Origin of the sequence: Microcoleus asticus IPMA8 (genome assembly GCF_013179805.1) — a bacterium.
GTDB lineage: Bacteria > Cyanobacteriota > Cyanobacteriia > Cyanobacteriales > Microcoleaceae > Microcoleus > Microcoleus asticus.
In genome coordinates, this window is sequence record NZ_SRRZ01000064.1 from 1 (window position 1) to 41464 (window position 41464).

Below are 41464 nucleotides of genomic sequence, written 5' to 3' on the forward strand. Positions count from 1 at the left end.
TTACTATCTTTTAGGGCTTGCACCCAAGGCGGCGTAAAGGCTCTAATCCCCTAACCCATACAGGCTAGTTTCGTAGAAACGAACCGCACGAACCGTGCATGAGACTTTCGCACTCACACGGCTCAAGCCTTACTTCAAGCGATAGACTTGGATTTTGAATGTTCCTGTATATGGCACGCTCGGTGCAAGTGCTGAAGGTTTTTGACCGAATTATCTCCGCCTTGAGCTACAGGAACTATGTGGTGGGTATCTAACTCCTCTCCGTTAAATAAAGATTCGCCACAGATTGGACATTTCCAATTTTGGTTTTGTGCTATTTTGTAGTTGCGCGAGTTACGCTCCCAATAGCTTTTACCATATTTCTGATGGCGTTTTTCCCAATACTCTCTGAGAGAGGGGTCATCCGGTGACGCATCCCCCTTGACCTTTACATGGCGTTCAATCGGCGTGTACGCTATCGGGTAGAGGATTAAATCCTTTTCTTTCCCTCGGCGGTCGCTAGTTATAGTTGCGAACGTCCATTTATTACCATCTATGGTTTTGAAATAGCGTTTCCGAACCCATTTTGTGTTTTTGTTAGGATGTTTACGCTTCGACCAACTCCAAAGGTATTGCCAGGTTCTACTTTTGATGTATTCAAAAGTTTGTTTGCTAACAACACCTTTATAGTAATTGGAAAATCCACGCAGAATTGGATTGAGTCTTTTTATGACTACTTCTTGTTCACACCCATTCATTGCTGAGATTTCTCGTCCAATTCTTTTACAAAAGTCGAGGACTTTCTTCTTTGAAGGCTTAATCAGCAATTTGCCATTATAATGGCGGTGGTTGAATCCAAGGAAGTCAAAACCTTCTTCCATTGACGTTATTAGCGTCTTCTCCGCGCTGAGTTCAAGTCCTCTTGTTGATAACCATTGCTTAATCTGATCTTGGGCGATTTCGAGACTTCCTTTGTCTCTGGCTGTGAGTCTGGTAAAGAGGTCACATCGCTGTGACCCCCTCCCCTCAAAACCGGACTTGTGCCTTTGAGCACATCCGGCTTAAGCAAATCACTAGCCCCCACTTGCTTCAGTCATTTCGAGTGCGTGAGTCTGTTGATGACAGTAGAGGTGTAATAGTTGGAGGTTTCCATAGTTATCTCTGCCACCCCTTTGTTTGGGTTCAATGTGATGGATGTGCAGTTCTTCCCCATTGAATAGGGATTCTCCGCATTTAGGGCAAATGAATCCTTGGTTTTTAGCAATCTTTTGCTTACTGAGAGTGAGAGATTTTGCCGATACCTTTTCTCTGTGCTGCCAGTAGCTCTTGAGACTTGAATCATCGGGAGATGATTTGCCTTTAACCAAAGCGTGCCTTTCTATCTTGAACCAGCTAAATTTGAGCAGGTGCATCCCAGTCGTTTTGTTGCCAAATACCCATTGGTCGCCACGCTCTAAATTCAGCCGACCCCAATACTGGCTTTGTCTCCAGTAGCGAGGTTTGTTGGGGTGGGTTCGCTTAACGTAACGGACTGTTCGATAAAACATCCATCGGTCAAGACTCTGGAAAATCTCACTAGATACTCCTGAACGGAAATAATTAGCCCATCCTCGAATTATCGGGTTGAGGCGTTTGATAATTGCGGAGACGTTTGACCCTATAAGTGAAAGCCATGCCTCTCGCAACTTATTCCGTATTTTACCTACCGATTCCTTACTTGGCTTAATCAGCAGCTTCCAACCCGTTTTAGAGGTTTTCTCGGCTCTGTAGTGTCTGATGTTGAAGCCTAAAAAGTCAAAGCCTTCAGTCAGGTGAACAATTGTGGTTTTATCAGGCGATAGCTCTAAACCTCTTTGTTTCAACCAAGTTTTGAGGATTTCGATGACTTCTTCGGCATCTTCTTTTGACTCACAGAACGCTGCAAAATCGTCTGCATATCTGACGATTGCTCGGTTGCCAACGGAATAACCTCTAGAGTCATATTTAACTCCGATTGCTTCTTCCATTCCATGCAAGGCGATGTTAGCCAATAAGGGGGACACCACGCCGCCCTGGGGGGTTCCACTATCAGTTTCGTGGAAGACACCTCGTTCCATGTACCCTGCCTTGAGCCACTGTTTAATCAGTTCCCGTCCGGGAACTTTACCAATCGCTTGCAGCAGAAATTCATGGCTGATATTGTCAAATGCACCTTTGATGTCAGCATCTACGACCCATTTCTTCCGTTTATTTGGTCGAGCCAAGCCGAAGATTTTCTCAATGGCATCATGACAACTTCTGCCAGGGCGAAATCCATAGCTTGTTGCCTCGAACTTCGCCTCCCACTCTGGCTCAAGTGAATTCTTGACCATTGCTTGAAGGCATCTGTCTTTGACAACAGGGATTCCTAATGGGCGTTGTTTTCCGTTGGATTTCGGTATGTACACCCGTCGCGCAGGTTTGGCTTTCCAAGGGGTAAATGTACATAATTCATCGACCAATTTACCTCTGGCTGTAGGAGTTTTCACTACTACTTTGTCAATTCCTGGCGTATTTCTACCTGCGTTCTGTTGCGTTACTCGCCGAACACTCAAGAGAATGCTCGCCAAGCTTCGGAGCATTAGCTTTTGAAGCGAACGTACCTTTTTATAGTTCCGTTCTGTGGTTGCCCGAAAGATTCTCTGTCTCAAATTCCTGACAGTCCGATTGACTTTGCGCCAGTTAATGGCGTTCCAATCGGTTTGCCCTTTGGTTCCGTTTGCTAAAGCCATGCTTTGCATCTAACTTGTCCCGAGCGTGAGAAATCATTACAGAAGTCTTTGGGTAATTCACCTGACCCACGTCAGCACCCTTTCAGGTTGGGCAAAAGCCCTATCCAGCAGGTTATGGATTTCCTTTGCCTTTCGGCTTACTGGCGTTCGCTTCTTGGGTCATCCCTGTCCCACTGGGGAGTTCCGTCTTCCTTGCGGTTAACTTACTGGAATTTCCAGACCTCATTGGGGTTATCACGTTCCACATATTTGAGATGCGACTGAAGAGGGTGTCTCCTTTACTGCGGGAACGGGGTGTCCTCAGATTCGGTTCATAAGTCCGAATTTCCTAGCTCGGATGATCAGACCGAGTTCCAATGTTCCTTCATCACCGTAACAGCCACGTTTCGATGACCAGATGTCACGCAGCCTCATCAGAGATTCACTTGCATTCACCCATTCAGCCTTCCTCTTGCCCGGATTATCTATATGGCTTAGATTTTCCTTGGACGTTACCTCCTTGCAAAAGACCCCACCGTTACCAGTGACACCCTCGGAGATTGAGGATAAGTTTGGACACTAACTTAGAGAAGTAAACTCCTCACTCAAAATATGCAACATCGTGTCGCACTTACCATGTCATCCGCATAGCGAACTGATTGGTGTATTTCCTCAATCCCATTGAGAGCAATATTGGCTAATAATGGACTAACCACACCCCCTTGCGGGGTTCCTTGTTCTGGAAATTCTGGATTGACTCCTGCTTTTAGACAGCGGAATATTCCGGTCTTGATCCCCCTTGGGGCGATGAGTCGTTCCATGATGTTGATGTGGCTTATCCTGTCGAAGCATTTTTCGATATCGAGTTCGATAACCCGTTTTTCTATTCCATTACACGTAGAGCGTAGATTCAGGAACAGAATTTTTTGCGCGTCGTGCGCCGACCTTCCTGTTCTAAATCCATAACTCATAGTGTGGAAAGTTGCTTCATGGGCTGGCTCTAGCGCGTATTTTGCGAGGCATTGCCACGCTCTATCAGCGATAGTAGGTATCTTGAGGAGGCGGGTACTCCCATCCTTTTTTGGGATTGGTATTGAACGTAACTTCTGATGTTTCCAGTTGTTACTTTTGGCTCTGAGTTCTTCACTCAGAGTAAACCTTTCCTCAAATGTGAGTGAGGCTTTTCTATCGATTCCCGCAGTCTTTTTGCCAGCATTTAGTTGAGTTACTTGACGTATCGCCAACATTCTTGCAGCCCGAGATTTCAGAATTAGCTTTTGAAGGGACTTCGCTTTCGGCTTGTCTCCAACCTGAATCGCTTTAAACACTCGTTTTTGTAGGCGAAATAAATTACGGCGGAATTTCTTCCACGGTAAGGTCTTCCAAGATTCACTAACATTGCTGTTGTGTCTAATCATGCTCTGCTCTAACTTATGTTTTCTGAACACCTCAGACCAATTACGGTCTGTCCTACCCGAACTAAGGGAGTTCCGCTGCTCGTCTAGCCTACTTGGAGTTCGACTTCCCCTTGACCCTCAGCTCGTTTTTCTTCGTTCCCTCGGGCGTGATTGATTGTTCCTTTAGGTGGAGCCATTTTAACTACTGGATTCCCTGGACTCTTGCCGATATTATTTCGATATTCGGCGGGAATAATTTCCAGTGGAGTCGGGTGGTTGGTCTGTGTCCCGCTCCGGAGTAAGTTACTTTTCTAGGCTCTGTTTTCACCATCGGAACTCCCCATTAACGCCAGTGTCACCCCACATTGGATGTCTGATTGCGTCCTGTTCCCAGCTTCACTCTCCAAGAATCGAGCTTGGTCGGTGTGGGCAGATAGGGAGTCATACCTGAGTCTGGTAGAAGGGGCTTGCACCCTTATCAGACCGAGAGTTCAGCCTTGTGGCTGGAAACGCTATGTACGGACTGATTACCGTGATTCACGTTTCAACGAATCGCACCAAAATACTCCGTCAGGAGCCAATTCGATAATTAAAAGAACGATTGCCAATTAGAGCAACAATTAAGGATGTAACAGGGGATTGTTTCTAATTTCCGATAAACATTCTTCTAAAGACAAACCATGCAGAATTTCCCACCATTGTCCCGTATGTCTCATGTAGGCCACATTAAAACAATCTGGCCCAACATATTCTAGGCGGGCGGAGCGAGACTCAAAAGACGGGGAAATCGCCCTCGGACTCGGACAATTATAAGTTGAGCAGAAGTAAAAATAGTTGCGATACCACTTGCCAAAGATATCCGTTCGATAATTGAAATCATGGTCTGTGGGTGGAGAGTCGATATATTTGGGCTTAAATTCTGTTTGAATTAACTCATTACATTTTTGTTCGATTAATTGTTTCTCAGTATCAGGCACTGTAGGTTTAGACTGTTTGCCAGAAGAAGAAAGCCAGAGCTTTTTTGCTTTTTTTGCCATTGAATTTGTTTTCCTGATTCTCTAGGTAGAATTGAAACGACAAAATCGATCGTTCGACCTACTGTGAAGGTAGTGGCTGCTTGCAACAACCTTTGTTGGGCTACTTATCAAGGCGGCGTGAGCCTCCAAGTAATGCGAGCCGCTTTTTTCAAACGGCGCAATCTATGCCTTGATTGGGTGCGGTGCGGATGATTTGTAGCAAGCACGCTCTCGTATTGATAATAGCTGGTAAAAGTATAGTCATTTATAGGCATGGGAGGCTTCAAGTCCCTCCCCCTTCACTTTTACTTTGAGCGGATTGACCCGCATTGGCCCAACTACGCAGCTCTCTATCCCATCGCTAAACGCATTTGGGATTGCTTTTCTGAGGATATTGTACGCTGCATTCACATCGGAATTAATTAACCGACCAGCCGATGTTTTGTACAAACCTCTTTTAATCCGCTTGCCAGTGAACACAGGCTCTTTATCAGTTTTTCCGTAAACAGGAATTGGGTCTAAACACAGAAAGTTGGCCCGTGAACTATAGGATTCTTCCTGCACAATTACCTTGATTCCCACCAGCCGAGCTTTGTATTCCAACATCTCAATCAATCGAGAGTGAGGAATGCTGACAAAGTTTTGGTTGGTTTGTTTACCTAGATTGATATCGGTTTTCCACTGTGCATTTTTGCCGATTACCAGGGTTCCAATTTGGTTCACTACCAAATGGTCAAGAATCACACGACTAGCATGATGCAAATAATTATAAACTTTCTGGTTGCGACAGCGAGTTAAGCGCTGAATCCGGGGTGAAGTTTTGCGATTCCCTTTTAACTGGGATTGTAATCGGGATTTGCGTTTGTTGTAGAACTGGTTAATCGATTTTAATGGTCGCCCGTTAATCAACAAAGGGATAAATCCCGGCTGATTTGAAGTTAACGCCACTAAATTATCCAGTCCTAAATCAATACTAGCTACAGAGTTGGCATTGCCAAGGGTAGACTCCGGTTCATCATAAATCACCTCAATTACATAGGAATCACATTTCGGAACCAGTCGAACTTGACAAATTTGGTTGGGATTGAGTTGGGTTTTAATTGAAAGTTCAGTGCCGGAAAGTTTAATGACTCCTTTCTTCAACTGTTTGCTGCTAATTGCTTGAATCGTGTAGACGAGAAGGTTTCGCCCTTTGACTTTATCTTTGTACTTTGGCAATTTTGGGCTACCCGTGAATCTTGAAGAGTCAGCTTTGTAAGCTTTAACGGCTTCAAAAAACGATTTCCAATTCTTGTCTAGCACCATCAAGATTTGCTGACTAACTTTAGCAGGCAAAGCCTTGTATGCTTCATGAGACTTCATCAAGCGGTTCGTTTCGTTGTAATTAACATAGCCCCACCCATAAATAAAACTCTGACGAATAACGTAATTGGCGGCATTGTAGAGGTTTTTGGACTTGAAAGCTAATTCGTCAATTTGGGCGAAACGATGTTCCGTTGATTTAATGATGTGCCTCTCTGTTAGTTGCATTTGAGACTTGCGTTTTTTGGGCTATGCGTATTCCTTGTTCAACATTCACAACAATACAATACCATTCTCATTATTGTTTATAATTGCTTATAAACTCAATGAAGTTTTACAATACTTAATTTTCCCTGAAAACTGCCTTACTCAAAACTTTTGGCTCCATCCCATACAAATCCCGTAGCACAACCTTGACTTTAGGAAACACAAAATACGAACGTCCGTTGCCCAATGCGGTGATTAAACACTTTCTAACCCAGATACCACAACTACGAGCGTGTCACACTGCGCCTCTTGTTCTGCCCAGCTATGGATTTGGTGCTGGGCTCCGCGTCGCAATCCACTCTCTTTTTTTGGCTCTAAATCTTCTTTAAGGCGAGCGGAATACAACGAGGGTTCTAACCCTACATTATGCCCCGCTCGCCTTAAACACAACGCAAAAATCACGGTTTGAGAGTGTCGATCGCTTCGAGCGAACAATGACTGATTTTGTTGATTTGGTGGGACAAGCAGCTCGAACAATCCTTTAACTCAATTACGGGACGGGTTTGCTTTCGCTCGTGCATTCGCCTAGGTTGACTGATTGGCAGCAAAATCTGATTGCTCGCGATTGAGTACGTCCAACTCAATCTCGCTCAGCACTTTGGGTTTCATTTCATATAAATCATTCAAAATAGGTTTGACATCGGGAAACACAAAATATTCCGTCAGCTTGCCAATGCGGTAATTAAAAGCTTTGTAGCGGTGTTTGAAGTACAGCTCCACATTCCCCCGGCGTTCCCACAATCCTAGCAAATTAACAACTACATCCGAGTAATGCGCCCTCACATCCCGCTGCACTTCCGCGATTCTCTCCTCAATCGATCTAGTGGTAACGCCAATTTTATAGAACGTGTTCCCGTCCGCTTTGACCTCAAGAAAGTAGAGCGAATTCACCAAAATCCGACGAAGCTGCGCTCGATAAATCAGCAAATCAGCCCGCCGTTCTTCCAAACAAGATAAACCCGCAGATAAAGCAATCTCTACAGAGCCTTCTAACTTAACTAACTCTGACAGCAGCAGCGGTTCTTGGACTTTGTTGAACAGCGCCAGGGGAAGAGCGCCGACGGGGATTTTACCCAAGTCGGTAAACTGATAAGTGCGATCGCCCGACGACTCCACCAATCCTTTGAGTTCCCACCGAAAGTTTACCAAGTCTTTGGGAATCGATCGCTTTTGGACCCCGTACTCTTTCCACAGCACTTTCAACTGTTCTAATTCATCACCCTTAAGCTGCACGTTGAAGTTGTCGTAGAGAGGAAGCGCTGGAAACGCTTTGGTTTTAATCCGCTGCGACACGGGCTTGCAAGTTTCCTCGGTGTGGGCGAAGTGATGTTCTTTCACTGACCCTTTTTTTGCTGTCAATCCGCCACCGCAGTAGAGGCAAGCAAGGTTAGTTTTTCCGCGCACAACTTCATCAATGCTCGCCAAGTTACCGTCAGGAGCAACACCAAATTTCAGCCACATATTTATAAAAATTCTTCAAAGCAGGGTTTGAAGATGCACCCGCTTTTATTGACTATCGAACTCGCTCATTCTATCACTCTAGGAGTTTTCTGTTCCAGCTTCACCTTTTTACCAGCGAAGAGAAAAGTTGGTGCAGCAAGGTTTTAACTTTTCGGTAGAATAGGGTGAGGGAAAGCAGTTCGTCAGGAGCGTTGCTCGCTAGGAGCGTTGCTCGCTTGCTTTACTCTTGCTGTCGCAATAAGCTTTGGCTGCTGCTAGTGCTGACGAATCCTTCGGAGTTGGCGGATTTCCTGTATCCTCCGAAGGACAAAAAGGATTGTGGGAGCGGCCATCAAAATTTCCAGGCAATGTGCAATCATCAATAATGGCATAGTAGTGAGAAGAGCCAACTCCACCAGGCATAAACTGACTGAAACGATAAATTTCAATCGACCGGTCTTTGTAGATTTCTTTGTAAACCAAGTGAAAAGATCCTGTCATGAGGTTTGGCGTTGCAATTACAAGGTGTTTTGTATCCGCGACACAATCAGGGAATGCAATCGCCCAGAAAGCGAGATCCCTCTGATTCTAGCAATCCCAACAACCGCCTTCGTATGTCGATCGAATCTCTGAAAATGGGGCGCTCAATCCTGCTTTATTTTTCGACAGCACCTTCAATTGCTCTAATTCCCCGCCTTTAGTTGGATGTTGTTACTTATGGGTGGACGAGCGTTCGGCAGAGCGTCCCGATACAACGGGACAATTTCTCGTAGAGCCTCCGTTTGAGATTGCCTGGAATTTCAGTGAAGGAGTAGTAACTGCGGACAAAAATTCAAAATTCGGCTATTTTAATACAGCGATTCAGTCGGTAATTCCTCACCAATTCCCCTTCTGAGCGGCAGTTTTTTTGAAAGGTTCATCCCCCTCACCAGTCAATTTCCTAAATTTTTTCATGTTGTACAGCTCACTCAATAATACAGCAAATTCCATGTAGATATGGTACACTACATTCAGTACATCAGCAGAAAAAATGAAAGCTTATTCGCTCGAGTTTCGTAAAAAAATAATTAACGCCTATGAACAAGGTGATACATCAGTCAGGAAAGTAGCCCAACGTTTTGATGTGAGTAAAGCGTTTGTTCAAAAAATCTTAAAACAAAAACAAACGACTGGTCACGTTCAACCAAAAAAACAGGGTGGAAGCCTTAAAAGTGTGTTGCATTCGTCCACAGCTAAATTGACCCAGATGGTAGAAAAATATCCTGATAGTACCTTATTAGAATATTGTGAATATTGGCTAGATAGCTACCAACAATCTGTCAGTCCTAGTATGATGTGTCGCGAATTAATCAAACAAAATCTGACGCGAAAAAAAAGACAATACGGAGTAGTCAATCTGCCACCGACCGAGTGCAACTTTTGAGGTGTGAATATTGGGACAAAGTGGAAAATATCGACCCTGACAACCTCGTTTTTTTGGATGAAATGGGTGTTCTATTGGGTTTAACACGAACCCATGCACGTTCAAAATGTGGTAGTAGAGTCTATGATTTAAAACCATTTTATCGGGGTGCTCTCATTCACAGTTATTGGAGCAATCAGCTTAAAAAAAGTAGTAGGATTAATGACGCTCAACGGGTCGATGGATAGTCAGGCATTTGCAGTTTTTGTTGAACAGTGCTTAGTGCCAAACTTATGGGAGGGTGCAGTCGTTGTTATGGATAATCTACCAGCCCATAAGTTGGCGGTGATTGAACCACTGATTCAAGCCGCTGGTGGAAGTGTTCTGAATTTATCACCCTATTCTCCTGACTTTAATCCAATCGAATTATGGTGGTCACAACTCAAAGCTTTTTTACGTAAGTTTTCGCCCACTACTACCAAGATGGTTGATATTTTACTAGCTACGGCGCTTGATTTGGTTAATCCACAGCACTTTAAAAACTGGTTTACAAGCTGCTGCTACTGTACTTCATAAACCTGGAATCCGCTGTATGACTTCAATATCAAAGGTAATTATCATCGGCGGTGGAATTGGCGGTCTGACCCTAGCCCGTGCCTGTCTCGATGTGGGCATTGCAGTTGAACTATACGAAAAGCGCGGTCTGGATGCTATGCTCTCAGGGCCCGGAGGCATATTCATCCAACGCAATGCTTTGCGCGTCTACAAGCTCTTGCAATCAGGGCAGATTTACCAGCGTTTTTACCATTCGGGAGGCCTGATCCTCAAAGGTGGGTTTTTTGACCGACAAGGGAAACCCCTCTACATTAACGCTCCTCAATTCATAGGCGAAGATGATTTGGGCGTGTGCCTCCTGCGACCTGAACTCCAGCAAATTTTATTTGAAGCGTTGCCAGAGGGAACGGTGCGGACTGGCGCTGCCTTTGAGAAATTTGAGGACGCGGGCAACGGCGTTCGGGTCTTTTTCTCTGACGGTCGCACTGCTGAGGGTGACATCTCAGTCGGTGCTGACGGTCTTTACTCCAAGGTACGCGCTACTCTCAACGGTAGGGAGCGGTTAGAGGAGCCTGTCTACAGCGGGACTTGCTGCTGGAGAGGCTACTTTGATGGCTCTGGCTTACCGCTCGATTCACAATACAGTTGGGCCGAATTCTGGGGTCAGGGCAATCGTTTTGGCTACTTCGATGTCGGTGGCGGTCGGTTTGCTTTCTATGCTTTCAACAATACCCCAGCGGGCGGTAATGACGGTGCGCTGGGCGGTTCCTTGAATGCCTTGCGCTCCCTGTTTAAAGGCTATGCTGACCCAGTACCAGCTATCATCGAGGCGATCGCTCGGGAGAAGATTTACCGAGATGATATTGTAGATCGGCCGCCGCTGGGAACCCAATGGGGGCAAGGGCGAGTTACCTTAATCGGGGATGCCGCGCACCCAGTTCAACCGAATCTCGGTCAAGGGGGCTGTATGGCGGTGGAAGACTCTTTTGAACTAGCCAAACTGCTATGTACTAGCCAAGCTGGTGGCGATACTGTTCCGTCCCTATTGCGGCAGTTTGAAGCCAGCCGCGCTCAGCGAGTTACTCGCGTATTCAATAGTTCCAGACAAATAGGCAAATTGGGGCAGGCGGATACGGCGCTTGGATGTTTTTTGCGGAACGGCATTTACAAGCTCACTCCGGCAAGGTTGGCCGACTTGCAGTTCAAATGGTTGTTTGATTACCAACCTCAATGGAATCAGACCCGTACAAATCATTCCGCATAAGCTTGACCGAAAGGAAACGTGAAATATCTGTCAGTTTCCCAATGCGATAATTAAGTTCTTTGTAGCGGTGTTTTTAGTTTTCCCCACCCAACTTCATCAATCCCCGTCAGTTCGTCGCCAAGAGAGCAAGACCGTATTTTAGCCACATCGCTTTTTAATTCTCCTAAAAGCCGATTTCGTAGATGCACCCGCTCCACATTATTGAGGATTTTAACAAGATTCTGTGGTGTAAATACGGAGTCCTGGCTCAGAATAACATTCGTAGACGTGCTGGTAAACCTGTTGGCACTTGCGCTGATACACTTCGGTTGAGTAGCTTTCGGGCAGTTGGTCTAAAGCTTCCTCGATCGCCACTTTAACTGCCGCACTTCTCAATTCATCGACTAGGGCGGCTTTCGATTCTACGGGAGTGTCGCCTTCTGGCGACATAGCCACCGGATACAAAACCGTAAATTTCTAGGGCTTTTTGCAAGTCGCGGAAAACGCCGATATAGTCTACAATCAGCCCGTTGACTTTATTCCCAAACACGCGATTTGCCCTGGCGATTGTAGACAGTTTGCGGATAGGGTGACGACGCTGACAAAATTGCTCTATTTCTTCCTTGGGGATTGTGATTGGTAACGTTCTAGGTTCACTCATTTTTTACCTCCAGCGACACCACTAGATTAAACTTTGTTTTCAGGTCTGAGACATTTCCTTTTCACATATTCCCGAAAATCCTTACTATAAAGCTTTCCGTTCGTTTCCCAATACTTCGCTACTCCTGGATACTCCAGTTTAATTCTCAGGTAATTAGACCAGCCTTTCCATAAAACTTCATCTAATAAATTGTTTTTATATTGATAATGGAGATTTTCATAGAAATTAAAAATGCTACAAACAAGTTCCCTAAACCTTAGCGCTTCATCTTTTTCTAGCGCTTCAGGCTCGTCACAGCCTAGCCGATAGATGCGTGCTGCTTCTGAGTCTTGGCTAATCCGGGCTTCAATTTCTGCATACACACTAATAATTGATTGATAAGTAGCCCCTTTTATAGCTTTCGTACTAGCTCGAACCTGTAGAGCCACATAGATGAGAGATACAACAACTCCAACCGCCTGGATAATTCCAGAAATGTCACCTATAGATAGTGAAAAATTGCCTGTAGTCATATAGTTTCTGATTTCATTCTCCTTATTTCCTGCAATGCCTTATCTCTAAAAGTTTTGTTCTAAAAGCATTGCTACATTCTCAGTAATTGTTTCCTCCCACCCTCGCGCCTCAACATTCAAAATCTCCAATTCCTCATTCAACTCCTCCAACCGTGCGAGAAAATCAAAACCCTCCGCCTCTGGCATTTGCTCTAAAAATGCGATATCCTTAAACTTTAACTAACATTTCCTCTGTCAACTTATAATGATGTAAAACCATCAGTTGATTAGCTGTTAAAGTCTCGATCGCATAAGCCCGACCATTCAAATCGCTAAACTCAACTTCAAAAACTCCCGGTTCGTACACTTCAACAATAGTTCCCACCTGACCTCGATATAAATTAAGTTCCGGCAAATTTTCCAGCAATGCTACCACATCTAATAACTTGATTACCGAGTTCATAATTTCACCTCTTGTTATAGAATAAAACACGTTACCAATCGCGGGAAATTTTCATCATCCCGAACCATCCACACACTGCGAACAGTTGCTTGTTTTTCCTCTCTAATCATCAAAAAATCTACTTGATATTTTTGGCCGTATGGACTGCGTTTATCGAGAGCGGTATCAGTATTTTTGATAGCTTGTAGCAATGCAGTTTTTAACTCATCAGCATCCTCTATTCCCATGCCTAAAGCAGATTGAAAAACCCGCGCTTTGTGTTGACCATCTGAATGTCTCGGATTGAGACAGTAACCCGATAGTTTTTCCTCATCAATAATAGCTTGTTCAGGATTGGGGAGTTTCATATAGCACTAATTCATCAACAATTCAAAATTTGCATGACATTCTCAGCAATTGTTTCCTCCAACCCCCGTGCCTCAACATTCAAAATCTCCAACTCCTCATTCAATTCTTCCAACCGTGCCGCTCTCATCAAAATCCTCCGCCTCCTGACGTTGGGCCACCCCCACATAACGCCCAGGATTGAGACTCCATCCCTGCGCCTCAATCTCATCAAATGTTGCTATTTTACGCAACCGGGCCACATCCCGATAAACCTTGATTGATTCTCTAGTCTTCGGCAACAAACAGCACCGCCTCGTACAAGTTCTTATTTTACGCGAGATCGTCCGAATGACGAACAATTGCAACCAGCTCAGGATTGAGAGCTTCAGGCGCAGGTTCAAGCGATCGTCACCAATCAGGAATTTCTTGGGCCGTGTCGTCTGATAGGTCTTGTGACAGTTGCTCTCTCGGTAACGGCACAGCGGGCAATTCATCCTCTAGACCGGGAAATGTGTCTTTTCCGGTGTAGGAAAGCATGGAAAGACTCGCGATCGCTCCTTTGACTTGATCGGGCTTCACCTCTAAGTAGTGCTGCAACTGTTCGAGGTTACTGTGACCGCTGATTTCTTGAATAATCCGCAGCGGAATCCCGGCGTTGCTCATCTGGGTGAGAGCCGTTCTCCTAAAACTGTGGGTGGATGCTCCCTCGATGTCGGCTCGCTCGAACGCTTTTCTCAAAACCTTGTCCGCTGAGTCGGGGTGCAAATGCTTCCAGTGGTGGTTCGGGTGGCGGCCGGGGAATAAGTAAGTCTGGCCGGCGTGGGAACGCCAAGATGTCAGGAGACTTCGCAAATCTTCAATGACCGGAATCGTTCGGGTTTGGAGTTGGCCTTTGGTGTTGCCCTTGCGGAAGTTGATTGTAGGTCGGACTGTACCTCTGGCAGTGTAAATATCGATGACTTCCAGGGAACAAGCTTCGGCAATGCGGCAGGCGGTGTAGAGACACACTCCGAACAGCGTGCGATCGCGAGCGGTTTGCAAACCTTTGTTGAACAAAAGCTCGATTTCCTGTTGCGTGAGTATCTTGGCCTGGCCGTGCCGTTCTATCTTCATGCTTGGTGTATACTCGACCCGATACCTGAGAGTTTGCCGCACTTACTGCATTGCTGCACCGTTCTGGGGTATTTCTTAACGAGGTGGCTGAGGGCGAGCGTCATAAATTAGCCCAAGTGCAGCTAACGCAGTAAAGGTGCACTCATTCACATTTATCGGAGCAATTAGCTTAACAAAAGTAGTAGGATTAATGATACTAAATGGGTTGATGCACTTCTAAAATTGGTTGACAACCTGCTGTTACTGTTCTATATCCAAATAGGACTCAAAACTCAACTTAAATTATGTACTAGCATAACGTCTATATACCCTGTGATAGCGGAATTTCCAAAACAAATTCAGCTCCCCGCCTCGGTGCTGAAATGCACGTTAGCGAACCGCCGTGTTTTTGTACGATAATTGAGTGCGAAACAGACAAGCCCAGACCAGTACCCGAACCTACAGGCTTAGTTGTAAAAAAGGGATCGAATACCCTAACGCGGACTGATTCACTCATTCCAAGTCCGTTGTCTGCAATTGAGACGATCGCGCTAGTGCCTTTTACCTCTGTGCGAATCCGAATCGCAGGCGTTGGACACTGTTGGTTGTCCAACTGTACCAGCGCATCGATCGCATTGCCTAGAATATTCATAAACACCTGATTGAGTTCTCCAGCAGAACACTCGACTAAAGGCAGGTTCCCGTATTCTTTAACAACTTGGATTTCTCTGCTCGCAATGCCTCCCTCGTCGCCGCTATCATTTCCATCCCCCAGCTTTACCGCTGAGTTCAGGCGGTGCTGCAAAATCAGCAGCGTGCTCTCAATCCCTTCGTGAATGTCAACCCGCTTCATCTCGCTCTCTGCAAGGCGCGAAAAATTCCGCAAACCTATCACAATATTGCGGATGCGCTCGGCTCCAACATTCATCGACTTCAGAATTTGCAGCAAGTCTTGTTGGAGGAAATCAAGTTCAATTTCCTCTGTTACTGCTGCCAATTCAGGAGTAAGATTCGGGTATGTCCGCTGGTAAATATTGATTATTTGCAGCAAATATTGCATATATTCAGTTGCGTGAGTAAGATTGCCATAAATAAAATTAATCGGATTGTTAATTTCATGAGCAATTCCTGCAACTAGCTGTCCCAAACTTGACATTTTTTCAGTTTGAATCATTTGAGCCTGAGTCTGCTGCAATTTGAGAAGAGCATTTTCTAGCTGAACTGCTTGTTCTTTTAACTGCACTTCTGACTGCCTCAAAGCTGATTCAGTAGAGATTCGCTCGCTAATTTCCTGCTGTAGGAACGCGTTTTTTTCTGTAACTTCTCGCGTTCTATCTTGCACTTTCGCCTCTAAAGTCTGGCTGTAATTCTGCAATTTTTCATTAGCTGCCGACAAGTTTTTATAGAGAAAAGCGTTTTCTAAAGAAATTGCAGCTTGAGTAGAAAGAAGCTTTAAAACTTCCTGCCTTTCTGCTGTGAAAACACCCGTTGCCAGGTTATTCTCTAAATAAAGCACAGCAATTAAAGTAGCTTGATTAATAATAGGCGTACATAAAATAGACTTAGTATTGTTTTTGACAATGTAAATATCATTTTTGAAGAGTTCATCCCTCCCGGCATCATCTAAAACAACATCTCTTTTCGTTCGGACTACATAATTTATTAGAGACAATGGCAAATCCTGACTGAAAGCGATTGGAAGCGACTGCTGTACTACGATCCGATCTTGTTCAACAGAACCAGACGCTTCTATTAACAAGTTGCCATTTTTTGCTAAAATTAACAAACCGCTTTGGGCGCCAGCGTTCTCCATCAGAATTTTTAGCAATTTTTCTAGCAATTTACTCAAAACAACTTCGCTCGCTAAAACTTGCGAAGCCTTCATTACTGTTGCTAAATCGAGGAAAGAATTACCTGTTGCATTATTTGTAACTGTTGTAGTCTCTGTAGATGTAGTTTTCTCAAAGCTGGCGTTCTTAGCAGCAGATATCAGAGAAAGAAGCGGAGGATATCTTGACTCCAAATCTGCAATCTTAGTCTTCGCTCCCCACCGAGCGTAGCTGTAGTATGCTGATGCCATGTAAGTCTGAGCGATCTCCTCTCTTGAGGCTGCTAAATAAAATTCAGCCGCCAGTTCGTAAGCTAAAGCTTCCTCCTGAACGTACCCCTGTTTTTTAGCTCCCGCGATGGCGAGATCGTAATACTTCATCGCTTCCCAACTTTGCCCTTTCACCCGCGCTATTTCTGCCTCAACCAGATCATATTTATGCTGATAATTAGCCGGAGTATGGTAAGCCCAGCCCTTCATTTTTTCTTGATTCAACTCCACAATAGCCAGAGCTTCTTGTTGCTCGCTCTCCCTCCCAGATTCAGCCTGATCTCGTACATCGGGATACTGAGCCAGAAGGGCTAGCGAATAGTAGAAGTTGTGGACAGCAACCGTCATGTGTCCGGGTGCGGATGCTTTATATTTTTCAGCGATTGAAGCATTTTCAACGGCAGCAGCAAACTCTTTAAATAAGTAAGATAGAATTGATTTAGCAAGATAGGCAGCAAAAAGAGAGATCTGGTTATTTGCTGTTTCTAAGATCGGCAGCATTTCTACTTCATCAAAGCTCTCGCCAATTAAACAACATTTGTCAGATGTAGGTCGGAAAAGATTCAAAACTAGCTGCCTCCATATCTTGATGTAGTAGAGTCCAAATTCTTGTTTGAGTTTCAGCAGTAAATCTAGATAATGAGCTTGGCGCGACTCTACAGATTCTAGGTAGTTGCCAATTAAAAATATATGAGCGCAAGAGTTCAAAGCACAATAGCCAGCATATTCTACATCTCCAGTATCCAGCCCGCTTTGAACCCCTTCTTGCAAAGCATCTATTGTTTCCCTAGCGTGTTCTTTCCAATGTCTGATAGTAACGTTAAACAGAGTGTATACTTTAGCTGTCAGTTCTTTAGCATTAAATTGCTCTAATAGCTTTAAAGCTATCTGACCAGAATAATATCCTGCCTCTAAATCTCCAAGTGCTGCACATAGGAGCAAGCCATAAATGCTGTAAGCGTAAGCTGCTAGCGCTGAATGACCGTTTTCAATGCAGAGATTAATTTGAGTCAATACGATCGGCAAAACCATCTCTGGCTTGGCAATAGAAGCGGGAGCTGAGATAGTCATCAGCAGCCGCATCGCCGCCAACTTATCAGGAGCGGTCATTTCTGGAGCATTTTCCAAATCTGTCAGCGAAGGCAATTTTACTGAGGTATTCCCGGCTGCTAGCAACTTGGGAGAAACCCCCAGCATTTCCAAAATTTCCCCACCCGTATTAATAGCTTTAATGAGCTGATTTTGAGCGATATAAGATTGAATTTTTAGCTCGTATACTTTCACCCGATCTAGTAGGGTGTTTGCCTCTTTTAAAACAGCGTCAGCTAGTATTTCAGAGGGTTTAAAATTGGTGTTTAAAAATTCTGTTTCTACTGCTTCTACATGGAGGTTAAGAGTCAATTCATACTGACTCTGCCAGCTATTAGCAGCAAGGAGTTCCAAACCAATATTCAGATACCTGGCAGCAGCTTCGTAAGCTGTCGCTGTCTTTGCTTTCTGACCGGCAATTAGATTTAGGAAAGCTAGTTCATCTTTTTCTACTTGCCCTACTATTAAGTCAGTGCTAAAATTAAGTTGATTGACCAGAGCAAAGATATTTTCTTTTCTGTCTTCAGGGCTGGTATTTTGTAGCAAAAGTTTGCCAATGTTCAGGTGAGTCGATTTTCGATCGGATTCGGGAATCAAAGAATAAGCGGCTTGCTGCACGCGATCGTGCAAAAACTTATAGTCTACCCTGGAATCGCTGAGAATAAGTTCGCGTAGTTCCTCCTGTTGAAAAACTAGCGGGATTTTGTAGTTTCCACTTAGAGGCAAAATTAAACCAGACTGAAGTGCCGGCCACAGACCAGAAGCAGTAACTGATTCTGACTCTTCATTCGCAATTGCCAAAACGCTTAAATTAAAAGTGCTGCCGATGCAAGCCGCCAATTTTAAGACTTTTTGCGTTGATGCTGGTAACTGTTGAATATTCTTTGCTATTAGTTCAACGATATTGCAATCCGCAATACCAATGGTTTGAATAAGTTCGATATCCCACTGCCAAATACCGATAAAAGTGTCGTAAGTTAGCAGTCGTTCGGAATCCAGCACTTTTAGCAGTTGAGTCAAGAAGAAGGGATTGCCTTGGGTTTTGTTGAAAAGCAGTTCTGAGAAATATTTTATACGGCTAGCTTCGGGAGATTCGTTGAGCGTGTCTGCAATTAGCTGCCTGACATGGTTTAGCTGTAAAGGTTTAACAGTAATATTATTGATGGCAGCCCTACTTTCTCGAATCTTTTCTAATGTCTGAATCAAGGGATGAGCTGGATTGACTTCGTTATCTCGATAAGCTCCTATCATTAACAGATATTGGCTGTCGCGATCTCTCATCAGCAGTTGGATTAATTTGAGGGATGCTGAATCAGCCCACTGCAAGTCGTCTAGGAAAACAACGAGGGGGTGTTCGGGTTGACAAAAGACTTTGAAGAACTGTTGAAAAACGCGATTAAAGCGGTTTTGGGATTCATGGGAACTCAGTTGTGGTACTTCTGGCTGATGACCGACAATCAGTTCAAGTTCGGGGATAACATTAATAATTAGAGAACCATTTTGACTCACTGCCGTTAAAATCTTCTCTTTCCAAACAGCTATTTTTTCAGAATCTTCTGTTAATAGCTGCCGTAAGAGTGACTGGAAAGCTTGAATCAGCGAAGCGTAAGGAATATTCCGCTTAAACTGGTCAAATTTACCAGCAATAAAATACCCCCGCTTGGCTGCAACAGGTTTGTGAACTTCATTCACTAAGCAAGATTTGCCAATTCCCGAATAACCGCTGACCAGCATCATTTCTGCTGTGCCGAGGCTGGTTCGTTCAAACGCTTCCATTAATACAGCTACCTCTTCTTCCCTGCCATAGAGCTTCTGCGGGATCAGCAGTTGACCGGATAAATTTTTAGACCCTACAATGAATGGTGAAATTGTGCCGAATTCCTGTAGCTGAGTTAGGCAGTTTTCTAGATCGGCTTTTAGTCCCTCAGCAGTTTGATATCGCTCTTCTGCAGTTTTGGCTAATAATTTGAGCGTGATGTCAGAAACCGTTTGGGGAATTTCTGGATTTAACTGAATCGGCGGAACAGGTTGCTTTGCTAAATGGCAGTGAACCAATTCCATTGGGTCAGTGGCCGCAAAAGGTAGAGAACCTGTCAGCATTTCATAAAAGGTTGCACCCAAGGAGTAAAAGTCCGTACGATAGTCAATCGACCGATTCATCCGGCCCGTTTGCTCTGGGGATATATAGGCTAGCGTGCCTTCCAGATAATTAGGATTGTTAATTGTTTGGTTTTCTCTACCCAGGCGAGAAGAAATGCTAAAATCTATAATTTTAACCAACCAAGTTGCGGGATTAATAATAATATTTTTCGGCTTAATATCTTTATGAATGATTTGCTGTTTGTGGAGTTGCCCTAAAGTTGCGGCTAACTGAATTGCTATTCTGAGAAAGCCGATTCTATCGTTCTTGAGAGAAGCAAGGATGTAATTTAAAGATTGACCGCCAAAATCTTCCATAATTAAGGCGAAGCTGTTCTGGTGTTTTTCCAGCCCCAAGCACTTAACAACTCCTGGGATGTTCAAGTCTTTCGCGATTTCATATTGATACTTTAAATTAGCAACATCAATAGGATGTGGATACTTAGAGGTTAGTAGCTTAACAATAACAGACTGTTGGTTCTGAAGCTTCTGCCCCCGATAAACAACTGTTTTCACGCCTTCATTAATTTTTTGAAAATTTGTGTAGCCCGGAAGTTTTAGCATCTGATTGGAAAGTAAAATATTATGACTCTACCGCAAGGTATTACCTAGATCTAATTCTGATTCTTCATTTTACCAGTCAAAATTTAAAAATCTGATTCACCCACAATTTTTTGAGGAAACCCAGAAATTGCCCTAGATGCCTGCATACCTGAAGTAACAGTTGCTTCAAGACTGCTAATATTAATCCCATTAAGTGTCCAGTCACCAGCTAAGTAAAGATTATTAAAGCCGGATGCGTCTGGTTTGAGGCGATATTTTGTAGTTCCTTTTAGAGACATTACATAACGCTCAGAAGGCTCAATATTTGCCCGCCAAAACTGAGAATTAAATCGTTCTAAACCATTACCATTTTTTGAGTCAACAAGTAAGTTCCAATTCAGAATATCTGAACTTTTGGGTAGGGTTATTTTAGGCCATAAAATCGCAATATTTTGCTGAAACCACTTAAGAGCCGTTTCTTTGACCCGATTCATTTCTTGGTCAGGAAACGAACGATCTACAAAGGCTGGAATTTCCTCGCTCTCTTCCAAAGGACCACAAAAATAAGCAATACTACCTGGATAATGTTCTGAAGACCAACCCTCAGAGACATTGAGATGGCTCATATCAGCCCAAGTGTTAAAGGGATGTGCATAAGCATCTATAACAGGATTAGGCATCATCCAGCCCAATTCTGGTAAGGTAGGTTTTAGCCAGAGCTGAAGTGCCTGGGTTTGAACAGTCTTGACCTTCTCTACCATCTGCTGCCATTCTTTGCGAGCTTCGATTAGCTCTTGGCAGATATATTTTAGTGCTCCTAGAGAAATTCCCAGAACCACAGAATCAAAATCTTCTCCTACATTGAGCTCGATATCCTCCACATCGTCCCACGACATCCAGGCAGATTCTAGATTAATTTTCCTGAATTTAAGTTCTTCCCCTTCAACAAGCTGATCGTAGAGAGGAGAACTCGGCCAACAGGGCAGTTTGTTAACATCAACAAGCGGTTCGTAAACATTGTTTTTAAGCGTAACTTGGCGACTAATTTGGATCGTTTTAATAGTCTTTTTGTCCTCAGAAAGCTTCAGATTTTTGACACGATGGAAAAAATTAAACTTAACACCCCGTTGCTTGAGTACCTCGTAAAGTGGTGCGAAGATTGTATCTCCCATACCAGATTGCATTTTCCAAAAAAACGCACCCTTATAGGTAAGAGTCATGCGTAGAAAGCAACGAAGCGCAGCTCCAGCCGCTAAATTTGGTTGATTGACATTACCGTTCTCGTAACTAAAGACAAGGTCGTAAAGACCCTGCACTGGTGCCGAATTGACGCTAAGTTCAGAAGCCCCATGTTTGCTCAACCACTCCCGGACATCATAGTCATCAATAGCATTAAAGCCATCAAAAATAATACCGTCCACAATTACACCCTGGATGATGGTGTATGCTAAATCTACAAGTATCCACAGGCGACGAAACTTGTGGTGCGCTTCTATTATTTCCTCAACAATTCGGAAAAGCCAATTTCTGAATTGACCCAGACACCAAAGCAGAGCATGGTGTTGTATAGCTCGGTGCGTTTTAGGCTCTTGTGGCAATTTCTGAACTAATTTTTGAGCAATATATAATAAACCAATTTCATAAGGGACATTAGGAATTTCTAAGTGAATATTCATCTCTTTCAGTAGAGATTTTATCGACTCGGGAATCCCTGTAAAATCCAATAATTTTTCGCCGTCAGACAGAGTGCTAAATAAGTAGGATGAACTCTTAAATTGATCGACCATAAACTCGACTAGCAAGCAAACAGACTCCCAAACAGAGGGCAATTTATCACTTTCTCCGGGCAGTAAATTATTTGTTGGGAAGTCGTAGGGCCAAAGTACCCACTGTTTGTTGATATATTCAGGAAATGCAATGAAATTGTGTGGCTTGAAAGCGTTCTGCCAGGTAGCAAGTGGAATGTCTTCACTCCGTCCTAATTCTTGATAGCACTGACGCATAACTCGAAAGGTATTTTCGTAAACTCCCATCAAGATATGTAGGCCATGTTCCTCAATTCGAGCTTGGGCATTCATATTGCGTCCGCTCGCACCTTTGCCACCCAGACGCCACCCCATTTGATAGAGTATAATCTCATATTTTTCCTGCCAATCAGGTTGACTTGTCAGTTCAAAAGCTGCTGTAAGAGAAGCCATACCCCCTCCTAAAATTGCGATTTTCTTTTTTTTCATAGTTTCAGCCAGGATTTCTTTTTCCCTGCAAAAGTAGTGTATCAATCTTCTAATTTAGCTGCACCCAAAACCTGTTCAAATCCTGTCGTCTTTCATTTGAACGCATATTTTACAGATTTTTGCAATTCCTGACTGTATTTTAGTAGTGCATCATTATCACGCACCATCGACTTAGCATCTTCAATACACTGCGAGAAGCAACTACGAGAAATTTTCACGGAATGATCTGCTGTGAATAATTTATCATGTTGCTGCGCGGCAAACAATAGCGTCTGATAAGCAGGAAGTAGGCACATTAAGCTAGCCAAGCGATAGCCCACAGCTTCATAGGGAATCTTCATTATATAACCGACAGACTTATTTAGCTCAACCATCACATTTGTAAGAACTTTTTGCGTCCAATTCTTGGGAGCTCCCTTCAGCAAGAGTGGTGAATCATCGACTTCTTGTATCCATACATCAGGTAAATAGCATATACCATTAGCCAAATCTTCAGGAAAATCCTTGATAATGTTTGTTTTTTGCAATGCTTCGCCGCAGGTTTCACAACCTGCTAGAAGGCAAGCTGCAACATCTAAGTTGAATTGGTAATGGTTGATAGCTAACTCTGTCCCCATATGACCAACTATGCCAGCTACAAAATAGCAATAACGATTGTAGTCGTTTTCTTGGGCTGGGAGACTGATCCCGTTGCGCGTTACCATAACAGGAGCCTGTTGGCAATCTAGCACTTGTTTCATTCCCTCAACCATTGCAGAAGCCCAGCAATGAATAATTGCTTTAGCATCGTTTGGTATTAGTGCATAAATTTGCCATAACATTAGTCCATTTTCCAGATTCATTAATTGCTTTTGGTCGGCATCGAGTCCCGGCCAATTTTCTGACGACCAGCTAGATAAAATATTGGAGGCAAAAGCTGGTTCCTTTAGCAGTTGCTGAAATTCATCAAAACGAGCCTGCTGCCAGCTAAAGGAATGTTGGCAATCCTCAATGTTGTCAGCAACGCGAAAAATTAGATATGCCGTGGCCATAAAAGCATCTAACGGTTCTTCAAAACAAGGAGTTACCAATGCAAAAGACCGAGAAACTTTATTCATGAACTCTTCTAGGTATTTCTTCTGTTCGTGCAAAAGATAAAACGTTATCATGCTTCGTGCCCCTGATTGTATTAAGATATTGAGTCCTGAAGCGCCTTTGCATCCCAGAGACCTCAGTCTGTCGAAAATCCTGGTAAATAATGTATCCTACAATAAGAGAGATGGCAAGTAGTTAAGATTACAAAAAGGAATCAAAATTTCTGCCCCTATACAAATTGACTCAGAAAGAAAAAGCCTAATCTAAGAATGCGCTTTCCAAACCGCAGTACCATTTTCGACTGTGAAATCAAAGTTGAGCCAGAAAGCCAGATTCGGCTGTATGTTTACTGGTTGTTCTGGCTCTGGCTTGCCTTTTTGCAAGCCCAATTCTGTGACAATGGGGTGGCTGGCAAAATTGTAGATTGTGACCTCATATTGAGAACCACGAGTAGAACCGAAACTTAGGAGTCGCCCTGCATGATATTTGGACACTTTCATGGGAATTTCTACGATCGCTTGATAGCAAGCTTGTTTGCCGTCTTTTTCATCGCGAAACTGCTTGAGCATGACTACAGGAATTTCTGCATTTAGCCGATATTGCAGCAGGTATTCAAGCAGGTTAAGTGGCAGGCTTAAGCCCGGAATTTTCATGATGCTGTCGCTACCGAAAAATAGTTGGGCAATTTCTGCAACTGCTTCTGAATAGCTAGTCCATATTTTAGGTGGCTGGCTTTCGCTACCTCCATTTTTCTGCGATACTTTAATTAGCTGTTCCCATTTTGCTTCTGTTTGAGCAGTTAAAGTTTTCCACGTATAAGTGTGCAAACTGAAGGGGTCTTGTAACCGATCGATTGAGGGAATGTTGAAGCTTGCAATTTCTTTCGGGATGCCGTAAACCTCTCGACCTGAAGCTAAAGCTGGTGAATTGCTGACGAATATGTAGGGTACGAACCAAGCAAAGCGGTTTATTTGAAAGATGGAGCCACGTTGTTGACCGACCGCAGTCAAGACCCAAATCACAACTTCCTGCTCGTCGATGTAACCTCTGTCGCGATCGGGCTTTTCTCTAGAAGCCAGGGAATCTATACTTCCAAAGGTTAGTAGGATATAGTGTGTGGCAGGGCGGTACTCGATTTGTCCGCTGGTTAAATTATTGAGGTATTTGTCGCACAAATTCTGGAGTTGAGGCAAAGAACCTTCTAACACAAATCCATAAAGGTTTGTGCCTTTGATATCGTAGGGTTGTAGAAAACATTGCTCGTTAGCTCGTTCAATATATTGTGGAGGTTTTGAATGGTTACTGCCGCCCGATAAAAATGTCTCACCAAATTTATGTGCTTCTTGTTCTATGCTTTCGCCTCTGGTAGCAAGGTCTTGGAGGAGTCGATCTGGCGAGCGTGGCGGTTGTGCGAGTATGTCTACTAATTTTTGCGGGTTATGGAGCAGTTCCGCGATCGCGCTGCTTGCTCCTAGTGCTGTGCGAAAGCCTGTTTGCAGAAGTTGAGTGGCGCTGTTAACATTCATTCCTTCATAACCTCATCGTGAGTTAGCTTGCAAACTTCTTTTATTTCACTCATATCACAAATACCGATCGGATCGAGCTTTCTTAACGCCAATTTTCTCAATTACAAACTGTTTATCGTTCGCTCGATAAAGCAAACTGAGCTCGCGACCCACCCATACTTCACGTGACCGTTGACGTGCGACCTGTGGTTTATACCCGACCCGACAACGGAGTCGGTCAAACTTACTGCATTACTGCACTGGTAGGCGGAGATGGAGCGATCGCGGCGGTTGGGGGCGATCGTCATAAACTAGCAGACCGCTGCCAACCGGGTAACGAGCGTTTTCTAGTGTTAGAAAGCATGGAAAGTGAAGAGATCGCTCCTCTGACTTGTTGTGCCCTAACCTCTAAGTATTTCTGCAATTGTTCTAGGTTGCGGTGGCCGCTGATTTCTTGAATAATCCGCAATGGAATCCCCGCGTTGCTCATCTGAGTGAGTGCTGACCTTCTGAGGTTGTGGGTGGAAGCGCCGATGATGCCAACTCGTTCGCAGGCTTCTTGGAACAGGTGAGAGGCGGCTTCCGGGTTTGCGTGTTTCCAGCGGTGATTGAGGTGGCGGCTGGGGAATAGGTAGGGGTGTTCAGGATGTTTGTAGGTTTCTAACAGCAGCCTCAACTCTTGGATGATCGGGATAGTGCGAGTGCCGAACTTACCTTTGGTGTTGCCCTTGCGGATGATCATTTCGGAGCGGATGACGCCCGCCGGAGTGAAAACATCGATGACTTTCAAGCTGCACGCTTCGGCAATGCGGCAGGCGGTGTACAGACAAATTCCAAAGAGGGCGCGATCGCGGTCGCTTTGCAAACCTTTGTTAAATAAGAGTTCGATTTCCTCTTGAGTGAGTATTTTGGCTTGTCCGTGACCCTCAATCTTCATGCAGGCGTGTATACCGACCCGACACCTGAGAGTTTGCCGCAAATACTGCATTACTGCATCGGTCGGGAGTATTTCTTAATGCGGTGGGTGAATGGGGTGAAGGGTTTGGTTCGGGCGATCGCTCCGGGGGGTTGATATGTTTGGTTAAGGGGCGTTACTTAATCAGGGTATGAAAAGAATCACTTAAAAATCCCAAAGCTTTGTAGATACTGGTTTCTATGACTTGCATATTTAGCCTTTCATATCCTAAATCAGCAACGCCTTTTTGACAGGCTGACCTCCTTTCGATCGTCCTCAATTTTCAGAAAAACGTAATCGCTGATTTACCAGACCAACCAAAAACCTTCCACCGAACAACGTGGCGGAGTTGTACTCACATTGTCCGGTCATCCGCCAGTAGCAAATCCAGGAATTACACAAAACCTATCTCTGCTAAGTAAGTAGGCGCTGTAAAATGCAATTATGTAAACGAGTGTAAAGTATCCAAATGCCCTAAGTAGGTAGGCGCTGTAAAACCCAATTATGTTAAGGATTGTAAAGTATCCACATTCCCTAAGCGTGGCTAAGTTAGCCCTGTTTACATATTGTTACATAGCTCGGTTTAATCCCGCTTACCTACTTAAGCGAGGCTAAGTCAACCCTGTTTACATACTGTTATATAGCTCAGTTTAATTCTGCCTACCGACTTACTGGCAAGTAACAAATTCCACACTTACGAAAAACCTAATTTTTCAGCAAAGGTTAACACAAAAGTTAGAGTTTATGTGCAGATTTTTTGCAAACGTTAAGATTAATCTTAAGCATAATTAGATGTCTGAGAATGATTGGTTGTACGATAGCTAAAAGGCCGTAAGAGTTGAGATTATTGACAATACAACTTATGTATCCTGAATGTATCACCCTATTATTCTGGTTTTAATCCTATAGAATTAGGGTGTCACAACTGAAAGCTTTTTTACAGTAGTTCTCGCCAACCACTACCCAAATAGTAGATAGTTTGCTGGCTACTGCACGCTTATTTTGTCAATTCTAAGCACTTAAAAAGCTGGTTTAGCAGCGGCTGACACGGTACTCAATAAACTAGGAATAGGCTATATTAGTTAGCGTTGAAATATCTGCCGCTTAAGGATCGCTCAAGAGCGTTGCAGCACTCAACATAGCAACAGCCCCTGCCTCCTCCAAAGGTCGCGAAAACAAGTACCCTTGATAGGAACTGCATCCCAAAGAACGGAGTATAATTAGTTGCTCTTGCGTCTCCACCCCTTCTGCGATTGCCTCTAATTCCAAAGAACTCGCCAGATTTAAAATCGCCTGCAGCAAAGTCAAATTTTTTCCTCCTTCCTCCAGGCAGCAAACAAAAGAGCGGTCAATTTTGAGAGTATCAATCGGCAGCAATTGTAAGTAAGACAAATTTGAATAACCAGTACCAAAATCATCCAAACACACCTTAACCTGACGAGCTTTTAATAGCTCTAGCACCCCAGCAGCCTCCTCAGCATTTTCCATTAAAACACTCTCGGTAATCTCTAACTTCAAAAATTCGCCTTTTAAGTTATGCACTCGCAGCAGTGAGTCTAAAAGCGGTAACAAATTTGGAGAAAATAGCTGAATTCCCGATAAATTAACACTCATATTTAAAGGCAAATAGTCAGGAAATTGCAACTGCCATTTACTTAAACAAGCCACTGCTTCCGACAGTACCCACTCCCCTAGTGCCACAATCAAACCCGTTCTTTCCGCCACGGGAATAAACTCGCTAGGAGAAACCAAGCCGCGGGTCGGATGCCGCCATCTTACCAACGCTTCAAAGCCCACTATTTGACCAGTTACAAAAGATACAATGGGCTGGTAATTCAGGTAAAACTGTTGTAAATTAATTGCATTTTGCAAGTCATTTTCCAACTGGAGTTGTTCTAAAGCTCTCGACTGCATACCAGCATCAAATACAACAGTGCTACTAGCACCCCGAACAAAAGCCTCATGTCTAGCCGCGTCAGCCGCTCGCAGTAAATCTTCCGGCTCTTGCGTGGCAATTGCACCTAAAGCAATGCCAATACTAACGCTAGAAAAGACCGCAGTTCCATTTAAGTTAGACGGTATTTTTAATGCTTGACGAATGTTTTCTGCTGCCTCTAAAGCTAACTGAGAATTAGTAATATTTGGCAGCCAAATCGCAAAAGCATCTTCTCCCACTCTTGCTATAAGATTCATATTCAAAGCCCAAGCCTCTAACCGCCGTGCTACTTCTACTAGCAACTGCTCTCCTCTAGAATGACCTAAGCTATATTTAACAATTTGATAACGGTTAAGAGTCAGCAGTAAAATAGCTTCTAAATGACCCAGTTCTATTATAGAATTCCTGCCACTACGCATCTCCTTTAAGAGCAAATTACGGTTAGGTAAACCTGTCAGCTCGTCGTAAAATGCTTGGTAGCGAATTTGTGCATTCGCTGTAGCAAGTTCCTGCTCTTTTTTCCTAGCAAATCGCACAAACTCTAAAGTTTTATTAATGGTAACTTTTAAGTCATTCAAATCAATTGGCTTCGTTAAAAAATCAAAAGCGCCCCTATTCATAGCTGTCCTAATATTTGGCATATCCCCATAAGCTGAAACCACTATAGCTTTGAGCGTCGGGTCAATAGCTGGCAGATTCTCTAACAAAGTTAACCCGTCCATTTCGGGCATATTAATATCAGTTAGCACCAAGTCAAAAGAGCCATTAGCGTGCAATTTATCTAAAGCTTGCACTCCATTAATGGCAAAATCAAACTCAAATTCTTGAGTGCTGATTTGACGCCGAAATAGCTGAAGGATTAGATATTCTAAAAGTGGTTCGTCATCAATTACTAAGATTTTAGATGTCATGGAATTACTCTTGTTAGCAAGTAGCCAGGAGGTGAATTCTCTTGTAAGGACAATCTCCTGTGATTGCCCCCTGGGGTTGCAGCGTAAGTAAGTTTGGGGCAGGCAGGAAAGCACTGCTCCTACAGAAAATTCCTCATTTTGAGGACTTACGCTCCTAAACCGGGTCGATTTAAAAAATTGAAGATTCTCACTATAAATCTACGAATAAACCCGGTTTCTCGGCTGTGCGTAAGTGTTGACTTTATCAGTTCCCAACCCTTAAGTGGGAATTTCAATAATAAATTCCGTTCCTTCGCCTGGTGTAGAGTTACAACTGAGCCATCCCCCGTGTTTTTCTTCAACAATAGACCGCGAAATTGATAAACCCAATCCCGTCCCTTTACCCACAGATTTTGTAGTAAATAAGTGGTTAAATACCCGCCCCTTCACTTCTTCTGTCATCCCCATCCCATTGTCAGCAATAGAAATTATAACATGAGAAGCGGAATTATTCTTGATAATTTTTTCACTCTCATCGGTAAGGAAAGTGCGAATCCTGATAAAATTAGGCTTCGCCTTAATTTCATCGCGACTCCGCCCTGAATCCCACTCTTCCAATGCGTCAATGGCATTAGCAATAATATTTAAAAACACCTGATTCAACTGTCCGGGATAACACTCTACTGGGGGTAATTCTCCGTAGTTTTTTAGCACTTGAATTTCGGGTTTACCCTCATTCGCTTTGAGCCGATGTCTCAAAATTAATAAGCTACTATCAATTCCTTCATGGATATTGAAACGAACTTTTGATTTAGTATCGGCCCGCGAAAAAGTCCTCAGAGCAACGCTGATTCCCCGAATGCGCTCAGTTCCTTCTTTCATAGAACTGAGCATTTGTGGCAAGTCTTCTAAGAGAAAAGGGAGGTCAAGAGCTTCAATTTGAGTTTGTACTTCTGGATTATTTAGTGAGCAGTGTTCTTGATAAATATTGAGAGCAGTCATCAATTCTTGAAAGTAGCTTTCGGCGTGTTCAATGTTTCCTATAATGAAGCTGATGGGATTGTAAATTTCGTGGGCAACTCCGGCCACTAACTGGCCGACGGAAGCCATTTTTTCGTTTTGAATGAGTTGAGTTTGTACCTCTTGAAGTTCTGTTAAATTTTGTCTGACTTGTTTGACAGTTTCTAAGGCTCTTTGGATGGTGATTTCCATGTCCTGAAAATCAATGGGTTTTGTCAAAAAGTCAAACGCTCCCCGGTTCATGGCAGTTCTAATATTTTGCATATCTCCATAGGCGGAGATGACGACTGCTTTTAATGTATTGTCGATTTCTGAGAGTTTTTCTAGTAAAGTTAACCCGTCCATTTCGGGCATATTAATATCAGTTAGCACTAAATCAAATGGTGGAGATTCTGCAATTTTTTCTAAGGCTTCTCTGCCATTGTGAGCAAAGACAAATTCAATTTCTTTGACCCGAATTTTTTGCCTGAATTTTTGTTGAATGACGTATTCTAAAAGTTGTTCATCATCGACGACTAGGATTTTGGCTGTCATGGGGAGCTATTCTGTATCCTATGGTAAAAATAACTAGGGTCATTAGCTTACTATAGCGCGTTGTTTAAATTTTGTAAAAGATTAAATTAATTAATGAGAATGTAGTCGGAAAGAAGGAAGAAGACTTATGCAATCAGCTTTTTAGTCATCCGTCTTTTACTTTTAATTAAAGGGATCTACTTACAATAGTCCGGACAGTTTTTATAGGGCCCAATGGCTTATTCTCACTTAGCTTTGAGCCACTGTGGATAATTAAATCAATGTCAGCTCCCCCCTGACGCGGCATTTAATTCGACTTTTTTATGATCCTTGCCCCGCGTAAGCTTGTAATATCGTTCCAAAAACTGTCCGAAGTATTGCTACTTAAGATGCACTGTATAATTATAAGCCGTGCTGGTGGGTTGGGTTTGTGTAGAAGCGGTCTCAAACTTCGAGTAAAGTTATTGATGTAGTGTTTTAGCGCCTCTATCGTGCGCCAAAGCTCTTTAACTTTTGGGCAAAGTAATGATAAATTCCGTGTAATTTCCGGGTTCGGTTTGCACTTCCAAATTGCCTCGATGTTGTCCAACAATGATATCGTGAGTGATTGATAAACCTAAACCTGTTCCCTGTCCGGGAGGCTTGGTAGTGAAGAAAGGGAGGAATATTTTTTGTTGATTTTCTTTAGGAATACCGATGCCATTATCATGAATGCGAATTTCTATTGCAGTGCCTACATTTTTAGTGGTAATAGAAACTGTGGGAGTGAAATCTCCGATCACTTTAAATTGTTTAATATGGGAGGCATAGCAAGCATTATCGATGATGTTAATTAAGGCGCGACTGAGGTCGGAAAAGGCGACATCTAGTTCTTCAATTGATTGGTCGTAGTCGGTTTTCAGGGTAAGGTTGAATGTTTTATCTTTGGCACGGATGCTGTGGTAAGCTAATTGTATGGATTGAGCTACGAGGGCGTTGATGTCGGTTTTTTGGCGGTTACTGCCGTCGCTGCGAGCGTGCATTAGCATACTTTGAATAATGCTGTCTGCCCGTTGCCCTTGTTGGTTAATTTCTAATACGTTGCGCTTAAGATAAGTGAGATTTTCGTTAATTAATTCCAGGGATTCTGAGTCTAAATTTTGGGATTGGCGGTCTATTAGTTCTGCGATTTCAGATGTTAAGTCTTCTGAGAGAGTAGCAAGAGAGGTGACGAAGTTGAGAGGGTTGCGGATTTCGTGGGCAACACCTGCGGTGAGCGCTCCGAGGGAGGCGAGTTTTTCAGAGGCTACTATTTGTTTTTGAGCTGTTTTTAATTCGGTGGTTCGTTCTTCAACTTTCTGTTCTAGGGTTTCCGAATATGCTGCAAGTTGTTGATTGGCTTGTTTTAAGCTTTGGTTGAGTTGATTGACTTCTGCGTAAAGTTTGGCATTAGTAATAGCGATGGCAGCTTGTCCCGATAGCATTTGTAAGACTGTGAGTCTGTCAGCGGTAAAGGCGACGGTTGTCAAGTTATTTTCGAGATAGATAATCCCTGTAAGTTGACCTTGATTGAGCAGGGGTGTACACAAGATTGATTTGGGCTGATTTTGTTGGATGTAGGGGTCTTTTTTGAAGATACCTTCGTGGCTGGCATCGTTTAAAACGACTGTTTCTTTAGTGCGGGCAACGTAGTTGATAATTGCGGCTGGAACTGTATTTCCTAGTAGAGGAACGGAAATATTTTCCTCTTCTGGTTGTTGAGGATTGGTCAATACGGTGAGGTCGTTACCTTCCACGATGCCGGTGGCTGAAATCACCCACTGATTCTCACTTTGGTTAGATGAAAAAGTTGGTTGTGTGAGCAATGAGCCGCGAGTAGCTCCGGCATTTTCTATGAGAATGGTCATTAATTTACCTAGCAGTTCGCTGAGAACAATTTCCCCAGACAATGCCTGTGCTGCTTTCATAATTGTATCGAGGTCAAGTGCTGTTGAATGGCTTGAAGTAGAGGTTGTTGTCCAGTTTGAGGTGGTTGTGCTAGTGGGGTCAAGGCTGATAGTTTCAGACTGCTGCGTGCGGGAGATGAGATGGGGATATCTTTCTTCTAAGTCTCGGACTTTGGCGACTGCTCCCCAACGAATGTAGCAGTAATAGGCTTCAGTCATGTAGGTTTTGGCGACTTTTTCTCTACCGAGGGCTAGATAAAATTCGGCAGCGCGTTCGTTAGCGAGGGCTTCTTCTTGGATGAATCCTTGTTCTTTGGCTCCATTGATGGCTCGTTCGTAGTAGGTTATTGCTGTCTCGTTTTGTCCCAATACTCGCGCTTTTTCGGCTTCTACAAGTTCGTATTTGTGCTGGAAGTTCATCGGGGCGTGACTTGCCCAGATTTTCATTTGTTTTTGATGGGATGTTACTTTTTTCAGATATTGTTTTTGTTCGGTTTTTGTGGTGGTGGGATAGTGCGCGAGGAGGGCTAGAGAATAGTAGAAATTGTGTTCTGATGAATGAATGAGCGCACCCAGACTTTCTTTGTATTTTTCTGTTAAACCTGCAACTTCAACAGCGTTAGTAAATTTTTTAAATAAGTAAAAAAGCACTGACTTGAAAAGATAAAAATAAGCAATAAATGTATAATGATTAGTTCTTTTCCAGGTAAGGATAATTTCATTTTCATCAAATCCATCGCCAACGAATGTAAATTTATCTGTTGATTGATCTAGTAGATTTAAGACAAGTTGACGACCTAATTTTGTTTGATCTGAAATCAAAAACTGTTTGTATTCAAGCATTAAATTAGTATATTTAATGTATTTTTTAACGGTAGATTCTAGGTGCTCACCGCTCCAATAACTGTGGTGAGAATAATTACAAGCTGAATAACAACTATATTCTACATCTCCTGTTTCTAATCCGGTTTTAAATGCTTCTAGTAAAGGTTGTGTTGTTTCCTTAATATGTTCTTTCCAGTGCCTGATAAAACAATTAAACATAAAGTCAATCTTAGCTTTGAGTTCTTTAGCATCAAATTGTTCTACTAGCATCATAGCCAGTTTTCCAAATTGATATCCAGAATCAATATCAGATAGTGCACCACAAAGCAGCATTCCATAAGTCACATACCCGTAAGCAGACAGAGGTGAATTTCCATATTGGAGAGAAACATTGACCATCTTAAATACAATCAGCGGAAACAGCATAGGATTTGCCAGAAAAGCCACCGGGATTACAGCGATTAATATCCGCATGGCTGCAAGCTTATATGGGTCAGTCATTAAAGGGAGAAAAGCTAAATCCTCAATCTGTTTACCGCCTATTGCTATTTTGTTGCTAATCAATCCCATCATAATACTAAATTTTGTGGGATTTATAGGGAGGGATACTCCCAGCATCTTTAGGATTTGCAAAGCTGTCTCTAGTGCTTCTTGTGGTTGGTTTTGCTGTAAATAAAATGGAATTCTGAGTTCATAAACTTTCACTTTTTCTAGCTGACTTTTAGCTTGTGACAGAACAATTTCCGATAAATGTTGCGCTCGTCCAAAGTTAGTATTGAGGTATTCGGCTTCTAGTGTTTCTAAGTGGAGATTCCGCTTCAAATTGTAGTGACTTTGCCAGCTAGATTCCGGCAGAAGTTCTAACCCCAGATTCAAATATCTGACAGCAGCTTCATAAGCTGTTGCTGCTTTTGCTTTTCGTCCAGCTATTAAGTTAAAGTTGGCAAGTTCATCTTTTTCTGACTGCTGCGTGATGAATTCCACGCCTATATTCAACTGGTTCACAATATCAAATATATTCTCTTCCAGGGAATTTTCTTCGTATTGATGCAATAATAGCTTGCCAATTTTCAAGTGAGTTGCTTTTTTCTGATTTTCAGGAATCATTGAATAGGCTGCTTGTTGCACCCGATCATGTAAAAATCTATAGCCAACTCTCGATTCATCAAAAAGTAGGTTCTCCTGTTGTTCTGACTGAAAAGCTAGGGGAATTTTGTAGTCGTTACTGAGGGGCAAAATGAGACCTGATTGAAGTGCTGACCACAAATCATCGGCTGTTTCTAGCGGTGATTTTTCATTAACAATCGCGCAGACATCTAAGTTGAAGCGGTTGCCGATACAAGCAGCTAATTGTAAGATTTGTTGCGTACCTTCTGGTAGTTTTTGAATATTTCTTGCTACTAATTCAACAACATTATAATCAGCAATTCCCAGGGATTGAATCTGCTTGATGTCCCATTGCCAGCAACTTTTGATAAAATCAAAGTTTAACAGTTCTTCAGAGTGTAGAGTCTTGAAAAGTTGTGTTAAAAAGAAGGGATTCCCCTGAGTTTTATTGAAGAGTAGGTCTGCTAATTCTCTTGACTTATCTCCCTGAAGAGTATCGGCTACTAATTGACGGACGTTGCTAATATCTAAAGCCTGGAGGACGATATTATTTACAACCGCACCTGTTTTTTCAATCTCTTCAATGGTTTGAATCGTCGGATGAGTTGCGCTGACTTCGTTATCTCGATAAGCTCCTATTAGTAACAGATATTCGCTATCGGTGTCTGTTATCAAGAGTTGGAGCAACTTCAGAGACGCTGAATCTGCCCACTGCAAATCATCTAGGAACAGAACAAGCGGATGTTCTGGCTTAGTGAATACATGAATAAATTGTTTATAAACCCGATTGAAACGATTTTGAGATTCAGTTGGCCCTAGTTTGGGAACTTCTGGCTGTTCGCCCATAATCAGTTCTACTTCGGGAATTACGTCGATAATTACCCGTCCATTTTGTCCCAAAGCTTTTACAAGCTGCTCTTTCCAAATTCCTATATTTTCAGAGTTTTCTGTTAACAGTTGTCGGATTAATTCTTGAAAAGCTTGAATCAAGGCTGCATAGGGAATATTCTTTTTAAATTGGTCAAATTTGCCGCCGATAAAATAACCGCGCTGTCGTACTATTGGTTTATGAACTTCTTGCACAACACAGGTTTTTCCAATCCCTGAATAACCGCTGACAAGCATCATTTCTGTTGAGCCAACTGCAACTCGTTCAAAGGCTGCCATTAGGGTTGCAACTTCTGTTTCTCGTCCATATAGTTTTTGAGGAATGAGAAATTGACCGAATCTATCCAATTTACCTACTGTGAAATCTTTAATTTGTCCAGATTCTTCTACTTGTTTAAGACATTCTTCTAAATCGGCTAAAAGTCCGCGAGCATTTTGATATCTGTCTTCAGCAGTTTTTGCTAATAATTTCATTACGATGTCAACAACCGTTTTGGGAATTTCTGGATTTAGCTGATTTAGTGACTTGGGTTGTTTTGCGATGTGGCAATGCACCAATTTCATTGGGTCGTTAGAATTAAAAGGTAGTTGACCCGCAAGCATTTCGTAGAAGGTAACGCCAAGGGAGTAAAAGTCTGTGCGGTAGTCTATTGACCGATTCATTCTCCCAGTTTGTTCGGGAGACATATAGGCGAGAGTACCTTCGATGTAGTTGGGATTACTGATAGTAGGATTTTCTTTTTCTAGGCGGGTGGCGATGCTAAAGTCAATAAGTTTGATTTGCCTAGTTTCGGGTTTTATGAGAATATTTTGGGGTTTAATATCTTTGTGGATAATTTGGTTTTGATGCAGTTCTCCTAGAATTTGGGCGAGTTGACGGGCGATTAGAAGAAAGTTAATTAAGTTAGTTTTTTGGGAGTTAATATATTGTTTGAGGGGCTGTCCGCCAAAATCTTCTAGAATCAGGGCAAGTCCGTGTTCGTAAGGTTTTAATTCGATCGGCTTGATAATGCCTGGGATGTTTAAAGAGTGGAGGATTTGATATTCGTGCCTGATTCGGGCGATTTCTTCTAGAGTCGGATACTCGGCTTTGAGGGTTTTAATGATGACAGGAGTGCGTTCTCCCTCGTAGCGACCTTGATAAATAACGGTGTTTGTACCTTCGTGGATGGGGGAGATCAGTTGGTATCCGGGTAGAGGGGTTCTCATTGTATATCTTTAAAGGAGTACAGTAGTGCAAAAGCATGATACTGATGAACCCTGAGTTGATATATCATCTTATCAGTTCTTGATATTTTACCTTTGTATCGAAGATTACTTTCAATATAAAACAAAAACTTAAGATTTAATTAATTAAATCTTAAGTATTGACAAAAATCTAGTTATTAGATGCAAAATCGAATGATAACGAAAGCAACCAAACTCGGATATAACTTACTGGATGGTATATCCCCCATCAATCACCAGATTATGACCTGTGACGAATGATGCCTTGTCCGAGCATAGCCAGACTACTGCATCACCAATCTCCTCCGGTTTGCCGATCCGTCCTATGGGTTGCTCTACTTCGAGCTGGGCAACTAATTCTGTAGGTAAACTATCTAGCATATTGGTCTTGACAGGGCCGGGACTAATCGCATTAATACGAACACCAGACTTAGCGTATTCTAGCGCCGCTGCTCTTGTCAGGGAAATAGCTCCGCCTTTGCTAGCCGAGTAAATAGCATGACCGACTCCACCAACAAGGCCCGCACCAGAGGCTATATTCACGATCGCACCGCCGCCATGTTTGAGCATCGCTAGGATCTCATACTTGAGGCAGAGCCAAAGTCCCTTGAGGTTCACGTCGATTATATTGCTCCAGTCTGCTTCTGAATGTTCCGTCAGAGAACCGAACTTTACAACACCAGCATTATTGCAGGCATAATCCAAGCGACCAAATAAGCCCACTGTTTTGTCAATTAGTGCCTCCACTTCAGTAGCTTTCGACACATCTGTTGTGATGAAAATAGCATCACCACCTCTTTCACATATTTGGTGTACAGTTTCTTCTCCCTCAGCAATTCGTCGGCTAGCAACTACAACTTTTGCTCCAGCGCGTGCAAATGCAAATGCTGTTGCCTTACCTATGCCTGATGAACCTCCTGTAACCAATGCGACTTTTCCCTTCAATTCACTTGTAAAGACCATGTTTTATTTCCTTTTAATGACTAAGAGTTTACGGAATGTGAGGAGTAAGAAACTTCCTATTGCTTACCCCTGAAACGGCTTTATATTTGCCCAAAAGCGCTTGGACAAAAGCCACTATATGCAGAAGTTACCTACTGCATTATCCTGCGCCTACAAGTGTGGCTATTAAATTTTCTGAGAGGGTCGGAGCAGACCCTAGAACCACATCGCCCCAGCGCATAATACTGGCGACAGAACTGCCAGAAAAACCGTGAGAATAAATCATCACTAAGTCGCCTGTTCTGATTTTTTTCAAGGCGGCTGCATGATATAAAGCAGCCATAGCCGACACTACGGAAATGTTGCCATACTTGGGAAAAATGTCAATGATTTTATCTTTAGGTACATTCAGTTCTAAAGCACAAAAATCGACATAACCTGCTGCTGGTGGGTAAAAAATGAAGTAGTCTATATCCTCGACTGCAATTCCAGATTCAAACAGGATTTTTCGGCAGCATTGCTGGAAGTATTTAATGAATAAAGAAGTCGCGTATTTCACTAAATCTTTATTGATTGTAATTAACACCTTTGGATTTCCCATCTGATCTACCGTAAATCTGGGATAAATTACTCCGCAGGTATCATGAGTGTTTGTTGAATAGGAATGGAGTAAACCTTGTCCTTCTTCTAGTTTCTCAACAATAAAAGCGGCGGCTCCATCTCCAAGCGTGAATGAGAAAGAATTGGTATACTCTATGTGCTTGGAATAATTGCAGGATAAGGAGACTAATACCCTATTAAATCTTTTGTCTCTGATTAACGCAACAGCATTTTCTAAGGCTAGAAGAGCGCCTCCACAGGTAGCATTTAAATTCCAAGCGACACCTCGAAAGCCTAACTTTTGTGCTATGTGAGTAGCATTCCCAATCACTAATTCTTCTGGAAACATCGCGCAAGAAATCAGCAAATTAACATCGTTGATTTCTAATTTATTGGCTTGCAAAACTTTTTCAATTGCTCCAGATTCAAGAGAAATAGACGTTTCGCCTTCAGCCAAAACTCTTCTTTCTAAGGATCCCCTAAATATATCTTCCCGATAAGGTTTTACTGCCTGTACCCAATTAGCATTTTCTTGGGAATCATTATCAAACAGTCGCACTTTTTGATTTTTTTGCTCAAGCTCAGCTAAGAACCCTGGATAATTCTTTTTCCAGTAATCGTTAGTACGTACACGCTCTGGAAAATTAACTGCAATTGCTCGGATTCCTACAGCTTGATTCATCTTGACAAAACTCATTTGAACAGAAATAAAGAACATGGAAATTTGGACATTTGGCAGCTCTCGGCTCTAACTCCTAGAGCTAGCAAATTTAATGCTCATTAGCTAAGAATTATCTCTTTCTTAACTACAAGCAAATTAACTATGCGCCTCGCGCAAAACTCGCCTCAAAACCTTACCAGTCGCATTTTTCGGCAACGAATCAACAAACCGGACAAGATGAGGAACCTTATAAGCAGCTATCTGCTTAGAACAGAAAGAAATCACATCCTCTGGCGCGACAACTTGCCCATTATTAAGAACAATATTCGCCAAAATTCTCTCACCTTTTACTCTATCAGGAACGCCACAGATAGCCACTTCCGCCACTGCTGGATGTTGAGATATTACCCGCTCCAATTCACTCGGATAAACCTTAAAGCCAGAAACATTGATCGTGTCCTTCAAGCGGTCAACAATGTAGAAATAGCCTTCTTCATCCATCCGGCCCAAATCTCCAGTATGAAACCAACCATTTGACATAACTTCGGCAGTTTCAGCGGGACGGTTCCAATAGCTCGACATCACATTCGGCCCGCGAATAATAATCTCGCCAACTTCCCCGACATCAACTTCTGAACCCTCAGTATCCACCACCTTCATTTCCACATTATCAATTGGCATCCCAATCGAACCAGGCTTATATTTCAAGTAATGATTGTAACAAGAAAAAGGCGAAGTTTCCGTCAAACCGTACCCTTCATGAATCACCAGACCATACTGTTCTTGCCACTGCTCTACAACTTCCAATGGCATTCTGGCAGCAGCACTAAAATAATAGCGTACTGAGTTAAAGTTGCATTCATCCGGCGACATTTCTAACAGCTTGGCAAAGGCAGTCGGGACTCCAAAAAACATTGTAATCCGCTCCGCAGCCGTTACCTTCAAAACTTCTGCTGGATAAAATCTGCGCTGCAAAATGATAGTCGCACAAGCATTCAATCCCGCATTTAGAATGAAATTCTGACCAAAACAGTGGAACAATGGTAAATACAAAAGCAACCGATCTTCAGCTCTCATACCGCAGCAGTGCTTGACAGAGTGCATATTTGAAGTCACATTGCCATGAGAAAGCGCAGCTCCTTTAGGAAAACCCGTCGTCCCCGATGTATAGATAATTGCAGCGGGATCTGTGGGTTCCATTTCAACAGCTTTAGCTTCAGCAGAAGCTAAAGCTATCAGTTGTAACAAACTTATTTCTTTACAGCTTAAACTCAGCTTACTTCCAGAAATATGAGAAGAGTGGCTAACAACCACGCTCGGCGGCTTAATAACTCCATCTTCAACAATCAAAATGTATTGAAGGTAAGCTAAATCATCATCGGGCACTTGCATTCGCAATGATTCTGTCGCAATTACTATCTTAGCAGCACAGTCATTGAGAATAAACCGAACTTCATCTGTTTTGAGCATCGCATTGATCGAAACTGCGACAGCACCAATCTTTAAGATGCCGAGATAAGAGATGATAAATTCGGGAACATTAGGCAGGAAGAGAGCGACGCAATCTCCCCGTTTAATTCCTAATCCTTGCAAACCATTAGCAGCACAGTTTGCCAATTGATTTAGCTGCTTGTAAGTAAAAGATTTGCCTTCAAAAACTAAAGCCGTTTTCTGAGGAAAAAATCTACACCCTCTCTCGATATGATCTGCAATATTCATCCCTATTTTATCCTCGGTAAAATTGCTGCCAAACAATAGGTTTTGTGTGCATGATTTGGATGCACTGCTGGACTGTCGCTAAGGCAAATAGAAAACCACTACCTAAAGCTTTTGAGCGCTCTTTTTTTTCTGAGGAAACATCCTCCGTGCAACCAGGATGAATTGCTTGATAAAATTGTTGCCAATCCCTCGGTTCAAGCTGATAAATTTTGACGCACTGGCGAACAGTATCCGTCAAAAAGTGTTGCTGATTTGAGAATCTATCTGCTTTTTTATTTGGGTAAATATCTACCTGAAAAGTAGTTTTAGAGATGTTAGCTGAAATATTGTGAGTAACCATTTTTGTGCCTTTCTAGTAATGTTTAACAATCCTTTGCAGTCGCAATTGGGACTACTTGTCTAAGGGACAAGCAGCTCTTAACAAGTTAAATCTTTAACTCATTGTTTACGCCGTTTTGCAGGCTATTCTTAGCTACAAATGACCTGTTTTACACATAAAAATAGAGGGAAAAAGGAAATGAAATAATGTAAATATTTGTTTGCCAAATTTCTTCCCCTTCCCTTTCTGCTTCCTACTTCAAACTTGATAAAATCTGGTTCACAGCTTGCACAATTCGTCCTTCCTGTGCAATGTCAGCAGCAATCATGGCAATGTGTATATCTAAAGATTGCTCGTTGTCATTCCAAATGTAAGATTTTTCAACATTTGGCGGCTGTCCCACAACTTCGCGCACAGCCTCATATAGCGGTAAGCTAAGTGGCGACAAACATTCCCGTGCATCATAATGACCAGCGACTTGATGGGTGCGCAAATCAACAGCTTGGACGGCAAACATTAGGGAAATTGCCATATATTGCTGAAACAATTCAATTGAGCGACGAGCTAAATTAGCTGAAGCGAATCCTTGGCTATTGATATTTTGATTGAATTGTTCCGCGTGAGTGGGAAAGCGGTCAGCAATTGAGTTTCCGTAAAAAGTCAACAGCGGCATAATGGAATTTCCAGCTATTTGCAGACCTTTTAATCCCATGTTGACCTTACGGCTTGTATTGCCAACCAGAGAAGGCGGCAAACCATTATTAAATTCAGGTGCAACCAACAGCGCTATTTGCACGTCCAAATGCTTAGCCAGCAGACCTAAAAGATAGCGCAACCGATCCATCCCAACGCCAATATATTGCCCTAAGAAATTGCCGCCGTGATAGCTAG

General features: G+C 42.9%; 31 protein-coding genes. 4 read left to right on the forward strand and 27 right to left on the reverse strand.

All coding sequences use genetic code 11. The features are described from left to right. Positions 1-134: 134 nt before the first annotated feature. The 7 genes from E5S67_RS17615 to E5S67_RS17645 form a co-directional block, all read right to left on the reverse strand. Complete coding sequence (locus E5S67_RS17615; protein ID WP_246276840.1) at positions 135-860, reverse strand: group II intron reverse transcriptase; 726 nt, start codon at positions 858-860, stop codon at positions 135-137. 192 nt (positions 861-1052) lie between these two features. Beyond that, positions 1053-2729 (reverse strand): group II intron reverse transcriptase/maturase, encoded by a 1677-nt coding sequence (gene ltrA / locus E5S67_RS17620; protein ID WP_246276841.1) that lies wholly within the window; start codon positions 2727-2729, stop codon positions 1053-1055. 584 nt (positions 2730-3313) lie between these two features. Continuing rightward, positions 3314-4126: a reverse transcriptase N-terminal domain-containing protein gene (locus tag E5S67_RS17625; RefSeq protein ID WP_172189453.1), complete on the reverse strand. Its 813-nt coding sequence runs from the start codon at positions 4124-4126 to the stop codon at positions 3314-3316. A gap of 599 nt (positions 4127-4725) precedes the next feature. Next, complete coding sequence (locus E5S67_RS17630; protein WP_172189454.1) at positions 4726-5142, reverse strand: DUF3024 domain-containing protein; 417 nt, start codon at positions 5140-5142, stop codon at positions 4726-4728. 240 nt (positions 5143-5382) lie between these two features. Continuing rightward, positions 5383-6651, reverse strand: a complete 1269-nt coding sequence (locus E5S67_RS17635) for an RNA-guided endonuclease InsQ/TnpB family protein (RefSeq protein WP_172189455.1) — start codon at positions 6649-6651, stop codon at positions 5383-5385. A 564-nt stretch (positions 6652-7215) separates the two neighbouring features. Then, the gene (locus E5S67_RS17640; protein WP_172189457.1) at positions 7216-8151 is read right to left on the reverse strand and encodes a GIY-YIG nuclease family protein; all 936 of its coding nucleotides are present in this window, start codon (positions 8149-8151) and stop codon (positions 7216-7218) included. A gap of 198 nt (positions 8152-8349) precedes the next feature. Beyond that, a complete protein-coding gene (locus E5S67_RS17645; protein WP_172189459.1) occupies positions 8350-8631 on the reverse strand; it encodes a hypothetical protein in 282 nt (93 codons plus the stop codon). A gap of 529 nt (positions 8632-9160) precedes the next feature. Between E5S67_RS17645 and E5S67_RS17650 the strand changes: the two genes are divergently transcribed. The 3 genes from E5S67_RS17650 (at position 9161) to E5S67_RS17660 (ending at position 11351) form a co-directional block, all read left to right on the forward strand. Continuing rightward, positions 9161-9553, forward strand: coding sequence for a helix-turn-helix domain-containing protein (locus E5S67_RS17650; RefSeq protein ID WP_172189461.1), 393 nt, complete (start codon positions 9161-9163; stop codon positions 9551-9553). 147 nt (positions 9554-9700) lie between these two features. Then, positions 9701-10108: a transposase gene (locus tag E5S67_RS17655; RefSeq protein WP_172189463.1), complete on the forward strand. Its 408-nt coding sequence runs from the start codon at positions 9701-9703 to the stop codon at positions 10106-10108. A gap of 16 nt (positions 10109-10124) precedes the next feature. Further along, positions 10125-11351: an FAD-dependent monooxygenase gene (locus E5S67_RS17660; RefSeq protein ID WP_172189465.1), complete on the forward strand. Its 1227-nt coding sequence runs from the start codon at positions 10125-10127 to the stop codon at positions 11349-11351. A 210-nt stretch (positions 11352-11561) separates the two neighbouring features. Here E5S67_RS17660 and E5S67_RS32530 read toward each other — a convergent pair whose 3' ends face one another. From E5S67_RS32530 to E5S67_RS17720, 12 genes are all read right to left on the reverse strand, one after another. Next, positions 11562-11786, reverse strand: a complete 225-nt coding sequence (locus E5S67_RS32530) for a hypothetical protein (RefSeq protein WP_216670540.1) — start codon at positions 11784-11786, stop codon at positions 11562-11564. Positions 11787-12017: 231 nt separating this feature from the next. Further along, positions 12018-12503 carry a hypothetical protein gene (locus E5S67_RS17670; protein WP_172189467.1) on the reverse strand — a complete coding sequence of 162 codons (486 nt, stop codon included), beginning with the start codon at positions 12501-12503 and terminating at the stop codon, positions 12018-12020. Between the two features lie 45 nt (positions 12504-12548). Then, complete coding sequence (locus tag E5S67_RS17675) at positions 12549-12689, reverse strand: hypothetical protein (protein ID WP_216670541.1); 141 nt, start codon at positions 12687-12689, stop codon at positions 12549-12551. Between the two features lie 22 nt (positions 12690-12711). Next, complete coding sequence (locus E5S67_RS17680) at positions 12712-12945, reverse strand: DUF4926 domain-containing protein (RefSeq protein ID WP_216670542.1); 234 nt, start codon at positions 12943-12945, stop codon at positions 12712-12714. A 14-nt stretch (positions 12946-12959) separates the two neighbouring features. Then, positions 12960-13292, reverse strand: a complete 333-nt coding sequence (locus E5S67_RS17685; RefSeq protein WP_172189469.1) for a DUF6883 domain-containing protein — start codon at positions 13290-13292, stop codon at positions 12960-12962. 96 nt (positions 13293-13388) lie between these two features. Continuing rightward, a complete protein-coding gene (locus E5S67_RS17690; RefSeq protein WP_216670543.1) occupies positions 13389-13571 on the reverse strand; it encodes a hypothetical protein in 183 nt (60 codons plus the stop codon). Positions 13572-13680: 109 nt separating this feature from the next. Then, positions 13681-14385 carry a tyrosine-type recombinase/integrase gene (locus tag E5S67_RS17695; protein WP_172189471.1) on the reverse strand — a complete coding sequence of 235 codons (705 nt, stop codon included), beginning with the start codon at positions 14383-14385 and terminating at the stop codon, positions 13681-13683. 301 nt (positions 14386-14686) lie between these two features. After that, on the reverse strand, positions 14687-20254 hold the full coding sequence (locus tag E5S67_RS17700; RefSeq protein ID WP_172189473.1) for a trifunctional serine/threonine-protein kinase/ATP-binding protein/sensor histidine kinase: 5568 nt from the start codon (positions 20252-20254) through the stop codon (positions 14687-14689). A gap of 83 nt (positions 20255-20337) precedes the next feature. Further along, the gene (locus E5S67_RS17705) at positions 20338-22467 is read right to left on the reverse strand and encodes an NAD(P)-binding protein (RefSeq protein ID WP_172189475.1); all 2130 of its coding nucleotides are present in this window, start codon (positions 22465-22467) and stop codon (positions 20338-20340) included. A 92-nt stretch (positions 22468-22559) separates the two neighbouring features. Beyond that, positions 22560-23564, reverse strand: coding sequence for a phytoene/squalene synthase family protein (locus tag E5S67_RS17710; RefSeq protein ID WP_172189476.1), 1005 nt, complete (start codon positions 23562-23564; stop codon positions 22560-22562). Between the two features lie 240 nt (positions 23565-23804). Continuing rightward, the gene (locus tag E5S67_RS17715; RefSeq protein ID WP_172189477.1) at positions 23805-25067 is read right to left on the reverse strand and encodes a hypothetical protein; all 1263 of its coding nucleotides are present in this window, start codon (positions 25065-25067) and stop codon (positions 23805-23807) included. Positions 25068-25350: 283 nt separating this feature from the next. Beyond that, positions 25351-25983: a tyrosine-type recombinase/integrase gene (locus E5S67_RS17720; protein ID WP_216670544.1), complete on the reverse strand. Its 633-nt coding sequence runs from the start codon at positions 25981-25983 to the stop codon at positions 25351-25353. On the opposite strand from E5S67_RS17720, the gene E5S67_RS17725 reads away from it, so the two are divergent. Then, complete coding sequence (locus E5S67_RS17725) at positions 25966-26118, forward strand: hypothetical protein (protein ID WP_172189451.1); 153 nt, start codon at positions 25966-25968, stop codon at positions 26116-26118. The genes E5S67_RS17720 and E5S67_RS17725 overlap by 18 nt on opposite strands. A 987-nt stretch (positions 26119-27105) precedes the next feature. Here the strand turns inward: E5S67_RS17725 and E5S67_RS17730 are convergent. The 8 genes from E5S67_RS17730 to E5S67_RS17765 all read right to left on the reverse strand — a co-directional run. Then, positions 27106-28848, reverse strand: coding sequence for a putative bifunctional diguanylate cyclase/phosphodiesterase (locus E5S67_RS17730; protein WP_172189478.1), 1743 nt, complete (start codon positions 28846-28848; stop codon positions 27106-27108). Positions 28849-29106: 258 nt separating this feature from the next. Then, entirely contained in the window at positions 29107-30381 is a 1275-nt protein-coding gene (locus E5S67_RS17735) for a hybrid sensor histidine kinase/response regulator (RefSeq protein WP_172189479.1), read from the reverse strand. Between the two features lie 485 nt (positions 30382-30866). Beyond that, entirely contained in the window at positions 30867-36314 is a 5448-nt protein-coding gene (locus E5S67_RS17740) for a trifunctional serine/threonine-protein kinase/ATP-binding protein/sensor histidine kinase (protein ID WP_172189480.1), read from the reverse strand. Positions 36315-36539: 225 nt separating this feature from the next. Beyond that, complete coding sequence (locus E5S67_RS17745; protein ID WP_172189481.1) at positions 36540-37295, reverse strand: SDR family oxidoreductase; 756 nt, start codon at positions 37293-37295, stop codon at positions 36540-36542. A 139-nt stretch (positions 37296-37434) separates the two neighbouring features. Continuing rightward, complete coding sequence (locus E5S67_RS17750) at positions 37435-38556, reverse strand: 3-oxoacyl-ACP synthase III family protein (RefSeq protein WP_172189482.1); 1122 nt, start codon at positions 38554-38556, stop codon at positions 37435-37437. A 135-nt stretch (positions 38557-38691) separates the two neighbouring features. Beyond that, positions 38692-40254, reverse strand: coding sequence for a class I adenylate-forming enzyme family protein (locus E5S67_RS17755; protein WP_172189483.1), 1563 nt, complete (start codon positions 40252-40254; stop codon positions 38692-38694). Between the two features lie 7 nt (positions 40255-40261). Then, complete coding sequence (locus tag E5S67_RS17760) at positions 40262-40594, reverse strand: hypothetical protein (protein WP_172189484.1); 333 nt, start codon at positions 40592-40594, stop codon at positions 40262-40264. A gap of 232 nt (positions 40595-40826) precedes the next feature. Then, on the reverse strand, positions 40827-41464 hold a 638-nt coding region (locus E5S67_RS17765), incomplete at its 5' end, for an aromatic amino acid lyase (RefSeq protein ID WP_172189486.1).

Bases quoted from the DNA above. Each gene is read 5' to 3' on its own strand.
- E5S67_RS17650 (WP_172189461.1), top strand. From the start codon at position 9,161: ATGAAAGCTTATTCGCTCGAGTTTCGTAAAAAAATAATTAACGCCTAT.
- E5S67_RS17750 (WP_172189482.1), bottom strand. From the start codon at position 38,556: ATGAATCAAGCTGTAGGAATCCGAGCAATTGCAGTTAATTTTCCAGAG.
- E5S67_RS17745 (WP_172189481.1), bottom strand. From the start codon at position 37,295: ATGGTCTTTACAAGTGAATTGAAGGGAAAAGTCGCATTGGTTACAGGA.
- E5S67_RS17635 (WP_172189455.1), bottom strand. From the start codon at position 6,651: ATGCAACTAACAGAGAGGCACATCATTAAATCAACGGAACATCGTTTC.
- E5S67_RS17735 (WP_172189479.1), bottom strand. From the start codon at position 30,381: ATGACAGCCAAAATCCTAGTCGTCGATGATGAACAACTTTTAGAATAC.
- E5S67_RS17755 (WP_172189483.1), bottom strand. From the start codon at position 40,254: ATGAATATTGCAGATCATATCGAGAGAGGGTGTAGATTTTTTCCTCAG.
- E5S67_RS17695 (WP_172189471.1), bottom strand. From the start codon at position 14,385: ATGAAGATAGAACGGCACGGCCAGGCCAAGATACTCACGCAACAGGAA.
- E5S67_RS17715 (WP_172189477.1), bottom strand. From the start codon at position 25,067: ATGAATGTTAACAGCGCCACTCAACTTCTGCAAACAGGCTTTCGCACA.
- E5S67_RS17740 (WP_172189480.1), bottom strand. From the start codon at position 36,314: ATGAGAACCCCTCTACCCGGATACCAACTGATCTCCCCCATCCACGAA.
- E5S67_RS17615 (WP_246276840.1), bottom strand. From the start codon at position 860: ATGGAAGAAGGTTTTGACTTCCTTGGATTCAACCACCGCCATTATAAT.
- E5S67_RS17645 (WP_172189459.1), bottom strand. From the start codon at position 8,631: ATGACAGGATCTTTTCACTTGGTTTACAAAGAAATCTACAAAGACCGG.
- E5S67_RS17700 (WP_172189473.1), bottom strand. From the start codon at position 20,254: ATGCTAAAACTTCCGGGCTACACAAATTTTCAAAAAATTAATGAAGGC.
- E5S67_RS17685 (WP_172189469.1), bottom strand. From the start codon at position 13,292: ATGAAACTCCCCAATCCTGAACAAGCTATTATTGATGAGGAAAAACTA.
- E5S67_RS17660 (WP_172189465.1), top strand. From the start codon at position 10,125: ATGACTTCAATATCAAAGGTAATTATCATCGGCGGTGGAATTGGCGGT.
- E5S67_RS17720 (WP_216670544.1), bottom strand. From the start codon at position 25,983: ATGAAGATTGAGGGTCACGGACAAGCCAAAATACTCACTCAAGAGGAA.
- E5S67_RS17640 (WP_172189457.1), bottom strand. From the start codon at position 8,151: ATGTGGCTGAAATTTGGTGTTGCTCCTGACGGTAACTTGGCGAGCATT.
- E5S67_RS17625 (WP_172189453.1), bottom strand. From the start codon at position 4,126: ATGATTAGACACAACAGCAATGTTAGTGAATCTTGGAAGACCTTACCG.
- E5S67_RS17630 (WP_172189454.1), bottom strand. From the start codon at position 5,142: ATGGCAAAAAAAGCAAAAAAGCTCTGGCTTTCTTCTTCTGGCAAACAG.
- E5S67_RS17680 (WP_216670542.1), bottom strand. From the start codon at position 12,945: ATGAACTCGGTAATCAAGTTATTAGATGTGGTAGCATTGCTGGAAAAT.
- ltrA (WP_246276841.1), bottom strand. From the start codon at position 2,729: ATGGCTTTAGCAAACGGAACCAAAGGGCAAACCGATTGGAACGCCATT.
- E5S67_RS17730 (WP_172189478.1), bottom strand. From the start codon at position 28,848: ATGACATCTAAAATCTTAGTAATTGATGACGAACCACTTTTAGAATAT.
- E5S67_RS17705 (WP_172189475.1), bottom strand. From the start codon at position 22,467: ATGAAAAAAAAGAAAATCGCAATTTTAGGAGGGGGTATGGCTTCTCTT.
- E5S67_RS17675 (WP_216670541.1), bottom strand. From the start codon at position 12,689: ATGCCAGAGGCGGAGGGTTTTGATTTTCTCGCACGGTTGGAGGAGTTG.
- E5S67_RS17710 (WP_172189476.1), bottom strand. From the start codon at position 23,564: ATGAATAAAGTTTCTCGGTCTTTTGCATTGGTAACTCCTTGTTTTGAA.
- E5S67_RS17760 (WP_172189484.1), bottom strand. From the start codon at position 40,594: ATGGTTACTCACAATATTTCAGCTAACATCTCTAAAACTACTTTTCAG.
- E5S67_RS17670 (WP_172189467.1), bottom strand. From the start codon at position 12,503: ATGACTACAGGCAATTTTTCACTATCTATAGGTGACATTTCTGGAATT.